A 56,767-nucleotide genomic window follows, 5' to 3' on the forward strand; every position below is an offset into this window, starting at 1 on the left:
CAAATCCCTCGCCGACTACCTCACCAAGGTCACTCCACCATCCACTAAAAACACGAAAGAGACTTAAGCCTGCGATTTCAGGCGCATCACACTAGGCGGTCAGTGGCAGCTGTGCGGCCCCTCCGGCCAAGGAGCGAGCCATCGGTTTTTCACCTCTGTGGCCGGGCGCGACAATGACCCGCATGGGCACCTCGACAGAACGCACGGATGACCTGGCGATCCGGCAGCCGCGCCAGGAACGCACCCGGCAGGCCTGGGCGCGCATCCTGGAGGCCGGTGTGGCGTTGATCGAGGAAGGCGGCTACGAGGCGTTCACCATCGCCGCTGTGTGTGAACGCGCGCAGGTCGCCCCTCGCGCTGTCTACGACCGCACCACCAGCAAGGACGCACTGTTCCTGGCCGTGTACGAACACGGCGTCATCCGCGTGACCGCCGACCAGCACGTCTTCACCGAGCTCCAGAGCCGGGAGGGGCTGTCGCCGACCGAACTGATCACCGCGGCCGTCACCGCACTGACCGCTCTGTTCGCCCGGCACGCCGCTTTCCTCAAACCCATCCTGCTGCTGTCCGGCGCCCATCCCGAAGTTCTGCGCCGCGGCCGTGACCATGTCCATCTGCTCGCTGACGCCTTCACCGCTGTGCTGCTCACCGCCCGCGACCACTTCACCCACCCCGACCCTGAGGCCGCGGCCCGCCAGTGCTTCGCCACCGCCTTCTCCGCCTGTGTCGTCCGCACCGCCCACGGCGCGGACTTCGCCACCACACCCGTCGACCACGACACGTTCACCTCCCACCTCGCCCTGAGCACCGCACGCACCTTGCTCGCTCCTCACCCCGCCGCCACCTGACCGGGCCGGTGAGGCAGCCACGCGGCATCCGCGGCGTGGATCGTCCGGCATGCCCAAAAGCGATCTCGTACTCCCTGTCACGACCGCCACCTGCGAAGTTACGCTCCGCTGGTGACAGTGACATGGGAGATCAAGGAAGGCGTGGCGACGGTTCGGCTGGACCGGCCGCCGGTCAACGCCCTCGACATCGCGACCCAGGACCGCTTCCGGGAGATCGCCGAGGAAGTCGGCGGGCGGGAGGATGTCAGGGCGGTAGTCCTGTGGGGCGGCGAGAAGGTGTTCGCGGCGGGCGCGGACGTGAAGGAAATGCAGTCCATGGACCACGCGGCCATGACACTGCGGGTGCGCACCCTGCACGAGTGCTACGACGCCGTGGCCCGCATCCCCCAGCCCGTCGTGGCCGCGATCACCGGTTACGCCCTCGGCGGCGGCTGCGAGCTGGCCCTGTGCGCCGACTACCGGATCGCCGCGGATACGGCTCGGCTGGGGCAGCCGGAGATCCTGCTCGGGCTCATCCCCGGCGCCGGCGGCACGCAGCGCCTCGCCCGCCTCGTGGGGCCGTCGAAGGCCAAGGACCTGATCTTCACCGGCCGCCAGGTGACGGCTGAGGAGGCTCTGCGGATCGGGTTCGTCGACCGGGTCGTACCGGCCGGCGAGGTGTACAAGGCCGCCTTCGCCCGGGCGTCCCGGCTCGCCGCCGGACCGGCCCTGGCCCTGCGAGCCGCCAAGGAAGCCGTCGACCAGGGCCTCAACACCGACCTGGCGACCGGACTGGCCATCGAACGCGCCCTGTTCTCCGGCCTGTTCGCCACCGAGGACCGCGAGACCGGCATGCGGAGTTTCGTCGAGGAGGGGCCCGGCCGGGCGCGGTTCCGCTGAGCGCCCGCGTGCGGCGGCACAGGGGGAGGAACGATGTACCGTTCCTCCCCCTTCGGCGTGCTCCTCGGTGACGCGTCGCGGTCATACCGGCCGACAGGGGAGGATGCCGCCCGCCCCGCACGCGTGCACGGGTACGGGCAGTCCACACCCGCCGCACACGGAACCGCCCGCGAGGGCGAGCGGCGACCGATCGTCTCGGTCATCACTCGCCCGCGCGGGCGGCATGTGCGGGGGTGCCCCTATTGTCATGCGCCGCAAATCACGCGGGTAAGTTGCTACCCTTTTCGGGTGTCGCATCCGGGGCCTTCTGCAGTGTCGATCAGGTTGTCCGAGGACGAGCGTGCCGAGTTGGTGCGCCGAGCCGGGTCGCGGGACCGGAGAGCTGCCGAGCGGGCCCGGATCATTCTGGCGTGCGCTGACGGGATGTCGAATGCTGCCGTGGGGCGGCTCGTTGACGTTCAGGCCAAGACGGTGGGCAAGTGGCGCCGGAAGTTCGCGGCCGAGGGGTTGGCCGGGCTGCAGGATGCGGGCCGGATCGGCAGGCCGAAGGCGGAGCTGGTCCTGAGCGACGCCGAGCGGGACCGGCTGGTGCGCTGGGCGAGGCGAGCGAAGACCGCGCAGTACCTCGCACTGCGCGCGAAGATCGTGCTGCGCTGCGCGCAGGGCGGGACGAACCGGCAGGCAGCCGCCGATCTTGGGGTCGACGAGTCGACCGTGGAGCGTTGGCGGGCCCGGTTCATCGCCAAGCGCCTGGACGGACTGCATGACGAGCCGAGGCCCGGCCGGCCCCCGTCGATCCTGCTCGACCAGGTCGAAGACGTGCTCGCCGCGACACTGGAGTCCACCCCGGGCAAGGACACGCACTGGTCGCGAGCCTCGATGGCCGCGCGCACGGGGCTGTCGAAATCGACCATCGGGCGGATCTGGAAGAAGTTCGATCTCAAGCCCCACCTGCAGGACTCCTTCAAGCTGTCCACCGACCCGCAGTTCGTCGACAAGGTCGTGGACGTGGTCGGGCTCTACCACAACCCGCCCGAGCGGGCGGTGGTGCTCTGCGTCGATGAGAAGAGCCAGATCCAGGCGCTGGACCGCTCGCAGCCGGTGCTGCCGATGATGCCGGGCATGCCCGAGCGCCGCACTCACGACTACCTGCGGCACGGCATCACCAGCCTATTCGCCGCGTTCAACATCGCCGACGGCACCGTCATCAGCCAGCTCCACCGCCGCCACCGGGCCATCGAGTTCAAAAAGTTCCTGGTGGCGATAGACAAGGCAGTACCGCGGGAACTCGATGTGCACTTGGTGTGCGACAACTACGCCACCCACAACACCGCCGAGATCAGAACCTGGCTGAGCCGGCACCCGCGCTTCCACGTCCACTTCACCCCGACCGGCTCCTCCTGGCTCAACCAGGTCGAGCGCTGGTTCGGTCTGCTGACCGACAAGCTCATCCGGCGCGGCGTGCACACCTCCGTCCAGGCCCTTGAGGACGACATCAAGGCGTGGATCGACACCTGGAACGAGAACCCGCGACCCTTCTCCTGGGTCAAAACCGCCGACGAGATCCTGAAATCCCTCGCCGACTACCTCACCAAAATCAACCCGACAAACAGGTAGTAACTTACCCGCGTGATTTGCGACGCATGACACTATGGGTTTGGTCAAGCTGTTGGGGCGGGTTGGGGTTCGTAGAAGGTTCCGTCGCGGAGCATCGCGAAGAGCACGTCGGCTCGTCGTCTTGCGAGGCAGAGGAGGGCTTGGGTGTGGTGTTTGCCCTGGCTGATCTTCTTGTCGTAGTAGGCCCGGGAGACCGGGTCGGTCAGGGCCGCGAATGCGGAGAGGAAGAAGGCCCGTTTGAGCTGCTTGTTTCCGCGTCTGGAGGGTTGTTCGCCGCGGATCGAGGTGCCCGAACTGCGGGTCGCCGGGGCAAGTCCGGCGTAGGCGGCGAGGTGGGCGGCGGAGGGGAAGCTGGATCCGTCGCCGACGTCGATGAGGATGCGTGCTCCGGTCCTGACGCCGATCCCCGGCGTGGACGTCAGGACCTTGGAAAGAGGGTGGGACTCCAGCAGTTCCTCGATCCTCGTGGCGAGGAGCTTGCGCTGGTCAAGCACTGCTTGGAGCGATCCGGCGAGGCTGGGAAGGATCAGTGCGGCCGCGTCCGTGCCCGGGACGACGACGGTCTGCTCATCCAGTGCGGTGAAAATGTCCTCGACCAGCCGTTCGGCCATCCGCGGTGCCTTCGGACGTATCAGCGTCACGAGCCGGCGCCGTCCGGCTTTGCGGATCTGGGCGGGCGAGCCGAACTGGTCGAGGAGCTTGAGCACGGCCGGATGCTGCACTCGCGGACCCAGAACCCGCTCGAGCGATGGATGGATCTGCGTGAGCAGGCCCCGCAGGCGGTTGCTGATGCGGGTGGCCTCCCCGGCCAGGTCGTCGTCGAACCCGACGATCATCTCCAGCTCGGCGATGGTCTCGTCTTCGAGCTCGACCGAGCGGAGGGTGTGCGGCATGACGCGGGCCGCGTCGGCGATGACGAACGCGTCGCAGGCGTCGGTCTTGGCCTCGCCGGGATAGAGATCGGCGATCCGCCGCATCGTGAGTCCGGGCAGATAGGCGACCGGGCAGCCCATGTCCTTTGCGACCGCCAGCGGCAGGGCGCCTATCGAGGCCGGCTGGTCGACCACGACGAGCACGCTCCCGTGCTTGGCCTGCAGTTTTCCGAAGACTTCGCGGAGCTTCGGTTCGCTGTTGGGCAGCCGTTTGTCGAAGGCCTTCTTCCCGGCCGGGGTGACGGCGGTGGCGTGGTGTTCGCCCTTGCCGACGTCCAGGCCGAGGAAGACGCCGATGTCGCTGACGTCGATCACGTGCTTCCTCCGGTCGTTCCTGCCCGGCCGTCCCACGGCACCGATCGCCACATCCACATTACGAAGAGCCTCCCGGCCTGCGGAAAGGCCGGTGGTCATGCCCCTAATCAGCGGTCTGTCGATGCCTCCGGAGCCGGTGACACCCCCCCCAGGCCATGCGTTCGACAGGGGGAGAAAGTCATGCCAACTCCGAAGGCCGGGCGCCCCATTGCGGGGCCACCAAGAAGGTAATGGGGAAAATCAGTAGGGTTCGGCCAGCCTCGCCTGGGCCGCGGGCATCGGGGTCTTCAGCAGTTCGCGGTCCTGCTCGGTCGGGGTGCCCGACTCGGTGCGCAGCAGCGCCGCCGAGTACTGCTGGACGAAGCCGGCCCGCGGCATGCGCCGCTCCCACCAGGCCCGCAGTGCCTTGTCGAGGTCGTCGGAGGCGTCGAGGCACTGGGCCAGCACCACGGCGTCCTCGGCGGCCATGGCCGCTCCCTGGGCCATGTGCGGGCTGCTGGCGTGGGCGGCGTCCCCGGCCACCACGATACGGCCGCGGTACCACGGCTCGTCGACGGTCACCTGCTCGATGGGGCTGTACGCGGCCAGCGCGTCCTCGCTCAGCGTGTGGCCCAGCTCGCCGATCCAGCCCGTGAACTCACCCAGCAGGGACCGGATGCGCTCGACGATCTGCGCTGAGGTCTGCCGCGGACGGATGCTCTCCTCGGGGACGACGAGTGCCACGTAGCAGTTGGTCTCACTGAGCGGGATCAGGGTCGCCTTGATGCTCCCGGCGAGGGCGTAGACGATCCGGTCCAGCTCCGGCGGGCGCGGCAGACTGATCCGCCAGCACGCGAACCCGGTGTACTCGGCGTCGTACCGGCTGCCGAAGAGGTGGCGGCGGACCTGCGAGCGGATGCCGTCGAAACCGACCACGAGGTCGTACCGCCCGTCCGACGGCACGGTGGCGTCCGGCATCGCGCCGGTGAACGTGACGTCCACGCCACCGGAGTCCTCCGCGAGGGACGCGACGGTCGAGCCGTGATGCAGGTGCGCGCCGGCGCTGCCTGCCGCGCCGAGCAGGACGTGGCACAGTTCGGCCCGCTGGATGGCGTTGTTCGGCGGCAGGTCCTGGAACAGGGAGGGCGGGATGTCCATCATCGTGCTGCTGTCTGAGGCCGCCATGCGCAGGTCGCTGAACTGGTATCCGGCGCTCAGACAGTCGTCGAGGACGCCGATCTCCCGCATCACGCCCAGGGCGTTGCCCGGCTGGTTCAGACCCACGCCGAGCACGGAACCGGGGGGACGGTGTTCGACTACGTCGACGTGGACTCCTCGCCGGGCCAGCGCGGTGGCGGCCACGAGGCCGCCGATGCCGCCGCCCTGGACCAGGACACGGGATACGGATTTCATGCGGAGCTCCCGGCGGAGTGCGGGCGACGGCTGCGGGCGGGCGGGACGGGACGCACCGCAGGACCGGCCACCAGCCGGTTCTCGATGTGGCCGATGCCCTCGGTCTCCATGCGGACGACGTCGCCCGGCTTCAGCGGGCCCGGGGCGGTATCGGGGCTGGTCTTCCACAGTTCACCCAGGCATCCGGTGCCGCAGGTGCCGGAGCCCAGGACGTCACCGGCGCGCACGACGGTGCCGCGGGAGGCGTAGGCGAGCATCTCGGGGAAGGTCCAGGACATGTGGGCGGAGGTGTCGCCGCCGGTGCGCTCGTCGTTGAGGAACACTTGCGAGGTGAGGGACAGCACGCCGTCCTTGTCCCACACGTCGGCGAACTCGTCGGCGGTGACCAGCCAGGGGCCGAGGGTGGTGGCGGTGTCCTTGGACTTGGAGGGGCCGAGCGGCAGGGTGAGCTCGCGGGTCTGGAAGTCGCGGGCCGACCAGTCGTTGAGGATCGTGAAGCCGAGGATGTGGTCGCGGGCCTCGGCCACCGAGAGGTCGGAGCCGGCCTTGCCGACGACGGCGCCGAGCTCCAGCTCGAAGTCGAACCGCTGGGCGCCGGGCGGGATCGGGACCGGGGCGTAGGGCGCGACCACCGCCACGGGGTTGGAGAAGTAGAAGCCGGGCTCCGTGTACCAGCCCTCGGGTACGCCACCGGTCATGAGCGCCGTGACGTGGTTCTCGTAGGTGAGGTAGTCGCGGATGGACGGCGGCTGCAGGAGCGGGCCGAACACCGCCTCCTCCAAGCTGAGTACGGCGCCGTCGCCGACCCGCCGGGCCACGTCGTCGAGGGCCTCCCGCCCGCCCTCGATCACCTGGAGCAGGGCCTCGGGCGTGGGCAGTACGCGGACACTGTCGCCGTCCCGGACGCCTACCCGGGGTCCGTCGTCGGTGAGAAGTGTGGTGAGTTTCACTGGTATGACTCCTTATCACAGGGTGCGCGGACCGGAGCCGCCGCACGGCGGGGCGGCTCCGGTGAGGGTCATTTGACGGCGACGGGGTTCACCGGGGAACCGACGGCGCCGGTGAAGGGCAGGGGCTGGGCGGCGAGCAGGAACTCGTACACGCCGTCGCCCGCGCAGTCCTCGGCCAGCGCGTCCAGGTCCCACATCTCGCCGACGAGCAGCCCGATGTGCGGCAACGCGACCTGGTGCAGGGGCTGGAAGGAGCCGGGGAACTCGTTGGGACGGACCTCGAAGCCCCAGGTGTCGGTGGCGATGGCGGCGATCTCGGAACCGTGCAGCCATCCCGCCGTACCGAAGGACAGGCCCGGAGCCGGTCCGCCGGAGTAGGTGCCCCAGCCCTCACCCCGCGCCAGCGACCGGCGGACACGGGTGAGCTGGCCGGTGCGGACCAGCACGATGTCACCCCGGCGGACCTCCGCGGTCGGTCCCTGCCGGTCGATCGTGGCGCGCAGGTCGTCGGTGGTGATGGCGTAGGCGTCGTCCAGCTCGCCGGCCTCCCCGCCGAGCGCCCGCCCGACGTCGAGCAGCACGCCGCGCCCCACCAGGGGAGCCGCCAGGCGCTCGATGCCGGTGGCCGAGTCGCCCTCACTGGTGACGGTCTCCGCGCCCTTGCGGCCGTTCCAGCCGATGCCGTGGTCGAAGACGTGGCCGAGGCCGTCCCACTGGGTGCCGCACTGCAACGGCATGAACACCGCGTCGTCGGCGGCGGTGAGACCGTGCGGCGTGCCCATCTGCTCGGCGGTGTCCTGCCCCGTCGACATCATGGTGTGCACCGGGTTGACCCGGCGCCGCCAGCCGTTCTGGGGGCCGTTCGCGTCCAGCGGCAGCGAAAGGGAGAAGGACGCGCCCCGGCGGGCGAGTGCCGCCGCGCCGCCGCGCACCTCGTCGTCGAGGAAGTTGACGGTGCCCAGGGCGTCGTCCTCGCCCCAGCGGTTCCAGTTGCTGTAGCGGGCGGCGGCCGTGGCGATGGCGGCCTCCGGGTCGGTCCCGTACTCGTCGAGAACGTTCATGGCCGGCCTCACACCGGGGGTGCGACGAAGCAGCCGCGGTCGACGTCGTTGAAGGACTCCTTGGCCAGCAGCTCGTTGAACGGGTTGGCCGTGCCCCACTGGTCCTGGTTCTCCGGCTGCGACACGTCGTACTGGCTGGGATGCCAGATGTCCTCGTCGAGCAGTTCCAGCTCGGTCGTGTACTCGATGGTGTTGCCGTGCGGGTCGAGGAAGTACGAGAAGGTGTTGTCACCCGCCATGTGGCGTCCCGGGCCCCACACCTTGTGCACGCCCGCCCGCAGCAGCCGGCCGGAGCCGCGCATGTACTCGTCCAGGCCCCGCATCTCGAACGAGACGTGATGCAGGGAGGTGTGCGGACCGCGGGCGATGGCGAGACTGTGGTGCTGGGGGTTGCAGCGCATGAAGTACATGAGGGCGCCCATGTGCGGCAGGGTCAGCGCGTCCGACAGGTCGAAGTCGAGGTGCTTCTCGTACCAGGCCTTGGTGGCCTCGGGGTTCGCGGAGTTGACCACCACATGGGAGATGCGCACGGGGATCGACTCGCGCTCCTCGATCTTGCGGTGCCTGCGCTCCGCTACGCCGGAGCTGACCTCGATGGTCCGGCCGTCGATGTCGAAGAAGCGGAAGCCGTATCCGCCGCCGGCGGTCTGCAGCTCGCGGGGCTCGTGCACCAGCTGTACGCCGTCGTGCCCGAGGCGTGCCGCCAGCGCGTCGACGGAGGCCCGGTCCTTGGCGCCGTAGGCGATCAGGTCGAGCCGCTTCTCCTTGTCCCGGCGCAGCCGCACGATGTACTGCTCCGGGGACCCCTCGGCGGCCAGGAAGCAGACGCCGTCGTCGTCGGCGACCGGGGTGAGCCCCCACAGGGTGGTGTAGAACTCCCGCTGCTTGTCGAAGTCGGGGACCGCGAGGTCGACGTGGCGGAGGTGGGTGATCAGGCGTTCCTTCATCGGATGCCTCCGGTGGATTCGGACGGGAAGCCGGGCAGGGGATTCAGCAGCCGCTGTGCGTTGCCGCCGCGTACGGCGGCGACGGTGGCGGCGTCGAAGCCCGCGGCGAGCAGCCGCTCGACGGGGTTGTCGACGCCCATGTCGAAGGGGTAGTCGCTGCCGAGCGTGACCTGGGTGGGTCCCATGACGTCGACGAGGTGGCGCAGCTGGTGCGGTTCGTAGACGAGCGAGTCGACCCATATTCGGCGCAGTTGGGCGCTGGGCGGCTCGGCGGTGGTGCGCGCGTCGGACCGGACGTGCCAGGCGTGATCGGCGCGGACCAGGTAGGAGGGGAGGTAACCGCCGCCGTGGGCGGCCCAGATCCGCAGGCCGGGGTGGCGTTCGAGCAGCCCGGAGAAGGCGATGCGGGACAGGGCGAGCGCCGTCTCGACGGGGTTGCCGACGGTGTTGAACAGGTAGTAGGCGCCCAGCCGCGGGCCGAGCGTGCAGCCCCAGGGGTGGATGAGGACCGCGGCCCCCAGTTCCTCGGCGGCCTGCCAGAACTCGGCCAGGCTCGGGTCGTCCAGTTCGACGCCCGGGGCCGCGGCGGTGGAGATCTGCACGCCGCGCACTCCGAAGGACGTGACTGCTTCGCGCAACTGGTCGACGGCGAGGTCAGGGTACTGGAGCGAGACGGTGCCGATGGGGACCAGCCGGTCCGGGCGCTTGGCGCAGAACTCGGCCACCGTCTCGTTGGACAGGGCGGCGATCCGCTCGGCGAGGTCCCGTTCGGCCCAGGAATGGGGCAGGGGGACGGCGCTGACCGCCTGGATGTCCACTCCGCCCCGGTCCATCGCCTCCAGGCGCAGGTCCAGGTCGGTCAGGCGGGGGCCCAGCGATCCGATCTGCTCCATGTTGACGGCCATGGACGCGGGCCCTTGGGCGGCGGCGTCGATTCGGCGCTGCCGGGCCAGCCCCGGCTCGCCCTCGATCAGCGCGTCGACGGCGGGCACCCCGAGGTGGGCGTGCAGGTCGACGCTGGGCACCTCGTGCGGGTGGGCGGACGTCACGACGCCGCCACACAGCGGTTGCGCTGGGCGCCGAGGCCGGTGATGGTCGCGTCCATCACGTCACCCTCCCGCAGCAGCCGGCCGTGGACCAGGCCGTTGCCGGCCGGGCTGCCGGTGAGCACCAGGTCGCCGGGGAGCAGGGTGGCCATCTTCGAGCAGTGGGCGATGATGCGCGCCACGTCGAAGATCATGTCTTTGGCGGACTCGTTCTGCATGACCTCGCCGTTCAGCTTGAGCGTCAGCTGGAAGTCGGCCGGGTCGGGCACCGCCGAGCGGGGCACAATCACCGGGCCGGTCGGCAGGAAGGTCGGAGCGTTTTTGCTGGCCATCCAGTCGGCGCCCAGCTCGGGCATGTCACGGCGCATGACCAGTTCCCGCAGGGTCAGGTCGTTGACGATCACCCAGCCGGCCACCGCGTCCAGCGCCTGGGAGGGATCCAGGTCGCGGACCGGCCGGCCGATGACGGCCGCCAGCTCCAGTTCCCAGTCCGGCTGCTTGCCGTACTTCGGCAGGACGACGTCGTCGTATGCTCCGCATATGGCGCTGGGCAGACCGGTGAACACGTACGGCGGGTGCTCCAGCCGCTCGTCCATCTGGGCCGTGGCGTCCTCGCGCACCTGCTCCGGGGTGCGCCCGTCGGACGGGTCGTGGTGCTTGACCGCCAGGTCGATGACGTGCGTGCGGTAATTGGCGCCGGCCTGGAAGATCTGCCGGGGAACGATCGGAGCCGCCACATGGAGCCCGTCCAACGGGGCCCACCGTTCCCCGTCCGGGACCGTCGCGAGGGACTCCAGTACGGGGCGGACGGTGTCCCAGTCCTCCATCAGGGCCAGGACGGACGCCGGTCGGCCCGCCTTCTCCTCGGCGGACAGATCGAGGACCCGGTCGCGGCACAGCAGCCCCGGGAACGGGGACTGCCCCGCACGGGAGAAGCTGCCGAGCGCCCAGGGTCCGGCGTGGTCGATCGAGGACACCATGCACGTGCTCCTTCGCAGGCTGTTCGACCGACGCCATGTAACGTCGGCGTGAACAGCAGCATGCGGTCCGGCCCCCGCGGCAGGCCAACAAATGATCCGTATGGTGAGCCATCCACGGGACCGATGACCGCTGAACAACCGCCTGTGGAGGGCACGTTGGAGCTTCCGACGCTCGATCTGAACCTGATCGTCGTGCTGCACGCACTGCTCCAGGAACGCAACGTGACCCGGGCCGGGGAACGGGTGGGGCTCAGCCAGTCGGCCACCAGCGCGGCGCTGGCACGGCTGCGGCGGCACTTCGACGACCAGCTCCTGGAGCGGGTCGGCAGTCACTACGAGCTGACGCCGCTCGCCCAGGGACTGCGGGCGGAGCTGGGGGAGACGGTGGAGCGGCTCTCGCGCCTGCTCACCGCCCAGCCCCATTTCGATCCCGCGACTACGAGCCGCCGCTTCACCGTGCAGTGCTCCGACTCGGTCCTCACCGTCCTGGGCGCGCCTCTGGTCGCCGCCCTGCACGCGGCCGCGCCCGGCGCGGGCGTCGACTTCCGGCCCGTGGGCCGCGGCATGCTGAGTGATCCGCTTCCGGCCCTCGCCGACATCGACGTGCTGGTCATGGCCCGGGGCCTGCTGTCGGACCTGCCCAACCAGGACCTCTACACGGACTACTGGGTGTGCGTGGCCTGGAAGGACAACGCGACCGTCCCGGACTCCCTGACTGCCCAGGACGTGCGGGAGCGTCCGTGGGTCGTTCCGTACGGTCCCTCTCCCCAGGCATCTCCGGCCGACGCCCATCTGGCCGCCCTGGGCCTTGAACGGCGCGGCACCGTGACCGTGCAGAGCTTCACCGCGCTCTGCCGGCTGGTGGTGGGCAGTGATCTGCTGGCCTTGGTCCACGAGCGCGACCTGCACGCCGCGCCGGACGTGCCGCTGCGCCGCGTCGCCCTGCCGACGAAGATGCCGGCCCTCAGCCAGGCCGCCTGGTGGCATCCGCGGCGGCAGCTGGATCCCGGACACCGGTGGCTGCTCGGCCTGCTCTCCGACACGGCGGCGGCGCTGCCTCCCCTGTGATCACGGGCGGTCCCGCCCGGACGACGGCCCCGTCCGCCGGACCGGTGCGCCCACCGGGCCTCCTGGGAAACACCGCCCCGCCCATTGACATCGCCTGGTCAGGTGACGAATGCTCTCCATACCGTAGTGCGGATTACGTTTTGAGTGTCTGTCCAGGGTGTGTCCGCCACTGCACAGAACCGTCCGGGCAGCGCTCGCAGGGCAGATGCCGTCCCGCTGAGCCCGCCCGCTCCCGACTCTCAGGTTCCGAGGGCCACCGCACAGCCCCGAGCCACAGCCGGTGCCCCTGTCGCGCACCACGGAGGACCCACCATGAGCACTCGCACCGTCAAACCGGGCCGCGTCGCCGTCATCGGCGCCGGTCCGGCGGGCATGGCCACCGCCCTGTCTGTCCACCAGGCAGGCCACGAGGTCGCCCTGTTCGAGCGCTACCCGCAGGCCCGCCCGGCCGGCAACATCCTCAACCTCTGGCCGGCGCCCATCAAGGCACTCGGGCTGCTGGGCGTGGACACCCACGACCTGGGCGCACCGTGCAAGACGGTGTTCCGCAACGTCCAGGGGCGGCAGCGCGTCGTCGTGAACCTGCCCGAGGACATCATCCGCGACTACGGCGGCGGCTTCATCGGCCTGCTCCGCCCCGAGTTGTACGAACGGATGCTGGCCGCTCTGCCCGAGGGCGTCCTGCGCACCGACCACAGCGTGCAGCGCGTCGAGCAGGACGAGTCCGGAGTACGGCTGCATTTCGCCGACGGCACGGTCCACGAGGCGGACGTCGTCGTGGGAGCGGACGGCATCAACTCGCTCGTACGCCGCACCCTCTGGGGCGAGAGCCCGATCCGGCAGCACAACCTCCACATCTTCGGCGGCTTCCTGCTCGACGACGACATCGCCGCCGAGCCCGGCCTGTGCCTGATCGCCCATGACCGATCGGTACAGGCGAGCGTGACGGAGATCCGGCACCAGGGGCGCTCCGGCCACCAGTGGTGGCTGCTCGAAGCCCATGACGCGCGCGAGCCGTACACCGGGGACCTGCACGCCCGCGCCACGGAACTGGCCGGCCGCTTCAAGTCCCCCGTCCCGGACCTGGTGGCCGCCACCGACCCGGCGCATGTGCAACACTGGCCGATCCGCGACCGCAAGCCGATCAAGCAGTGGTCCAAGGGCCGCGCCACCCTCGTGGGCGACGCCGCGCACCCCACCTCCCCCTACGCCGCGTACGGGGCCGGAATGGCCACCGAGGACGGCTACTTCCTCGGCCGTCGGCTGGCCGGCGTGGACCTGAGCGATCACGAGCAGGTGCGCCGGGCGCTCCAGGCGTTCGAGACGCCGCGCAAGCCGCACACCGCACGCCAGTCGCAGACCGCGTACGTCCTCGGCCAGGTCTTCCACCACGCGCCGAAGCCCCTGCGGCCGGTCCGGGACGCGATCCTCGACCACACGCCGCTCCTCCAGAAGGTGGTCGGCGAGGCGACACCGGGGGAGATCCTCAAGCAGATCGCCGAGATCGACCAGGCGGAAGCGGCGTTCGACATGATCTCCGGCACCCGCAAGAAGGCCGATCCGGCGGCCTGACACCCGCAGCCGCAGGCTGCGGACCCACCGCCGGACCGCACCACCGCCCGGCCGCGCCTCCCGAAGGGACGCGTGGCCGGGCGGTGGTCATGCCCCGGTGTCGATGCCGCCGAGCAGCATGTCGTGGAAGTACCGGGCCACCTCGGCCGCCGAGCGTCCGCCGCCGGGCCGGAACCACTGGTAGGCCCAGTTGCACATGCCCAGGATCGCCATCGTGGTCATGCGAGGGTCGGGGATGCGGAACTGCCCGGCGGCGACGCCCCGTTCGAGAACGTCCAGCAGCATCCCCTCGTACCGGTCGCGCTTGTCGGCGATCTCCGCGCGGACCGGCTCGGGCAGCTCGCGGTAGTGCTCGAAGAACACGCGCAGGTGGCCGGGGTGGGTCTCCATCAGGGACACCAGGTCCGTCATGATGGCCAGTAGCAGACCGCGCGGGTCGAGCGAGCCCTCGTCGAGGCGGCGCTGCTGCGCGTCGATGATCAGGTCGATCATCTCCTGGTGCATCTGCACCAAGAGCGCGTCCTTGCTGGGGAAGTAGTAGTACAGCGACGCCTTGCGGATGCCGACCTGCTGGGCGATGGTCTCCATCGACGTCTCCGGGTAACCGCGGGTGTCGAACAGTCCGGCCGCGACCTTCATGATCTGCGCCTTGCGCTGCTCGCCCGGCATGCGCGTGCCGTCACTCCGTGCGTCCGCCACCACTGAACTCCCGTTTTCCGTCGTCTGCCCGCTCAATCTATGTCACGCGCCGCTCCGTGCGCCGGGCGCGGCATTCGGGGAGTGCCGTCCAGCGGGCGCAGCCCCAGGGCGTTCGTCAGACAGGCCACCTTGTGGTATTGCGTGACGACGAGCAGCAACTCCACGATCTCCTGCACGGTGTACTTCTGGGAGAGTGCCGCCCACAGGGCGTCGGAGACGGTGGAGTCGTCGTGGATCTCGTCGGCGAGCCGGATCACCAGGGCGTCGCGCGTCGGCCACGGGAAGGCGTCCCGCGGCGTTGCCGTCGCCTCGATCTCGGCCTCGCCCAGACCGGCCTCGGAGGCGAACATCCGCACATGGACGGCCCATTCCGTCTCCGCTCCGGCCCGGGCGCACACCCGCAGCACGGCGATCTCCCGCGTGCGCGCGTCGAGCGCGGGGGCGCCGAGGCAGGCGACGGTGGCCCGCCGCAGGTCGTCCAGGGCGGCGCGGCTGTGGGCCAGCGCCTCGAAGAGGGGGAGCGGGCGTCCGTCGGGGAGACGGTAGGGGTCGAGCAGCCGGCGGATCTCCGGATCGTCCGGCACGGGGTCGGCGAGGCGTCCGGTCATGCGAGGGCCGCCCGCCCCAGGCCCATCTCCGGCACGTCGTCCGGGACCCGCAGCGTGCAGGCGGTCTTCTCCTGAACGTCCGCCGGAGTGACGCCCGGAGCGGTCTCGCGCAGCACCAGCCCGTCGTCGGCCACGTCGAACACGGCCAGGTCGGTGATCACGCGGTGCACGACGCCCGCGCCGGTGAGCGGCAGGGTGCAGCGGTCGAGGATCTTGGGCTCGTCCTTGCGGGTGAGGTGCTCCATGGCCACGATCACCCGGCGGGCCCCGTGCACCAGGTCCATCGCCCCGCCCATGCCCTTGACCATCGCCCCGGGGACGGCCCAGCTCGCCAGATCTCCGGCCGCCGAGATCTGCATGGCGCCCAGCACGGCCACGTCGACGTGGCCGCCGCGGATCATGGAGAAGGAGGTGGCGGAGTCGAAGAACGACGCGCCCGGGAGCACCGTGACGGTCTCCTTGCCGGCGTTGATCAGATCGGGGTCGGCCTCGCCCGGCAGCGGGTAGTCCCCGGTGCCGAGGATGCCGTTCTCGCTGTGCAGCCGGACCCGGACCCCCGGCGGGAGCAGTCCGGGGACGAGCGTGGGCAGGCCGATGCCCAGATTGACGTATTGGCCGGTCCGCAGCTCCAGGGCGGCGCGCCGGGCGATCTGCTCCCGGGTCAGGCTCATCGGGTCGTTTCCTGCTCTGCGGCGGGCCGGCGTTCGGTCAGCTTCTCGATGCGCTTCTCGGCTCCCGGACCGTCCGGTCCGACCGGCACGACGCGCTGCACGAAGATGCCGGGCAGGTGTACCTCGTCGGGGTCCAGCTCGCCGGGCGCGTACAGCTCCTCCACCTCCGCGACGGTGAGGTGTCCCGCCATGGCGCACAGCGGGTTGAAGTTGCGGGCGGCGTGACGGAAGACGAGGTTGCCGTCCGTATCGCCCTTCCAGGCACGGACGAGGCCGAAGTCCGCCTGGGTGGCGCGCTCCATGACGTAGGTGCGGCCGTCGAAGACCTCCGTGCGCCGGGGCGGTGAGGCCAGCGCGACGGAGCCGTCGGACGCGTAACGCCAGGGCAGCCCGCCCTCGGCGATCTGGGTGCCCACTCCGGCCGGCGTGAAGAAGGCGGGGATGCCCGAGCCGGCGGCCCGCAGCCGCTCCGCGAGGGTGCTCTGCGGGATGAGCTCAACCTCAAGCTCGCCCGACAGATAGCGGCGGGCGAACTCCTTGTTGTCCCCGACGTAGGACGCGGTGACCCGGTCGATCTGCCCGGCCTCCAGCAGGATGCCGAGGCCCCAGCCGTCGACACCGCAGTTGTTGGACACCACGTGCAGTCCGCGCGGGCCCGCCGTGCGGAGCGCGTCGATCAGCAGGCTGGGAATGCCGCACGAGCCGAAGCCGCCGACGGCGAGGGTGGCCCCGTCGGGGACGTCGGCGACGGCCGCCAGGGGGTCGGTGACCACCTTGCTCAAGGTGATGTCGTCCGTCGTGGGCGCGCTGTTCTGGAGGGGATCCACTGGCATGACGGTTCGTCCTTCCGGTCCTGAACGGTTGTCGGTGGGTGTGGTGCGTCGAGCACGGTGAGAGGCCCGCGGCGCAGTCGGCCCGGCGCTGCGCCGGTGCCCGGCCGTGGCTCGGAGCCGGGCTGTTGACACTGCGGCGTACCGCACTCTACGTTACCTACCGTCCGGAAGGTAGATGACATGAGCCAGGAATCGGCGTCCACCGAGGCGCCCTCCGCCACCGCCCTGAAGCTGGTGAGCGGACTTCTCGCAGACGCGACCGCCATGGCCCGCTCGGGCCTCGCCTCTCCCGCCGACATCGACACCGCCATGCGGCTCGGGGCCGGCCACCCCGTCGGGCCCCTCGCCTTCCTGAGTGGTCTGGACCCACAGACCCGCGCACGCCACGGCCTCGCCGAACCGCCGCCCGCGGACACCGGGAGCGACCGGAGCGACCAGGTGCACGACGACGGAGCTTGGGACCACCCCGTGGGCATCGCCGGCACCGGCACCATGGCCTCGGGGATCACCGAGGCCCTGCTGCGCGCCGGCGTCCCCACCGTCGTCCTGGCCCGTTCCCAGGCCTCCGCCGAACGGCTGCGCGCGGGGGTCGCCGCGAGCATGGACGGAGCCGTCGCCAAGGGCCGGCTCACCGCGTCCGACCGGGACCGCGCCCTCTCCCTCCTCGAAGCGACCACCCGCCCCGACGACCTGGCCGGCTGCGGTCACGTCATCGAGGCCATCGCCGAACACCGTGACATCAAGAGGGAGTTGCTGGCGCGGCTCGACGCCACGCTGCCCGAGCCGACCGTCCTGGCCACCAACACCTCGTCCCTCACCGTCGGGGAGATCCGCGCGGACCTCCCCGAGCGGCGCACCGTCATCGCGCTGCACTTCTTCAACCCGGCCAAGGTCATGAAACTGGTCGAGGTCGTCGGCGCCGCACGGGACGCGGCCGTCTTCGACACGGCCTGCGCCTGGGTGCGCCGCATCGGAAAGGTGCCGGTGCGCTGCGGGGATGAGCGCGGCTTCGTCGTCAACCGTCTGCTGATCCCCTACCTGAATGACGCTGTACGGGCTCTCGACTCCGGCGCCTTCACGGCCGCCGAGGCCGACGCGCTGATGCGTCAGGCCCTCGGACACCCCATGGGCCCCTTCGAGCTGATCGACCTCATCGGCACCGATGTCACCGCCGCGGCCCAGGCCATGCTGTACGAGGCGTCGGGCGACCCGCGCCTGAAGCCCGCCGACGGCCTGCTGAGGCTGGTCGCCGATGGACGCCTCGGCCGCAAGAGCGGCAGCGGATTCCACGACCACACCACCCCCTCCTCCCGGAGCACGGCATGAGCACCCGCCCCACCCCCGACCCGTCCCTCACCGAGCGCAACGCCCTGTACATCGACGGAGACTGGCGATTCCCGGCCGGTGCGGCCACCGACGTGGTCGTCAACGCCGCCGACGGCACCGAACTCGGCATCGTGCCCCGCGGCACGGCCGCCGACGTGGACACCGCGGTCTCGGCGGCCCGAACGGCCACCGACGCCTGGGCCTCCTCCACGCCGGCCGAACGCGCCGAGGCGCTGCGCGCGCTGAGCGCGGCTCTCACCGAGCGGCAGGACGCGATCGCCCAGGTGATCAGCCTGGAGGTCGGCACCCCGCTGAAGATCTCCCAGCGGGTCCAGGTCGGCCTGCCCTCCGCCGTACTCAACGCCTTCGCGGACACGGTCTCCTCCTACGAGTGGGAGCACCAGGTCGGCAACTCGCTCGTCGTCCGTGAGGCGGCGGGCGTGGTCGGTGCGATCACGCCGTGGAACTACCCCCTGCACCAGCTGATCGCCAAGGTCGGCGGCGTCCTGGCCGCGGGCTGCGCGATCGTCGCGAAGCCGGCCGGGGTGGCCCCCTTGTCGGCCTTCGCGTTCGCCGACGTCTTCGCCGAGGTCTCGACGCGTCTCGGCCTGCCCGCCGGGCTGTTCAACCTGGTGTCCGGACCGGGCTCCGAGGTCGGCGAGGCGATCGCCGGGCACCCGGGCGTGGACGTCGTCTCCTTCACCGGATCCACCGAGGCCGGCGCGAAGGTCATGCGCACCGCCGCCGCGAACATCACGCGCGTCTCGCTCGAACTCGGCGGCAAGTCCGCCAACGTCATCCTCCCGGACGCGAACCTGGGCCGCGCCGTGAAGACGGGCGTGAACAACGCCTTCCTCAACTCCGGCCAGACCTGCTCGGCCTGGACCCGCATGCTGGTACCCCGCGAGAAGCAGGACGAGGTCGTCGAACTCGCCCGCGCCGCCGCCGAGCGGCTCACCCTCGGCCACCCCCTTGACCCGGCCACCCGGCTCGGCCCGCTCGCCTCCGCCCAGCAGCAGGAGACCGTGCGCGACTACATCCGGCTGGGCGAGACTGAGGGCGCCAAGCTCGTCATCGGCGGTCCGGAGAGCCCGGAGGGCCTCGCCGAGGGCTTCTACGTGCGCCCGACGATCTTCGCCGACGTCGACCCCTCCTCCAGGATCGCCCAGGAGGAGATCTTCGGCCCGGTGCTCGTCGTGATCCCCTTCGACAGCGAGGACGAGGCCGTCGCCATCGCCAACGACAGCCCCTACGGCCTGGCCGGCGGCGTGTGGAGCGGTGACGAGGACCGGGCCCTGGCCGTGGCCCGCCGTATCCGCACCGGTCAGGTCGACATCAACGGCGCGGCCTTTAACCCGGCCGCCCCCTTCGGCGGTTACAAGAAGTCGGGCCTGGGCCGGGAGTTCGGCACCCACGGCATCGACGAGTTCACCGAGACGAAGGCGATCCAGCGATGACCGCGCCCGCACCGCAGGCCACCGGCCATCTGCACACCATCAGCCGCTACTACGACGGGTGCAGCACCGGCGACGTCGACCTGATGCGCACCACCCTGGCCGACGACGTCGTCCACTTCTTCCTCGCCCTCAACCCCGGCTCGGCACCCGTGCGCGGCGGTGAGCACCTGGCCCGCTACTGGCGCAAGGTGCACGGGATGATCGACGCCGTCTGGATCGTGGACCACATCCTCGACGGGGACGCCGAAGCCGTCATCGAGTGGACGATGTTCTGGACCCCGCCCCGGACCGGGCGGCGCGTGGCCACGCGGGGCGCGGAGTGGTTCACGTTCGGCGAGGACGGCCGGATCACCGAGATCCGCTCGTACTACCGCCAGGAGACCGACCGGGACACCGAACTGGACGGCTTCCCGTACGCCGATCGCGGCTACTCCCGCCACGGTGCCGAGCACAGTGCGCGGCACCCCGGAACGATCGCCGAGGAGGCCCGGCGATGAGCACGGTGAACACGGTCCGCAAGGGACCGGTCGAGTGGATCGTCCTCGACCGCCCGGACCGGCTGAACGCCCTGGACAAGCCCACCCGCCGCGCCCTGCTGGCCGCCCTGCTCGGAGCGGAGGAGGCCCCGGAGGTCCGGTGCGTCGTTCTCACGGGCTCGGGCCGCGCCTTCTGCGTCGGCCAAGACCTCGCCGCACGCCACGAACTGGACGATGCCGGGACGACCGTACGGGACACGTACAACCCGCTCGTGACGGTGATCTCCACCATGGACACGCCCGTCGTCGCGGCGGTCAACGGCCTTGCGGTCGGCGCGGGCATGGGGCTGGCCCTGGTCTGCGACCTCGTGATCGCCGCCGAGGAGGCGAGCTTCGCCTGCTCCTTCGGCAAGGTCGGACTCGTTCCCGACACCGGTGTGTCCAGCGTGCTGGTCGGCGCCCTCGGGCACGCCCGTGCCTTCGATCTCGCGGTCACGGGCCGGTCGTTGCGCGCGACCGAGGCGCACGGACTCGGCCTGGTCAACGCCGTCGTCCCGACCGGTGACCTGGAGAAGGAAGCGCAGGCCCGGGCCGACGCGCTCGCGGCCGGGCCCGCCACCGCGCTGGCCCTCACCAAGCGGATCTTCCGTCTGGCCGCGCACGCCCCGCTCGCCGAGGTGATCGCCGCCGAGGCCGACGCGCAGGGTGTCGCCGCCCGAAGCCCCGAGCACGCCGAAGGGGTGGCGGCCTTCACCGAGAAACGGACCCCGCGCTTCACCACCGCACACTGAATGACGCCCGAACCGCACGCGCGGTCCCTTCCTCGCGCACCAGGAGCAGCCCACATGGTCATCGAGCACGCGGAACTCACCATTGTTCCGGGTCGCGAGGCCGCCTTCGAGAAGGCGTTCACCCTCGGCCACCAAGCGATCGCCAAGGCACCCGGGTACCAGTGGGCCCGGCTCGTCAGGCAGGTGGAGAAACCGAGCACCTACCTGCTCCTGGTCGGTTGGGAAACCATCGAGGCCCACACCGTCGAGTTCCGCAAATCCGACCTCTTCCGGCAGTGGCGCGGAGCGGTGGCCGAACACTTCGCCGGGCCTCCCAGCGTCACGCACTATGAAAACTCATGGGAAACCGGTCTGCCCACGTGACCTGTGGTGACGACCGGGTCGTGGTCCGGGCAGCCGTCGTGCGCTGGTAGGACCGCGGGCTTCCGTACCCTCCCCCCTCTGGAGTGACCGCCATGTCCGTCAGGCACACCCTGATCGCTCGCGCCATGCAGCTTGTCGCCGGCCGGTTCGTAGGCCCCATCCCCGAACTCCGGTTCACCGACCTGCCCGGACACACGCGCACGCTCACCGTCCCCACCGACTTGGGCTCCGTGCCCTGCACCGTCTATGAGCCCCGGCCGGAGCCCGGAACCCAGCCGCCTCCGGTCTTCCTGAACCTCCACGGCGGCGGTTTCGTCATCCGTCACCCCGAGCAGGACGATCACATCTGCCGTTACCTGGCGGCGAACGCCGGCTGCGTGGTCGTGAACGCCGACTACGCCACCGCCCCCCAGCACCCCTTCCCCACCGCCCCGCGGCAGGCGTACGGGGTGTGGCAGTGGCTCGTCGCCCATTCTGCCGCGCAGGGCTGGGACGGGACGCGGCTGGCCGTCGGCGGGCATAGCGCCGGCGGATCTCTCGCCGCAGGCGTCGCCCGCCAGGCCCGTGACAACGGCACGTTCGCCCCGCTCCTCCAGATCCTGGACTATCCCTCGACCAACCTGGCCAAGGACCCCGCCACGAAGCGGGCCCGCACCGGCAAACCCGTGATCAGCGTCCGCCAAGCCGCGCTCTTCACCAACGTCTACGTGCCCCGCACGGCCGATCGCCTGGACCCGCTCGCCTCCCCGGCCCTCGCCGACGACCTCGAAGGACTCGCACCCGCCCTCGTCATCACTGCCGAGTTGGACTCAATGCGCGACGAGGCCGACGACTACGCACAGGCGCTGGCCGCTGCGGGAGTCCCCGTGACCCACCGGGTCATGGAGGGCGCCGATCACGTCTTCACCCACCAAGGCCCGGCGGACGCGGCCAAGGAGGCCCTCGAGCTCATGGCCCAGTCATTGCGGACCGTCTTCTCCGACCAGCACCGCTGAGCACAGAGCTACGTCGGTACGGGCGGATGGGTGGGCGACCACTTTCGTCCGTGGTGCCGGTTCCGCCGGCGGCCGTCTCGTCACGAGCGAGCACCGTCCGGGACCGAGGAGGGCTTCTGGGATGCCGAGGGGTCGAGCGCGTCATGGCGGGTTTCCCGCATGCGCCACACGGCGACGGCCGCGATGGTGGCACCGGCGCACAGGAGCAGCGAGAGGGGAGTGCTGCCACGGCCGTACGAGGCGAGGAGGCTGCTCGCGATCAGCGGGGAGAAGCCGGCGCCGACCAGGGTGGCCGCCTGGTAACCGAGGGAGGCGCCGGTGTAGCGGACCTTCGTGCCGAACAGTTCGGCGATCAGCGCGCCGAGCGGGCCGTACATCGTGGACTGCGCGACTCCGTGCCCAGGGCGACGCGCCGATGCCGACGCAGGCGGCGAGCAGCACGGGCTTCGGCCGCCGCAGCACCTCCACGACGGGCGGCCGGCCCGCCGGTTCCCGCTTCATCTGGGCGAACAGCGGGCTTTCGGCGACCTTGAGGCGCACGAACAGGCCGACGGCCAGCAGGACGACGCTGAGCAGGAAGGGCACCCGCCAGCCCCAGGAACGGAAGTCGTCGTCGGGCAGGGTGGAGACGAGGGTGACCACGCCGGCCGAGAGCATCGAACCGAGTGGTGCGCCGAGCTGGGTGAAGCTGGACCACAGTCCGCGTCGGGAGCCCTGGGTGCGTTCGGCGTGTTCGACGACCATCAGGGTCGCGCCGCCCCACTCGCCGCCGATGGCGAGGCCCTGCACCACGCGAAGGGTGACCAGCAGCGCCGGTGCCCAGACGCCGATGGCGTCTTCTCGGCCTGCTCGGCCGGCCAGTCGTCCGGCAGGTGCTTGACCGGCAGCCTCGGATCGCGGCGGACGAGCTGCAGCCACTCCGTCTGCATCCGCAGCCGCAGGACCAACGCGTCGTCCGCGTCCGGTGTGCGCTTCTCGTGCGGCTTCCACCGCTTCACGAACACCTCGTAGGTGGTGGCGAGTTCGGACAGCTCGCAGGTCTCCTCGATCATCGCGCCGATGTCCGTCCCGACGTCGGCCTGGCCGTGGAACACCTTGACCTGCGCACCCAGATTCAGCTCGGCCAGCAAGGGCGCCACGTCGACCTCGCCGGGCGCGATCCACACCCCACCGAACAGCGGGCCGAAGCCGGACCACGTCAACCGCGAGCGCAGGTCGTGGCGTTGGCGCTGCCATGACTCCGGCAGTCAGAAGGCGAGCAGCGTCCAGGTGCCGTCCCACTGCCGGTTGACGGCACCGGTGTGCCAGATGCACCGCTCACCGTCGCGCAACACGGCCACGGACCGCTCGGTCAGCCCGAAGTACATCCGCCGCCCCTCGCGCTCGCGTCGCGGCAACCCCCTGTTGACATGCGGGTGAGCGCCGAACGTGTCGCATGCTCCGAGATCCCGGCCCGTGCGAAGACGTCGATGACACTGCCGGAGTACACGCACACATTCCGCCCGAGCACCTCGTCGCCCAGGAACGTCAGTATCAGGGACATGGGACGCAGCGGTTCTTCACCGGTCACGCGGTCCACAGTAACTCTGGAGATCAGCCGGCCGGACGCGGGACGGCCGGCGCGGGCGGCGGCCATGGTCGTCTCTGTCCAGGGTCCTCTCTGTCCACGCCCGACACCCTCCTCCCGCCCGCGGGACCGCATCGAACGCCGTCCCGCTCGTTCGCGGGAGCCGATCACGTGGTGCGCGCCCTGTCCGAGAATCGCCCTTCCAGCGGCCTGTTGGGGCCTGCGGACCTTTCTCCTTGACAGTGTCCGAGTGCTTGACCGCCGGTTTGTCCCCTCCTACATTCAGCCCGTTCATTCAGCGCACCTGCGGGCGATCAGCGAACTAGGTGATCGACGGACGCGGTGCGCATCCTTCTGCGACGGGTGAAACGTTGACTGACTCCGCAGACCCCGGACTCGGGCTCCAAGCCGACGGCCTCGTGGTCGACCGAGCCGGCCTTTCGATCCTCCGCGACGTTTCGGTAAGCGCTCGGCCAGGGCAGGTCTCGCTGGTCGTCGGACCCAACGGCGCGGGCAAGACGACTCTCCTGGAAGCCCTGTCGGGGGTGCTCCCGGTGACTGGTGGTCACGTCCGTGTCGCTGGTGCGGACGTGACCGGCTGGCGGTGTGTGCGACGTGCCGCCGCCGGACTCGTCCATGTCGAGCAGGGCCGTTCCGTCTTCCGTGAACTGACCACGGAGGAGAACCTCAAGGTCGCCGCCGCGAAGAGCGCGCCTCTCGACGAGGCCTACGAGCTCTTCCCGGAGCTGGTCAAACGCAAGAACGTGCAAGCGGGCCGGCTCTCCGGTGGTGAGCAGCAGATGGTCGCGGTCGCGAGGGCGTGGCTCCGCCGTCCGTCGGTTCTCCTCCTCGACGAGCTGTCCCTGGGGCTCGCGCCCGTCGTGGTGGTGAGGCTGCTCGCTGCCGTTCGGGAGCTGGCCGATCGTGGTGCCTCGGTGATCCTCGTGGAACAGTTCGCCGCGCTGGCGCTGGAGATCGCCGACGAGGTCTCGGTCCTCCGTGAAGGGCGCGTCGTCTTCAGCGGCGATGCCGCCGCACTGCGTGACGCTCCTGAACTCCTCCAGACGCTCTATCTGGGCAGTGTCGAAGAGCGGGTGGCGTGATGGCTCAAACCGCTTCCCTTCCCCTGGCTTCCAGGATTCCCGGGCCGATCCGTGGCGTCAGTGCCCCGCTGGTACTCGGCGCGGCACTGGTGGCCGTCTTCGTCATCGCTTCCGGACTCACCAGCTACTGGAGTCACGCGGTCATGACGGGCCTCATCAACGTGGTCCTCATGCTGAGTGCCGGGATCCTCACGGGCCGGCTGGGCGTGCTCGCCCTGGGGCAGCTGACCTTCGCCGGCATCGGGGCCATGGTCACTCTCCAGTGCGCCGTCTCCGGGGTGCCGGGCGGCCTCCTGGTGTGGATGCTGATCGGCGCCGTCGCGACCGTGCCCGCGGGTCTGTTCCTAGGCCTGATCTCGACACGCCTGCGCGGAGCCACCTTCGCGATCGCGCTGTTCTCGGTCGCGGCCACCGCGGACGTCGTGTGGGGCGTCACGCAGTTCCCCGGAAACGCGACGGGCCTCTACGTGGACCGTCCCGCGTTCCTGAGCGATGACAGCAGCTACCTGGCGTTCGTCACCGTGATCGTCGGAGCACTGATGCTCCTCCTCTGGCTGATCGACCGGAACCGTCTCGGCACCTCGTGGGTCGAGGTGGGTCACGCCGAGCGTGCGGCCGCGGCCCGGGGCGTCAACGTGCTGACCGCCAAGCTGGCCGCGTTCGCACTGAGCGCGCTCCTCGCCGGGCTCGCGGGCGGCCTGTTCGTCGGGCAACAGGGCTCCGCCACGCCGGCCGGCTTCAACAGCGTCGCCTCGCTGAGTCTCTTCTCGGTGGCGGTCATCCTGGGTGTCCACCACGCGGAGTCGGCGCTGCTCGGCGGCCTGCTTCTGGCCCTGCTGCCGGCAGTGCTGGTCGAGACGGGAGTGCCGACCCACTACGCCACCGTGTTCTTCGGCCTGACGGCCGCCGTCGTCCTGAAGGCCGGCAAAGGGCAAGCCGGCCAGAGCGACATGATCCGCCAGAAGTTCCGGGCCCGAAGAACCAGGGAGCTGCTGCAGGCCAAGCAGGTCCAACGGGTGACCGCTCCGGAGGCCGCGCAGCTCTCGGGCGTCGCCGTCGACGAGCCAGGGGGGACTGCTCTCGAAGTCACCGGTCTCACTGTTTCCTTCGGTGCCGTCCGTGCTCTGGAAGACGTCACCTTCCGCGTCGAGCCGGGTGAGATCGTCGGCCTGCTGGGTCCCAACGGGGCCGGGAAGTCCACGCTCATCGACGCCGTCACCGGATTCGCCGAACGCCATGACGGCGAGGTGCTGGTAGCGGAGACGAGCGTGGTGGGCCAGGCGCCGCATACGCGGACCAAGGCCGGGGTGCGGCGCAGCTTCCAGCAACTTCTGGTGCCGCCTTCCCTCACCGTGGCGGCCTTCCTGCGCAGCGTCGCGGCCAGGCATCTGAGCGACACGGATGTGGACGCGTACCTGGACTGGTTCGACGGCCCTCCGCGGGAGGCCCGCATGGGAGCCCTCGACGTCGGAACCCGCCGGATCGTGGAGGTCGCGGGCCTGGCGGCGTCCCGGGCGCGGGTGATCTTCCTGGATGAGCCGGCCGCCGGCCAGGCAGCCGCGGAGTCCGCGCGCCTCGCGAAGGCCGTCTCATTGATCCCGCGGATCTCGGGAAGCACCGTCGTGGTCGTCGAGCACGACATCTCTTTCATCCGCGAGGCCTGTCATTCACTGATGGTCCTCGACGGCGGCCGCGTCATCGCCCGCGGCGAGCCGGACGACGTTCTCTCCCGGCCCGAGGTCGCAGAAGCCTACCTCGGGACACGAGTGCCGGTTCCTACCGCGCCGGCGACTTCCGAATCCGAAGGACAGTGAGAAGAAGATGACACATGTGAAGAACCCAGTGTCCGGCAAGCGCCGCGCGTACCGGGGGACGACCACGGCGGCCGGTACCGCCCTCGTGCTGTTCGCAGCCGTCTCGTGCGGCTCCAGTGACAGTGGAGACGGCACCTCGGGACCGATCAAGCTCGGGGCCATCGTGTCCCTCGGCGGCAGCTCTCACGCCTTCGGGCCCACCAAGATCGACAAGACGGTCGATGCCTACTTCGAAGACGTGAACGCGGCGGGCGGTATCGACGGCCGAAAGATCGAGTACTCGGTCGTCGACGATTCCGGGACGCCGAACGGTGCGGCGCAGGCCGCCCGCAAGCTCGTCGGGGACGGGGTCGTCGCCCTTGTGGGCGGAGCCAGCTACGCGTCGTGCGCCACGAACGAGGGCTACTACAAGCAGAACGACATCAGTGCGATCGAGGCCATCGGCGCCACCGAGCGCTGTGTGACAAGCAGCAACATCACGCAGGTCAACCCCAGTCCTCCCACCGAGTTCAAGCTCATGCTGAAGTTCGGGTCGGAGGAGTTGAACCTCACCCGTCAGTGCGTCATCAAGACGGCCACTTCGCTCAGTGAGGCCTTCAGGAAGGCGGCTCCCGAGGTCGAGGCGAAGACCGGGGACAAACTGGCGTTCCAGGACTACAGCGTTCCGGAGAATCAGACCGACTACACCCCTGACCTGCTCAAGGCGAAGTCGGCCGGATGCCAGTCCATCCTGATCGCCGGCGGTCCGCAGCAGACACCGGCGGTGGCACAGCAGATGCAGACGCAAGGTATGGACGACGTGGTTCTGCTGCAGATGAGCGGCTCCTACGACACCGCGGTGGGCAAGGCGCTGGCCAAGTTCAAGATACCGATGTACGCCGGGTCCTCATTCGCGCCCTCCGACACTTCTAGCCAGGACATGCGGGACTACACCGACTTCATGGCCGAGCACGACCTGCCGGTCAGCAGCTTCACCGAGGGTGCCTACCTCTCCGCGAAGTACACCGTCGACGTGTTGAAGGGCATGGACGGCCCGATCACGGCGGAGACGGTCAGCAAGGCGCTCTCGGACATGTCACCGATCAAGAACGATCTCGCCGGGACTCCGTTCGAGTTCGGAGCCTCGAACGACGCGATCATGGTCGGCAAACTGGAGAACGGCGTGTGGAAGCCGGTGTCCGGCACTTGGTTCACCTGGAAGTGATGTCCGTGTGCCGTAGAGAAAAGATCAGGTGACAGCATGCTTTTCCTCGCTACCGCGATCTCCGGGCTGGCAGCCGGGGCTGCCTATGCCCTGGTCGGCCTGACCACGCTCATGACCTACCGGTTCGTGGCCGTCATCAACTTCGCGCAGACGTCGGTCGGCGCGATGGGCGCCTTCGTGATGGCCGACCTGTGGGGCAACGGTACGTCCCTCTGGCTCGCCCTCCCCATCGGCGTCCTCCTGGCGGCGGTACTCAACCTGGCGATCGGCGCCGTTCTCATCACGTGGTTCGCCGACGGCACCACGGTCGTCAAGACCGCCGTCACGATCTCCCTGTTCACCGCCCTCATCGCCCTGGGCGGACGCTTCTTCAACGCCCAGGATCCGCGGACGCTCCCGGCGCCGTTCGAGTCGGCGGCGGTCCATGTGGCCGGCGTGGCCGTCACCTGGCTCGTGGTGGTGACCGTCCTGGCGGCGATTGCGCTGACGTTCGCTTCGAGCTGGGTGCTGCAGCGCACCCGCCTCGGACTCCGCCTGAGGGCTCTGTCCGACCGTCCGAAGACCGCGGAACTCATCGGTGTCCCGTCCGGTCCGATCGCCATGCTGGTGTGGGCCGGCTCGGGCGCGCTGACCGCCCTGGCCCTCATCCTCGTCGCGCCGCTCTTCCCGGCCGACTTCGAAACCCTGGCGATGCTCGCCACCGGCGCCTTCGCCGCCGCACTCGTGGGCTCCTTCCGGAGCTTCCCCTTGACGCTGGCCGGCGGCCTGGTCATCGGTGCGCTCCAGGGATCCCTCAACTCCATCAGCGAACTGCAGCCCTACCGCGGAGCCGTACCCCTCCTGTTCATCCTCGCCGCGGTGCTGTGGACCAACCGCTCCGCTCGTTGGGAGGCCCCGGCACAGGCGTGACGGCCAAGGTTCGTCCCCGGGCCGTCGTCACCTCGTACACATCTCCGCGCGTGGCCACCTCCGGCTCGCGCGGAGATGCCGTGCCGGCCCGGGCGGATCGCCGCGAGCCGGTCCGCGTTCCCGGTGCTACGCCGCAGCGTGCGGTGACAGCGACTCGGGGTGGAACTGCTCGACGCGGTCGCGCTTGGTGTACATGCTCCAGTAGTGCTCGGCGAGGTCGTCCGGGTCGACGACCGGGAACTGCGGACCGTCGGGCGTCTCGAAGTCGCCCGCTTCGACCCGGGCGGCCGCCTCGCTGCGCGTGATCAGCGCGCCGATGGTCAGGGCGCCGGCGTAGATGCCCTTCCCGGCCAGCTCGCCGTTGAGGGAGTACAGGTAGTTGCGGGTGGCGGACATGACCGGTCCCAAGCCGCTGAGGTGGGGCATCGGCAGGGCTGCCGAGGAGCCCTGCGCCAGCAGGAAGGCGCCGTCGCCGCGTTCGGTCCACTCGGGGAGCACGGCCTTGACCACCTCGACCGGGGTGAGCAGCAGGAGCGGGATCAGGCCCTCCAGGGTGGCGGCGTCCAGCTCGGCGGCCGCGGTGAATCCCTGGTTGCCGCCGATCGGCGCGTACTCGACCACGTCGATCCGGCCGAAGCGGTCACGGATCGCCCCGACGAGAGCGGGTACGTCCGCAGGCTTGGAGAGGTCGGCGGAGAAGGCGGCCGCCTCGATGCCTTCGCCGGCGAGTTCTTCGACAAGGGTGTCCAGCCGGTCCTTGCGGCGGGCCACCAGGGCGACCCGGAAACCCTCCCGGCCGAAGCGGCGGGCCACGGACACACCCAGGCCGGTACCGGCACCGAAGACGGCGATCACTTTGGACATGGTTTGCTCCTTTTGCTGTGCATTTAGAGATAAATAGGTAAATTTGTCATTCTTGCGGTGGTGATGCGCGTGCTCGCGTAGTCCTGCGGGCTACCGGTCGCCGGTCCTGTCCGCCACCGAACGCGGCGGCAGGGTCTTGGGTACGGCCTGGTCGAACTCCTCCTGGGTCAGCGCGCGGTGCGGCAGGGGGCTGGGGGCCTCCCTCCGGGCGCGCAGGCCGTCGAGGACGAGGGCGAGGTACCGCTGCCACAGATCGGGCGTCACAGCCAGGGTGTGGTGGGCCGCGGCTCCGATCATGAGCTGAAGGAGGGGGACGTCAGTCGCCTCGATGTCGTTGCGGAGCGAGCCCTCCTGTTGCGCGCGGGCGATGAGGGCGCTGAGCGCGGGGGTGAGGCGCTCCCGTGTGGTGGCGACCCGGTTCTGGGCGTGCGCGCCTTCGAGCAGGACCTCCTTCAGCCCGCGGTCCTCGGCGAAATCCCGGCCGGTGAGGGTGAGGAACTGGACCAGTCCCTCCCAGGCGTCTTCGTGGGAGAGGGCCTGCTCGGCGAGGGTGACCACGCGCTGGATCTCGCTGTCGAAGACCGCCTCGATGAGTGCCTCGCGGTCGGCGAAGCGGCGGTAGACGGTGCCGACGCCGACGCCCGCGTGGTGGGCGATGTCGTCGAGAGTGACCTCCAGCCCTCTGCGGGCGAAGACCTCTTGGGCTGCGGCGATGATGCGCTGCCGGTTGCGTTCCGCGTCGGCCCGCAGGGGGCGGGTCCGGGGCGGGCTTCCGGCGGGCTGAACGGGGGCGGTCCTGCGGCTCATGGCTCCACTGTACTCGTTAAGTGGAGATGGCGTCTCCGATTAGTGTTACGGTGGGACGCGTAACTGGAGATACCTTCTCCACTTGCCCTCTCTCGTCTTCGGAGACCTTGTGAGCACCCTTTCGACCGATGCCGGCCCCCCGAAGGCCGATCATCGAGCCACGAACCCGCACCACGGCCGGCGCTGGCTGATCCTCGCGGTCATCGCGGTCGCCCAGCTGATGGTGGTGCTGGACGCCACCATCGTGAACATCGCGCTGCCGTCCGCCCAGCAGGACCTGGGCTTCTCGAACGAGAACCGGCAGTGGATCGTCACCGCCTACTCCCTGGCCTTCGGCAGCCTGTTGCTTCTCGGCGGGCGGATAGCCGACCTCATCGGCCGCAAGATGACCCTGCTGATCGGCCTGGTCGGTTTCGCCGGAGCCTCCGCGCTGGCCGGCGCGGCGACGGGCTTCGGTGTCCTGGTGACCGGTCGCGCGCTGCAGGGCGTCTTCGGCGCCCTGCTGGCGCCGACCGCGCTGGCACTGCTGACGACGACGTTCACCACCGCCAAGGAGCGGGCCAAGGCGTTCGGCATCTTCGGTGCGGTCGCCGGTGCGGGCGGCGGTTTCGGGCTGCTGCTGGGTGGCGTGCTGACCGACGGCCTCAGCTGGCGCTGGTGCCTGTACGTGAACCTCCTCTTCGCCGCCGTCGCCTTCGTCGGCGCCCTGGTGCTGCTGCCGCGCCACCGCCGGGAGCAGGGTGTGAAGATCGACGTGCCCGGCACGATCACGGTGACCGCGGGTCTGTTCGCCCTGGTCTACGGGTGCGCCAACGCGGAGACGGACGGCTGGGGCGCCACGGGCACCTGGGGCTTCCTGGTGGCGGGTGCCGTGCTGATCGCGGTGTTCTGCTGGCTGCAGACACGGGTCGCGCACCCGTTGCTGCCGCTGCGCGTCCTCCTGGACCGTGACCGGGGTGCCGCCTCCATCGGCATCTTCATCTCCGCGGCCGGCATGTTCGGTGTGAACCTGTTCCTCACGTACTACCTCCAGCAGACGCTGCACTACTCGCCGCTGGAGACCGGTCTGGCGTACCTGCCGATGGTCGGCGTGCTCATGGTGGTCTCCACCGTGGCGACCAGCGTCCTGAACGCGCGCTTCGGCCCCAAGCCGATCGTGCCCGTCGGTATGGTTCTGGCGGCGGCCGGTCTTCTCTGGCTCACCGGGCTGGACGCCGGCTCCTCCTACGCCGCGCACGTCCTGCCCCCGCTGCTGCTCTTCGCTGTCGGCCTCGGTCTGGTCCTGCCCCTGTGCATGAGCGCCGCCACCTCGGGCATCGACCCGGCGGACGCCGGTGTCGGCTCGGCGAGCGTCAACACCATGCAGCAGGTCGGCGGATCCATCGGCACCGCCCTGCTCAGCTCCCTCGCGGCCAGTGCCGCCAGTGACTACGTCGCCGGGAAGAAGCCCACCGCCGAGGTGATCGGCCAGTCCGCCCTGGAGAGCTACTCGACCGCCTACTCGTGGTCCGCCGTCTTCTTCGTCGTCGGAGCGGTCATCTGCGGGCTGCTCTTCCGCCGCGGCGCCCCGAAGGTGGACCCGGACGCCGCCCCCGTCGTCCACATGTGACGCAGCGGCCACCCCGTTCGACAGCACAGGACCGGCCGCCGGCGCTGCGAAGCTCGCAGCGCCGGCAGCCGGTCCTGTGGGGCGGGTGTGACCTCACTGCGCGCCTGAGGGCTTGCGTACGGCCGACGGCTCGCCGGTCTCCAGGGAGTGCAGGCGGGCCTTGACCGCCCCGATGGTCTCTTCGGGGTGGGTGAGGACGAAGAAGCGGTCGTTGAGGATCGCGTCGACGACCTGGTCCGCGGTGACCGACGGGTCGAGCCCGTTGTCCCGCATCGCACCGCGGATCATGTCGAGGACCGCCCGCCGCTCCGGGGCCTCGGACAGGGGCACGCCCTCGGGCCGGTTGCGCTCGGCGTCGGCCATGCGGGACTTCGTCATACCGGGCACCAGCAGGGACACCCCGACGGGCTCACCGGCGGTGCGCAGCTCGATGTCGAGGTTCTCCGACAGGGCGTGCACGGCGAACTTCGAGACCGAGTAGGGCGCGAACGTCGGGAGCCCCGTGGCGAACGCGGCGGTCGAGGCGGTGTTGACGATGTGCCCCTCGCCTTGTTCCTTCAGCAGGGGCAGGAACGTCCGGCAGCCGTGGAGGACGCCCCAGAAGTTGACCTTCAGTACCCATTCCCAGGTGCTGAGCGGGATGTCGAGGAACGGTGCGCCGCTCTCGACGCCGGCGTTGTTGCACATGACGTGGACGCCGCCGAAGCGGTCGAGCGTGGCCCGGGCCAGCGCCTCGACGTCCTCGGCCCGGGACACGTCGGTACGCACCCCGTGGACCTGGGCTCCGTCGGCGCCCAGGGAGGCGACCGCCTCGTCCAGGGCCTTCTCCTCGATGTCCGCGATCACCACCTTCATGCCTTCGGCGACGAAGCGTTGAGCGAGGGCGTAGCCGATGCCGCTGGCGCCGCCGGTGACGACCGCCACGCGGCCCCGGAGTTCCTTCATCACACGGTTCCCTTCTCGTACGGACTGGCGCGATCAGCCGCGCGCGAGCGCGAGGATGCGCCGCGCACCGCGTGCCAGGGCTTCGTCGACCATGCGGCCGTTCTCGTCGATGTACGCCCCGGCGCCGGCGGCGATCGCCGCGTCGTACGCCGTGAGCAGAGCGGTGGCCTCGGCGACGGCCTCGGCGCTCGGGGTGAAGACCGCGTGCACGGCCGGCAGCTGGGCCGGGTGGATGCACGCCCTGCCGAGGAAGCCCTGGCGTGCCGCGCGCTCCGTGGAGGCGGCGAACACCGCCTCGTCACGGACCACGGTCGACACCGGGGCGACCGGCGGCTCGATGCCGGCCTCACTGCCGGCGAACACGACCCAGGAGCGGGCCCAGGCCGTCTCGACCTCGTCCGCTCCCGGCTGGATGCCGGTCGCCGCGCAGAGGTCGTACTCGCCGATCTGGAGCCTCAGCACCCGGGGGAGTTGCGCGATGACGCGCGCGTCCAGCACGGCGCCCGGCGTCTCCAGGAGCGGGCTGAGCCGCCAGCCCAGACCCCGCCGGTCCAGCTCGGTGTCCAGGGTCCGGACGTCCGCGACGGTCGCCTTGGCGGGCACCAGCCCGGTCAGCCCCTCGGCACCGGCCAGCGCGTCGACGTCGGTGAGTCCTTCGGCGCCGGCGTTGATCCTGATCCACAGTTCGCGGCCGGACTCCGCACGCCGCTCGGCCGTCGAGGCCAGCCACTCCACCACGGCACGGCGCGCCGCCAGCTTCTCCGCGACGGGCACGGCGTCCTCGAGGTCGATGATGACGGCGTCGGCGTCACCGGCCCACGCCTTGTCGAGGCGGGCCCCGGCATTGCCCGGTACGTACAGATGCGACCGGGGGATCGACGGGGTCATCCGACGCTGGCCCGACCCGAGACGAGCGCCTTCGCGACGACGGTGCGCAGGACGTCGTTGGTCCCCTCGCCGATGCTCATCAGCGGCGCGTCGCGGAAGAGACGCTCGATCTCGTACTCGGTCGAGTAGCCGTAGGCGCCGTGGACCTTCATCGCGTCGATGGCGTTCTCCAGGGCCATCTCGGAGGAGAAGATCTTCGCCATGCCGGTCGGCCCGTCCGCGCGGCCGCCTCGCACCTCGGTGGCCGCCCAGTACGTCATGAGCCGCGCGGCCTGGAGGTTGGTGGCCATGGTGGCCAGCTTGAGCTGGATGGCCTGGAACTCCGAGATCGGCTGGTCGAACGCGACACGCTGCTTGGAGTAGGCGAGGGCCTCCTCGTACGCCCGCTGGCCGACCCCGACGCCGCGGGCGGCGATGTTGACCCGGCCCCACTCCAGCGCCGACAGCGTCTGCTGCATGCCGCGGCCCTCGACACCACCGAGCAGGTTCGCCACCGGCACCCGGGCGTTGTCGAGCAGGACCTCGCAGGTCTCGGGGCCCTTGTAGCCGAGCTTGCCGATGTCCTTGAGCACCTCGAAGCCTGGGGTGTCCTGCTCGATGAGGAGGACGCTCATGCCCTTGTGCTTCGGCGAGGCGGACGGGTCGGTCTTGACGATCACCGGCAGCGGGTCGGCGAAACGCGCGTTGGTGATCCACGACTTGGTCCCGTTGACCACGTAGTGGTCGCCGTCGAGCACGGCGGTGGTGCGGATGCTCTGCATGTCGGTGCCGGCACCCGGCTCCGTGAGACCGAGGCCGGTGCGCCGCGTACCCTCCGCGAGCGCCGGCAGGAAGCGCTGCTTCTGGTCCTCGGTGCCGTGCATGGCGATCATCCGGCAGGACAGCGAGTGGCTGCCGAGCACGCCCGCGATGCCCATCCAGCCGCGTGCCAGCTCCTCGAAGACCAGGGCGAAGGAGACCGGGTCCAGGTCCAGGCCGCCGTACTCCTCGGGGACGGTGATGCCGAAGAGGCCCATCTCCTTGAGGCCGTCGACGATCTCGGCGGGGTAGCGCCCGGACTGCTCCCATTCGCGGGCGACGGGGATGATCTCCTTGTCGACGAACGCCCGCAGCGTCGCCTTGAAGTCCTGCTGTTCCTGGGTGAGTGCGAAGTCCATCCGGTCCTGTCCTAGCTGGTGGTTGTCGTGGTGGGGTCCGAGGCGGGGCGGACGTCGCCGAAGGCGCCCTCGGCGGTCAGCGCCTCGATCTCGCCGTCGTCGTAACCGGCGAGGTCGCGGGTGACGTAGGTGACGTCCTCATGACGCATGGGCGCGCGGCGGTAGACCGGACGCTCGGGCCCGACCCGCACGGGCGACGCCAGCTGGCGCACGGTACCGAAGCGCGGGTGCTCGGTCTCGACGATCAGGTCCCGCGCGAGCGTGTGCGGCTCCCGCAGTGCCTCGCTGACGCTGTTGATCGGCGAACACGGGATGCCCGCGGCGGTGAGCGAGGCGAGCCAGTCCTCGGCGTCGCGGGTGACGAACTCCGCCTCCAGGAGCGGGATCAGCTCGTCCTTGTTCTCGAACCGGTGCGCGAAGGTGTCGAACCGCGGATCGGCCGACCACTCGGCGTGACCGAGCAGCTTGGCCAGCTTGGCCCAGAACTTCTCCTTCGGGCACGCCACGACGATCCATCCGTCACGCGCCTCGAAGGCCTGGAACGGCACCAGCGACGGGTGCGCGGAGTGCCGGGTCCGGGTGGGCTCGAAGCCCCGGTTGAGATGCCATGCCGCGGGATAGTTGAGCAGGGTCACGGCGACGTCGTAGAGGCTCACGTCGCAGTCCATGCCGATGCCGTCCCGCTGCGCGGCGTGGAGGCCGGACAGCAGCGCGAGCGCGGCCACGTAACCGCCGGTGAAGTCCACCAGCGAGACACCGCTCTTGGTCGGCGGGCCGCCCGGATCGCCGGTGAGGTCCATCCAGCCGGCGAGCCCCTGGAGCAGGTAGTCGTAGCCCGGCTGGCTGCTGCGCGGGCCCGTCATGCCGTACCCGGAGAGCGAGCAGCAGACGATGGCCGGGTTGAGGTGCTTGAGATCGTCGTAGGTGATGCCGATCTTGGCCGGTACGTCGCCCCGCAGGTTGGAGTAGACGGCGTCGGACTCGCGGACGAGGCGCTCGAACACCTCCCGTCCGCGGGGGTTGGTCAGGTCCAGGGAGATGCTGCGCTTGTTGCGGTTGAAGGCCTCGAAGAAGATCGAATCCTCACCCTCGGCGTACGGCGGCACGTACCGTCCGACGTCGCCGCCGGAGCGCGGCTCCTCGATCTTGATGACCTCCGCGCCGAGGTCGGCGAGGTGCAGGCTGCCCCACGGACCGGCGCCGTACTGCTCGACCGCCAGGATGCGCACGCCCTCCAGGGGCGGCCGGCGGTTCACGGCTGCTCCGGAGCGGTCAGCGGCACTTCGCCCTCCGGGAAGATGTTCTGGAGCTGCTCGGCGCCGCGCCTGTGCACCAGGAAGGTGCGCAGGAACGAGCACACTTCCTTGCCGTCCTGGTTGAGTGTCCGCGTCCTGACGGTCACGATGCCCGCGGTGGGGCGGCTCTTGCTCTCCCGCTTGCTCACGAGGATCGACTCGCTCCACAGCGTGTCGCCGGCGTAGACCGGGTGGGTCATCCTGATGTCGTCCCACCCCAGGTTGGCCACCGCGTTCTGGGTCAGGTCGGTGACGCTCTGGCCGACCGCGATGGCCACGGTGAGGGTGGAGACCACCAGCGGACGCTCGAACTCGGACCGGGCCGCGTACTGACGGTTGAAGTGCAGCTGGTTCGTGTTCATGGTCAGCAGGGTGAACCACGTGTTGTCGGCCTCGGTGACCGTCCGTCCCAACGGGTGCTGGTAGATCGAGCCCTCTTCGAAGTCCTCGAAGAAGCGGCCCTGCCAGCCGGGTTCCACACTCACATCTACTCCCAGAGTTGTTCTTACAGCGCACGGCTGTGCTTTCACAGTGCAGCCATGCCGCCGATGAGCCCAGGGGACGCGGCCCCGGACGTCTCAGCCGGTCTCCAGCACCAGGTTGCCCCAGCCGTCGAAAGAGGCGACCTGGCCCGGACGGATGACGACCACGGTGTCCGGAAGCTCGATGAGCATGGGCCCTTCGAACCGGCCGTCGACCCGTCCGCCGCGCAGCTTCAGCACGGGGGTGTCCAGCCAGTCCTGCTTCTCGGACCAGTAGACCCTTCTGGACAGCTCGCTCACCTCGCCGGCCGGCGGAGCCTCGGCGGGCGCGGGACGGGCCGTCAGGCCGCGGGCGCGGACGACGAACCCGGTGACGGTGACTCCGCCCTCGCGGTATCCGGCGCCCTCGCCGTGCAGCTCGTCGTAGCGGCGGGCGAACTCCTCGCCCAGCTCCGCGACGGTCCGCTCGTCCGGCTCCGCCGTGGTGAGCGGCACCTCGATGTTGTGCAGCTGCGCGGTGTACTTCATCCGCAGCGAGCGGTCCACCTCGATCTCGTCGGGGGCGAACCCTTCGGCAGCGAGCTTGCGGCGCACGTCGTCCTCCAGCTCGGCGAGGGTCGCGGCCAGGGTGGACGGGGCGGCGGGCATGGGGTGGTCGTCCCAGCGCTCGGCGACGTGGATGACGTCGGCCACGGTCGCCCCGAACGCCGACCAGGCGGAGGCCATGTGCAGGACCGGCATGATCACCTTGCGGACACCGACCTCGCGGGCCACGGCCCCGACATGGACGGACCCACCGCCGCCGTAGGCGAACACCGTGAACTCCCGCGGGTCGAACCCGCGCAGGATGCTCATCCGGCGCAGCAGGTCGGCCATCTTGGAATCGATGATCCGGTTGATCCCGGCCGCCGTCTGCTCCGGTGTGAGGCCCAGCGGCTCTCCGAGCTTTCCGATCGCCGCCTCGGCCGCCGCCTTGTCCAGCCGGCGTTCCCCGTGCAGGAAGTCCTCGGGGTCGATGATGCCGAGGACCACGTCGGCGTCGGTGACCGTCGGCTCGGAGCCGCCCAGGCCGTAGCAGACCGGACCGGGGACGGCACCGGCCGAGCGCGGACCGACCTGGAGGTTGCCCGCCGCGTCGAGGAAGGCGACGCTGCCGCCGCCCGCGCCCACGGTGTCGATGTAGATCATCGGCAGGGACACCTCGAACCGCTCCAACATCGAGGTGTCCCGGGCGTCGGGCACGAGCCCGCGGATGACGCTGACGTCGAAGGACGTGCCGCCCATGTCGGCCACGATCAGATCCGGCTCGTCGCGGACGGCCGCGACGAACGCGCTGCCCAGCAGGCCGCTGACGGGACCGGAGTGCACGGTTTGCACGGGTGCCGTCCGTGCCTCGGCCTCGGTGATCGCGCCGCCCGCGCAGGTGGCGTAGAGGATGCGCCCGCGATAACCGCAGGTGTTCGCCTCCTCCTGGATCCTGCGCACGTACTCGTTCATCAACGGGCCGATGTAGGCGTTGACGACGCCGGTCATCGTGCGCTCGTACTCACCCACGTAGGACGACACCGAACTCGCCGCCGTCACGAAGACGCCGGGATGACGCTCCCCGATCAGCTCGACGGCGCGGTTCTCGTGCACGGGGTTGCGCACCGACCACAGGAAGCTGACGGCGATCGCCTCCGCGCCCTCGGCCACGAGCTGGTCCGCCGCGTCGAGGAGCTGCCGCTCGTCCAGCGGGACGAGCACCTCGCCCTGGAAGTCGACCCGCTCGTGCACCTCGCGGATCAGGCGGCGCGGAACAATGGGCTCCGGCTTGTCCGTGTGGGCGAGGTCCCAGATCATCCCGCCGTCCACACCGGCGAGGCGTCCCTCGGCCTTCATGATGAGGGTGGCGTCGCCGTGTCCCGAGGTGGTGATCAGGCCGGTCCGGGCGCCGCTGCGTTCGATGAGGGCGTTGGTGCCGGTGGTCGTGCCGTGGATCAGCAGCGAGCAGCGGCTGAGCACCTCGTCGAGGGAGAGCCCGAGGTTGCCGGCCGCGTCGGCGATCGAGGCGAAGAAGCCCAGGGCCCGGTTCTCCGGTGTGGTGGGCGTCTTCCCGGAGACGGCGCTTCCGTCCGGACGGACGATCGCGCAGTCGGTGAAGGTGCCGCCGATGTCCACGCCGATGACGAAGCCCTGGTCAGTGCCGGCTTCAGTGATGTCGATGTTCATCCGCCTACCGTCCTCTCGACCTGGAGAGTGGCGAGTTCGAGGTGCAGGGTGCTGCCGGGGCCGTCCTCGCGTCGGCAGAACTGCTGCGAGAGGAGGGCGGCGCACGAGGGACAGTGATACCGGCGGAGCAGGAGCGAGGGATCGCCGAACTCGGCCGGGTCTGGGTACAGCCGGGAGTCGACCTCGTGCGGTGCCTGTTCCGCCACCGCCGCCCCGTTCTGGAACGGCGTCCCGGCGTCGGCGAGCCAGTGGCCGCACCCGGAGCAGGCCCAGCCGAAGGTGTCGCTCACGCGGGCCAGGTCGACGCTTCCGCCCGCTCCGGGCAGCACGACCTCCAGGCTCCCCTCGGGGCGCGGTGTCCCCTGCTGGGGTGCGACAGCCGATTCGAGTCGCTCGCGGCGGATCTCCCGGCGCAGTGCCGCGGTCGCGGACGCGTCCACCGTGTCCTGGGTGTCCAGGACCACGCCCCAGTACTTCCGTGCGGCGCCGACGCTGACCCGGCCGTGGGCGACGTCGGCGGCGACGCGCTCGGGCTCGCGGTCGAGAGGGTCGCCGAAGCCCCCACCGCCGTTGTGCTCCACGACGACGGCGTCACCCGGGGGCACCGGCATGAGCACCGCCTGCGGGTGAAGCCGTTCGAGCCGGCCCGTCGCCTGCTCCAGCTGCTCCCGGTCACCCGGTACCCGGCCGTCGGCCATGGCACGGGCGACGGCACCTCCCGTGGAGCGCATGAAGTTCCCCGCCAGGGCGTAGTAGCCCCCGGCGAGTCCGGCCGCCAGGTTGGCGCTCGGCTCGACGAAGACCATTTGGGCGTTGCTCATGAAGGCGTGGTGGGGGATCCAGGCCGCCTCGGTCCCGTTGCCTCCGCGCCACCGGCCGGGCCCGCCGCCGTCGCGCAGTTCGCGCCGGTAGAGCACCAGGCCGACACCGTCCTGCTCGATGGGTTCGATGTTGCCCGCGGAGGTGCCGAGCATGAACCACGAGCCGGCGTTGTCCATCCCGTCGCGGTGCGGGAAGGCGCCGATGCCGCCGCCCAGCAGACCGCCGTGGAGGGAGACCGGCGGTGCGACGAGGGACATGTTCTCGTCGAGCCCGAAGCCGATGTCGGCCATGGCCACGGACAGACCCCTGGAGGCCGTGGCGCGCTCCCGGAGATCCGGCGGGCCGCTCATCAGCATGGCGCCGGTCGTGAGGCCCGCCAGGTTCATCGTGACGAAGACGCTGTGCAGGGCAGAGGTGGCGGCAGGGGGGTTCGCGCAGCTCCGGGTGCCGAAGACCGGCTCCATGACGACGTGGTCGGCGATGCCCGCCATGCACCCCTGCTGGTCCCAGCCGACCGCCGACGCGAGCGCCGCCACCACGGCGGAGCGCAGGACGGAGTACGTGGAGTTCCCGGGGCCGCCCTGCGGGGAGGTGCCCGCGTTGGAGCAGACGATCCGCTCGCCCCGCTTGGTGATCGTGAGCACCTCCTGATGGAGGCGGTGATCCTCACCGAGGGCGCCCGACACGTACAGCCGCTGGCTCCACGTCCCGTCGGGAATCCGCAGCAGCCGCTCGCCGACCACGCGGGAGCAGTCGGCGATCATCCGGCGCATCACGCTCTTGACGACGGTCGGCCCGTACTCGTCGGCCAGACCCGTGACGCGCTCGACCATGGCCCGGCAGCCGGCGATGCCGCTGTTGACGTTGAGCCGCAACGTTCCCGGGTCACGACCCTGGTTCACCCACAGCGCGAGGACGTCCTCGCGGATCCGGCCCCCGTCGACGATCTTGACCGGTGCGGTGGCCGCACCGTCCTCGAACTTGTCGCGGGCGTGCACCGCCCACCCACCCGGATCGACACCGCCGAGGTCACCCATATGCAGGGCGTTGTAGACCCAGGCGAACAGCTTGCCGTCGTGGAAGACGGGGGCGAACACCGCGGTGTCCGGCTGCTGGCCGGCCGCGACGAACGGACTGTTCTGGAGGAAGACGTCACCCGGACCGATGTCCGGGTTGGTGCCTCGGTGTTCGAGAGTCCACTTGACGACGAGGTCGGCGAGCGTGGAGAAGAACTGGATGGTGGGGCTCACCGTCACGACCTCGCCGTCCTCCGTCAGCACGGCGGTGGCGAAGTCCTTCGAGTAGATGACCGGAGGCGACCCCGTGACCCGCTGGATGATGTCGCCGTGTTCGAGGTTCTGGTGCCACAGCCGCGACCGGAGCACCTGGTAGGTGATCGGATCGACCTGGAGGTCCGCCTCGGTGTGGAGAGCCAGACCCGGGTCGATCGAGAGTTCCGGCCGGGGGATGTACGACCGGTGGATGCCGTCCCACGGGCCTTCACCGAGCGCCTCGAAGTCGACCTGCGGGTTGCGGAGGACGCCGTCCTCCGTCGCGTAGCGCGGGGTCGTACCGGTCACTGGACGTCTCCATCCGTGTCGAAGGGGCCGACGAGCAGGCGTGTCCCCCCGTGCGAGGTCTGGCCGCCGTCGACGACGATCTCGGCCCCCGTGATCCAGCTGGCGTCGTCACTGAGCAGGAACGCCACCAGGGGCGCGACGTCGGTGGTGCGTCCGACCCGCCCCAGCGGGATCTGGGCGAGCGAGGCGTGCAGGAAGCTCTCCGGGTTCTGCCGTACGAGCGGGGTGTCGATGTAGCCCGGGAGCACGGTGTTGACCCGGATGCCACGCCCGCCCAGCTCGTTGCTGGCCACTTTGGAGAGTCCGCGCAGGCCCCACTTGCTGGCGGTGTAGGCCGTCGTGCGCATTCCCGTCGTCCCCGCGATGGAGCCGACGTTGACGATCGAGCCGCCCGAGGCCATCAGTGGGACCAGCGCCTGCATGGCGAGCAGCGGAGCGGTCAGGTTCACGTCCAGGGCCCGCCGCCAGGTCTCGGGGGAGACGTCCAGGAGGGGGGGGTGCGTGCGCCGATGCCGGCGTTGTTGACGAGTCCGTGGAGCTGTCCGTGCTCGCGCCCGATGCCGCCGGCGATGTCGGTCCAGAGCTGCGCGTCGCTCACGTCGCCCTGGTGGGAGAGGGCCGCCAGCGAGCGTGCCTCTTCGCCGAGGTCCAAATCGACCGCGACGGGGATGCCGCCTTCGGCGACGACCTTCCGCAGTTCTTCCAGACCCTGGCCGCGTCCGGCGCCGGTGATGACGACGACCTTGTCACGTAGTGCGTCCATGGCGATCACACGGCCGAGACCGGCTGGACCAGCGGAGGAGTCTCCAGCTGCTTGGTGAACAGGAAGTTCTTGCGCTGCCCTTCCTCGTCCGCGGCGAGCGCCCGCAGCTTCGACAGCTCGGCTTCGAGCTGCTCGGGGTCGCTGATGTGGTACAGGAGCCTCTTGTTGGCGCTGGCCCGCGGCGAGGCGACTTCGAGGAAGGTGCGCCGCCGTTCCTCGGAGTAGCGGTTGAGCACCGAGTCGTCGGCGGCGCCCTTGATCACCGCGGTGAGGGCGTCGTAGAGCACGAAGGTGTCGAAGAGCCCGGAGGTCAGGCCCAGGCCGCCGATCGGGTTGGTGGCGTGGGCGGCGTCGCCCGCGAGGAGAACCCGGCCCGCACGCATGGTGGAGGCACAGCGCTGGTGCATCCGGTATGGGCGGTAGGCGTCGAGCTCGTACTCCTCGTCACCCGGCATGAGCTTCTCGAACCACTGGGGAATGCGGGCGCCCATCTGGTCCTCGGGCGTGTCCAGGTGCTCGGCGTAGGTGACGCGCCACAGGCCGGTGGTGTCGATCTTGGAGATGATCGCGCCGTAGGTCGGGTCGATCTGCAGGGTGGAGCGCGCGTAGCCGTGCTTCTCGAAGTCGTAGCGCACGTTCGTCGCGACGAACACCTCCGGCCACGTCATCCCCTCGAACTGGAGGCCCTGGGACTTGCGGACCGTGCTGCCGGCGCCGTCGGCCCCGATCAGATAGGAGGCACGGTACTGGTCGGTGCCGTCGGCGGTCTCGACGGTGACCGTGACGCCGTCGTCGTCCTGCGCGACGCCGGTGACCCTGGTGTCGAACCGCACGGTGACGTTGTCGAACCCGCGCAGCTCGTCCAGGGCGATGCCGGCGAGTTTGTGCTGGCCCATGTGCAGGTTGTACGGATGGGGGGCGAGACCTTCGAGTACGCCGACGCTCATGTCGATGCGCTCGCCGGTCGCGTAGACGAAGTAGGAGTAGTCCTGCTTGGTGAACCCGACCCGCTTCGCCGCGTCGAGGATGCCGAGCCGTTCGATCCCTTCGAGGACCGACCAGTGGTACACCATCGCGCGCGGCGCGTTGACGATGGCCGGCTCCGCTTCGAGGAGCGTGACGCTCAGCCCGGCCTGTGCCAGGCCGAGGGCGTTCAGGACGCCGACCGGGCCAGCGCCGACGACGAGCACATCGTTGTGCTGCATGGCATGTCTCACTTTCGCGTGGTTGCCGCCGCGAGGGCGTCCAGGTAGGAGAGGTCGCGCACCGACGGGAGCGCGAGGGTCGACTGCTCCAGAGCGGCCACGTGCCCGGACGGCAGGCCGTACCCGGCGTTGGTGCGGAACTTGGCCAGGATCTCGTCGGTGCTCAGCGGATTCTCGGCACCTCCCCGCTGCCAGCGCAGTTCGTTCTCGAGCACCCGGCCGTCGACCGTCTCGACGCGCACACCGCCGCCGAAGGCGTCGGGGGTCGGGTTGTACTGGCGCAGTTCGTAGGTGATCCGCGGGGTCAGCGCCGCCACCTCGGGGTCGGCGACGGCCTCGGGAGTGAAGGACGCCACGTCGAGCGTGCCCGTGACGAGCCGTGTGGCCAGGCAGTACGGGAGGCTGAACTTCGCGTCGTACGGCGTCCGGGGGTGGACCTTGTCGGCGGCGGGCTCGCAGACCAGGCCGACACCGGTCGCGTCGGTGTAGCCGGTGATCGATTTGATGTCCGCCGCCCGCAGGGGGGTGGTGGCCAGGATCTCCGCCAACGCGTCGACCGGCGCGTGGGTGTAGTGACAGGCCGCGTACGGCTTGTAGGCGATCTCGTCGGTGACCCAGTGGCTCCCGAGGTCGGCCAACTGGCCTTCGAGGTCGGTCTCCTCGCCGTGCATGTAGGTCGCGAAGAAGCCCCGCGCGCCCTCGAAGACGGTCGACGGGCCGGTCGCTCCGTGGGCCGCGAGCGCTGCGGCCGTGAGCCCGGCGCGTGCCGCCCACCCGGGGTGCAGGCGCTTGGTCTCGGACCCGTCGGCGAGGAACTCCAGCAGCCCCGACGCCATGCTCCCGGCGATGCCGAGCGCATGGGTGGTCCGGACGGCGTCGAGCCCCCGGGCCCGGGACGCCGCCGCGGTGGCGCCGAAGACGCCGCACACGCCGGTGGGGTGGAAGCCGCGGGCGTGGAACTTGCCGCTGGCCGCGTTGCCGACGCGGATCGACACCTCGTTGCCCGCCACAATCGCCGCCAGCAGGTCCGCGCCGGACGCGTCGGCGGCCCGCGCGGCCGTGATGGCGGCCGGCACGACGCCGGCGCTGACGTGCACCACCGAGTTGGGGTGGGTGTCGTCGAGGTCGAGGGCGTGGCACAGCGTGCCGGTGACGAAGGCCGCGTCGCCGGGGGCGAGGTCCCGGCCGCCGATGGCGGTGGCCGGGCCGCTTCCGCCGGTCTCCCGCACGGCCCTCAGCGCGTACGCGGCCTCCCCGAAGGCGTGCGCCGCGATGCCGCATCCGAGGACATCGAGCGCGTGGAGTTCCGCGTGTTCGGCGGTGGCCGCGGGAATCTGCTCGACCTTGAGCTGCGCGACGAATTCGCTGAGGCGCTCCGAGTATGTGGTCACTAGTCGTCCCGTTCGCTAGACGCCCAAATGTTCTTTGACCGTACTTCGCTGGTCATGGTGCGTCAACGGTCACATCGCGGATGTGACCGTTGCGGGCGGACGGGGTCAGACGGTCAGGCCAGGTTCTCCCGGGCGTCTCCCCGGGAGAGGCCGGTCGCGATGGCGCGAGCCGTCTCCTGGAGGGCTGGCAGGCACCGTTCCCGCAGGTCCTTCAATGTGGTGCGGGCGGAGTTCGAGGAGACGCTGAGCGCGGCCACGACCTCGCCCGACTGCGTGTGCACCGGTACCGCGATACCGCGCAGGCCGATCTCCAGGGCCTGGTCGTTCAGGGCCCAGCCGCGGACGCGGGCGGTCATGACGATCGTCCGCAGTCGTTCCGGGTCCGTCGGGGTGTGCTGGGTGTAGGCATCGAGCGGCGCCGCGAGGTACGCGTCGAGTTCGGCGTCGCTGAGCGTGCCGAGCAGCACGAGGCCCGACGCCGTGGCATGGGCCGGCAGGCGGGTCCCGATGCCGCCCCCGATGGTCATGACGCGCTTGGTGTGGGCCCGGGCGATGTAGACGATGTCGGGCAGGTCGAGCGTCGCCATCGAGCAGGACTCGTCGACCTTCTCCACGAGGTCGCGCATCAGGGGCTTCGCGATCTCGTCCACCCCCAGGGACGCGAAGTAGTTCCATCCCAGTTCGAGGACGCGTGGGGTGAGGGAGAAGTGCCGGCCGTCGGACCGCATGAACCCCAGCGACTTGAAGGTCAGCAGGATGCGGCGCGCGGAGGCCCGCGTGGTGTCGGTCAGCTGCGCGACCTCGCTGACGGTGAGCCGGGGATGCTCCTCGTCGAATACCTGGAGGATGGCGATGGCTCGCTCGAGCTGTTCCAGGCGGGGCTCGTCCAACTCGGTGCTCATGACCAAAGACTAGACCACCGGGCGGACCCGTAGCGCCCACTCGTTCGCTACGGGCCCGTTACCGGCTGAGTCGCGCCGCAGACGCGGTCGCCCTCAGACGTCGGCCGGGGCGAGCACGATGTCGAAGCGGACCCTCGTCCAGGTGCTGTCGACGACGCGCCCGTCAGGCGTCGGCGTGCCGGCCGGCTGGCGCTCGAAGTCCTTGATCAGCGACTCCTTGACGCCGAAGACCGTGTCCGAGTCGAGCAGCTCGTCACCCCGGACGAAGATGTGGGTCACGAGGGTCCTGCACTTGGGCGCCTCGACCATGAAGTGGAGGTGCGAGGCCCGCATCGGCGAGCGACCGGTCGCCTCCAGCATCTTGCCCACGGGCCCGTCGTACGGGATCGGGTACGGCGTCGGCGTGACGCCCCAGAAGCGGTAGCTCCCGTCGGCCTCGGTGAACAGGTGCGCCCGGGCCGAGACCCGGCCGTCTCCGTACTGCACGTCGTAGAAGCCGTCCTCGTCCGCCTCCCAGACCTCGATCTTGGCGCCCGGGATCGGGTTGCCGTCGACGTCGGAGACGGTCCCCTCGACCCAGCACGGCTCGCCGGCGGCGCCGAAGGACATGTCCCCGCCCGGCTCGATCTTCGGAGACCCTTCGACGAAGAAGGGGCCGAAGACGGTGGCCTCGGTGGCGTCGCCGTAGGCCTCGTTGTTGATCGCGATGGTCTGCATCGACGCTCCGAGGGTGTCGGAGAGCAGGATGAATTCCTGGCGCTTGTCGTCCGTGATGTGCCCGGCGGCGGTGAGGAACTCGATGGCCTTGTTCCACTCCTCCTCGGTGAGGCGGACCTCGCGCAGGAAGGCGTGGAGGTGCTTGACGAGCGCCTGCATCAGCTCCTTGAGACGCGGGTCCTGGCAGGAGTCGAACGACGCCAGGACACGTGCGACCAGGTCTTCTTCGCGGGCGGACTGCTCCGGCGAGACGGCGCGGGTGGGTGAGACGGTCACGCGGGGTCACTTCCTTCCCAGGCTGCGCGCAGCAGCGCGGTGAGGTTCTCCTCGGTCAGAGGAGTGGGGTTGTCGCTGGGGACGGCGGCGAGGACGGGCGCGACCGCGCGGGTGATGCCGTCCTCGGGCATGCCGTAGTCGCGCAGCGCGCGCGGGGCGCCGAGCACCTTGCGCAGGGCCGCGAGGCCCTCGCCGGCGGTCGGGCTTTCGAAGGCCTGGGCGATGCGCCGCTCGGCCTCGGGCGCGGAGGGGGCGTTGAAGGCCAGTACGTGCGGCAGCACCACCGCGTGGGTCTGGGCGTGCGGCAGGTCGAACATCCCGCCGAGCACGTGGCAGATCTTGTGGTGCATCCCCGAGCCGGCCGAAGCGAAGGCGACGGCGGCCAGATAGGCGCCGTACAGCGTCTGCTCGCGTCCCTCCAGACCGGTCGGGTCGGAGGCCACGGCGGGCAGTCCGAGGGCCAGTCCGCGGATGCCCTCACCGGCCAGGGCCCGGTCGATCGGGTCGGCACGCGGTCCCCACATGGAGTCGACGCAGTGCGCCAGCGCGTTGAGGCCGCTGGCCATGGACATCTCCACCGGCAGGCTCAGCATCAGCGAGGCGTCGTACACGATGGAGCGGGGCAGGACCCGGGCATCGACGCCGGTGGTCTTCACCTCTCCCTCGGTGAGGCCCCAGACGTTCGTCGCCTCCGAACCGGCGTACGTGGTGGGGACCGCCACGATCGGCAGACCGGTGGTCATCGCCACCGCCTTGGCCAGGCCGGTCGTCGAGCCGCCGCCGACACACACCAGGGCGTCCACGGAACCCGCTGCCGCGGCCCGCCGGGCCCGCTCGGCCACCTCGACCGGGACGTGCATGACGACCTCGTCGTGGCGCACCGCGACCGGGAGGTCCGCACCGACGCGGTCGGCGAGGGCCGCCTCCGCCGGCGCGGCGATGAGCATGACCCTCTGCGCACCCAGCGCGGCCACCTCGGCCGCCACGGCGGCGGGCGCCTCGCCGGAGGCGAAGACGACCCGCTGCCCCAGAGTTTCATGGGTGAACCGCATGGTTCAGTCCTTCCCGAGGATCTTGGTGAGGGCGCCACGGAGTGCCGCCTCGGGGTCCTCTGCCAGGTTCATGGAGCGCCACGCGACATGCTTGTCGGGGCGGACCAGGATCGCACCCGACTCCTCGACCTCACGGAGCTTGGTCCAGTCGTAATAGAGGTCGGTGACGTCACGGCCCGGGCCGATCACCACCGTCTCGAGCGGGATGCCGAGGTCCTGCGCGACCTTCTCGGCCGCTCCCGCCCACTCCTCACCCGCGATGCCGGTGATCAGGGTCCAGCGCGTGTACGGCGCCAGGTCCATCATGGCGAGCTTGGTGACGTTGTCACCGACCCACGCGTGCGGGAGGTGGGCACCCGGTGACGTCGACATGACGTGGTAGAGGTCCTCGTCCTTGCCGGCCGGGGGCCGCGTGCCGTCGGAGACGACGGCACCGGACTCGTAGAACTGTCCGAGCTCCACGCCGTGGGCGTTGAACTCGTAGTTCTTGGTCTCCATCGCGGTGACGAGTGCGGCCCGTTTGGCCGCACCCTCGGGCGTGTTGGCCTTGCGCTCCTCGATCGCGGCCCGCATCTCCGCTTCGTCCTTCGCACCGAGGACGCCGAGGGCCTGGAAGATGTCGACGAACTCGCGGCCCGACTTGTTGGCCCGCTTGACGATCCGCTCGGCCACCGGAGCGCGCTCCGCCGAGTACGACTCCAGCAGGGACGGGCCGGCCTGCCCGCGCAGCACGGCGGCGATCTTCCACGCCAGGTTGTAGGAGTCTTGGACGCTGGTGTTCGAGCCCAGACCGTTGCTCGGCGGGTGGCGGTGGATGGCGTCACCGGCGCAGAAGACGCGACCCTTCTGCAGGTGGGTGGCGTACATCTCGTTGTTGCCCCAGAGGCTGGTGCCGGTGATCTCCACATCGAGCTCCGGCATGCCCAGCAACTGCCGCACGATGCGGACGGCCTCGGCCTCGTCGACCACCGGCGGCTCGCCGTTGATGTCGTAGCCCCACACGATGAGCCACTCGTTCCAGGGCCGCACCATCCGGACCAGACCGGCGCCGATGCCGCCGACGTTGGCACCCGGCTGGATCACCCAGTACAGGACGGACGGCCGGTGTCCGACGTAGCTCTCGATGTCGGCCTTGAACGTGATGTTCATCGAGCCGGCGATGTCCATCGCGCCCTCGTAGGGCAGGCCGATGTCCGCGGCGACCTTCGACCGGGCGCCGTCGGCACCGATGAGGTACTTCGCCCGGATGTCGTACTCCTGGCCGGTGAGCCGGTCACGCACCTGGACCGTGACACCGGCGTTGTCCTGCGTGTGCGACACGTACTCGGTGGAGAAGCGGGTCTGGGTCCCGCGCACCGTGGCGTTCTTGACCAGGATCGGCTCGAGGTAGGTCTGCGGGATGTCCACGGTGAGGCAGGGCGAGGCCAGCCGGTAGTCCGCCTCCCGGTCGGGCCGGGTGCCCCAGGTGTGGATGCGGCCGATCTCCTCGCCCGCGATGGAGGTGCAGAAGACGGTGTCGCCGACGAGGTCGTGAGGCGTGGCGTCCGCCAGCACCTGGTCCTCGATCCCCAGGTCGCGGAAGATCTCCATCGCCCGCTGGTTGGTGATGTGCGCGCGGGGCGTGTTCGCCGTCCAGCGGTACTTGGTGATCATGATGTTGTCGATCCCCAAGGTGGACAGGGACAGTGCCGCCGAGGCACCGGCCGGACCGGAGCCGACGATCAGGACGTCGGTCTCCAACTGCGATGACGTCGGAAGTGCGGTCTCACCCAGACCGTCGTTGAACTCGGGCACGTTGAATGCCTCACCTTCTGCTCACGGTGTTCTTCGAGCAGCGTGGCATCGGCGCCGCCCCACCTGGCCGGATCGGTGTGAGGACGGCCGAAATCCGTACGGGTGGGTGGGCTCAGCAGCGTTTCGCGGCCGCGCGGCGCAGCTCACCGGCGGCGATGCCGAAGTGCTCCTGGAAGGTCTGCGAGAAGTGCGCGGTCGACCGGAAGCCGCACTTGGCCGCCACCCCGGCCGTGGACAGTGTGGGGGCGTCCGGACCGGTCAGCAGATTGTGGGCGAGCTCGAGCCGCCGGCCGAGCACGTGCCGTGGGAACGTCTTTCCCATATCGGCGAAGACACGGGTGAGTTGGCGGACGCTGATGCCCACCGCCTGTGCCACTTCGGTGGCCGACAGCCGGGGATCGCGGAGCCTGTCCTCGACATAGGCGCAGGCGAGGGCCCGGTGCAGGACATGAGGCCGGACGGCACCGTCGCTCACGAGCACGGACAGGAGGTCCACGATCGTCTGCTCGTCGGGCGGCGTCGGATCGTGGCCGTCGACGGCACGACCGACAAGACGCGCGATCGCGCGGCCGTACGGGCTGGCCTCACTCCTGCGGATGATGAGCGGCTCCCCGGGCGCGGGGGAGCGGATCTCCTCCGGCAGGACACGGCGGTCCACGCGCAGTGCCAGTTCGTCCAGGCCGTCGGCGAACCCACGGACGAAGTGCCCGTCCGCGTCACAGACCAGAAGGTCCCCCGGACGCAGGATCTGCCGTCGCCCCGCCTGCTTGAACAGCGCTTCCCCGTGGAGGGAGACGAACAGGGCCACGGCGCCTGTCGGCTGCTGCCCGATGAGATCGAGGGAGCGCTCCACCGAGTGAGCCGTGCTCCGGACACGGGCCAGATGCACCCGGTCGAGTTGGAGGTTGTCTTCCCGGGCCCGGAACTCCTCCCCCCTTCGTGTCCGGCACTTCAACGCGATCAGGGCATCCGCGTTGTGCTCTTCCCAGGCCGACAGACGCAGTTCGGGAGGAACGCGCGCCGTGGAGAACACCGGCACCGGGCGGACCGCTGCCGAGGGTGTGTGAGGTGCGTGCATGTCGGGAGCCGGGGTGTCGAGGGAGGCGAACGTCGGTGGGGCGGCTGTGCACTCATGGACGTCCAGGGCCCGCCCGTCTCCGGGCCTCGTGCGATGAACGTCCGGTCGTTCGGTCACCGTAGGATCGGTTCCTTTAAGTGTCAACCATCGCAGAGGCGCGGATGTGATCCGCGAGTGCGCCCGGACGACGCAGGCGATCAGACGACCCGCCGGATGACCTCGATGGTCCGGGTGAGGTGGGGCTCGGTCCGGTCCGTCCGGTGGGCGACCGCGAGGTCGACGGTGGCGGTGGGGCGGACCAGCGGCCGGTAGGCGACACCGTCGAGGGACAGCGCGGTCACCGGCTCGGGGACGATCGCCACCCCGAGCCCGCCGGCGACCAGGGTGATCAGGGTCGAGGTCTCGCCCACCTCGTGCCTGACGTGCACATCGATCCCGGCGTCGCGGAACAGCCCGAGCACGATGTCGTACATCACCGAGCGGCGGTCGGCGGAGTGCACGATGAGGTCGGCCTGCCGCAGGTCGGCGACGCGCACCTGCCGGCGGTCGGCCAGCCTGTGGTCCGCCGGGACCGCGACCACGAGCCGGTCACGCCGCAAGGGTGCGACCGTGAGGGACGAGTCGGCCACGGTCGGGCGCAGCAGCGCGACGTCGATCGCGCCCGTCCGGAGCGCCTCGACCTGGTCCGGGGCGAGCATCTCGCCGCGGAAGGCGAAGTCGACCCCGGGGAGTTCGGCCGCGAGGTGACGGGAGAGCGGGGGCAGCAGGCTGTACGTCGCCGAGCCGACACAGCCGATCGACAGATGGCCCACCGACCCGGAGGCCACCCGGCGGGCCTCGTGCGCCGCCTCGTCCACGTCCGCCAGGATCGCGCGGGCCCTGGTCAGGTAGGCGCGGCCCGCGTCGGTGAGCTCGACCCGCCGGGTGGTGCGGTACAGGAGTTCCACGCCCAGGTCCGCCTCCAGCCTGCGGATCGCCTGGGACAGCGCCGGCTGCGCCATGTGCAGCCGGTCTGCCGCCCGGCCGAAGTGGCGCTCCTCGGCCACGGCGACGAAGTAGCGCAGCTGGCGGAGATCCATAGCTTCCTCGTATTAATCCAGCATGATATTGATACTTCACCGTATCGCTGGCGGAGCCTACCGTCCCAGGCATGAGTTCTTACGTCTATACCGCCGTCCGCACCCCCTTCGGCCGCTTCGGGGGCGCCCTGGCCGGCGCCCGGCCCGACGATCTGGCCGCCGGTGTCATCGAGGCGCTGCTGGCCAGGGCGCCCGGGCTGGACCGTGCCGCCGTCGACGAGGTGGTCTGGGGCAACGCCAACGGCGCCGGGGAGGAGAACCGCAACGTCGGCCGGATGGCCGCGCTCCTGGCCGGCCTGCCGACCAGCGTCCCGGGCACCACGGTCAACCGGCTGTGCGGCTCCTCGCTCGACGCCGCCATGATCGGCTCCCGCGCGATCGAGACCGGTGACGCCGACGTCGTCCTGACCGGCGGCGTCGAGTCGATGACGCGCGCCCCCTGGGTGCTCCCGAAGCCGGCCAAGGGCTTCCCGGTCGGCAACGTCACGGCCGTCTCGACGACGCTGGGCTGGCGGCTGGTCAACCCGCGCATGCCCGAGGAGTGGACGGTCAGCCTCGGCGAGGCCAACGAACAGCTCCAGGACAAGTACCGGGTCGGCCGGGAACGGCAGGACGCGTTCGCCGTCCGCTCGCACCGGCTCGCCGCAGCCGCCTGGGACGAGGGCTTCTACGACGATCTGGTCGCTCCCGTCGAGGGCCTCACCCGTGACGAGGGCATCCGGCCGGACTCCTCGCCCGAGAAGCTGGCCGGGCTCAAGCCCAGCTTCCGCAAGGACGGCACCATCACCGCCGGCAACGCCTCCCCGCTCAGTGACGGCGCGTCCGCCGTGCTCCTGGGATCGGAGGCCGCCGCCGAGCGGATCGGCCTGGAGCCGGTAGCCCGCATCGCGGGCCGGGGCGCCTTCGCCCTCGACCCCCAGGCGTTCGGCTACGCCCCGGTCGAGGCGGCCAGCATCGCTCTGAAGCGGGCCGGTGTCACCTGGGAGCAGGTCGGCGCGGTCGAACTCAACGAGGCGTTCGCGGTGCAGTCGCTGGTGTGCGTCGACGCCTGGGGGATCGACCCGGAGATCGTCAACACCAAGGGCGGCGCGATCGCGGTCGGCCACCCGCTCGGTGCCAGCGGAGGCCGCATTCTCGGCACGCTGGCCAAGGTGCTCCGCGAGCGCGGCGAGCGATGGGGTGTCGCCGCGATCTGCATCGGCGTCGGGCAGGGCCTGGCAGTGGTTCTGGAGAACACGGAGGTGGCCGCGTGAGCCGGGCAGAGATCCTCGACACGGTCGACGAGGCGGTCTCCGGGATCGAGGACGGCAGCACCGTCCTGGTCGGCGGGTTCGGCATGGCGGGAATGCCGTTCGACCTCATCGACGGCCTGATCCGTCAGGGCGCCAAGGACCTGACCATCGTGTCCAACAACGCCGGCAACGGCGAGGTGGGCCTGGCGGCGCTGCTGAAGGCGGGCCGGGTGCGCAAGGTGCTCTGCTCCTTCCCCCGGCAGAGCGACTCCTACGTCTTCGACGAGCTGTACCGGGCCGGGAAGGTCGAGCTGGAGGTCGTCCCGCAGGGCAACCTCGCGGAGCGGCTGCGCGCGGCCGGCGCCGGTATCGGCGCGTTCTTCTGCCCGACGGCCGTCGGGACACCGCTGGCCGAGGGCAAGGAGACCCGCACGATCGACGGGCGCGACTACGTGCTCGAGTACCCGATCAAGGGCGATGTCGCGCTGATCAGCGCCCACCGCGCCGACGGGATGGGCAACCTGGTCTACCGCAAGACGGCCCGCAACTTCGGGCCGGTGATGGCGACCGCGGCCGCGACCACGATCGTCCAGGTCGACGAGGTGGTCCCGACCGGCGATCTCGACCCCGAGGCCGTCGTCACCCCGAGCGTCTACGTCGACCGCATCGTGCGGGTCGAGGCTCGTCACTACACCGTGCAGGGAGCGCGCTGACATGGCACTGACCCCAGACGAACTCGCCGCGGTCGTCGCGCGCGACATCCCGGCCGGCTCCTACGTCAACCTGGGGATCGGCCAGCCCACCAAGGTGGCCGATCATCTGCCCGAGGGCTCGGGCGTGGTGCTGCACACCGAGAACGGGATGCTCAACATGGGCCCCGCCGCCACCGGCGACCAGATCGACCCCGATCTGACCAATGCGGGCAAGGTGCCGGTGACCGAACTGCCCGGAGCGTCGTACTTCCACCACGCGGACTCGTTCGCGATGATGCGCGGCGGTCACCTCGACGTCTGCGTGCTCGGCGCCTTCCAGGTCTCCGCCACCGGCGACCTGGCCAACTGGCACACCGGCGCACCGGACGCGATCCCGGCCGTGGGCGGTGCGATGGACCTCGCCATCGGTGCCAAGCAGACCTTCGTGATGATGAAGCTCTTCGACAAGCAGGGCCGGTCCAAGCTGGTCCCGGAGTGCACCTACCCGCTGACCGGCGTCGGCTGCGTCAGCCGGGTCTACACCGACGCCGGGGTCTTCGACGTGGGACCGGAAGGCGTGCTCGTGCGGGAGACCTTCGGCATCGGGCTCGACGATCTCCGCGCCCGGCTGGACGTGCCGCTGGCCGTGGGCTGATCACACGGCTGCAAGCCCGGACCGGCCTCGAAGCGCCGGCCCGGGACGGCGGCGGCCGGGCGTCCGCGTGCCCGCCGTGTCCTGCCGTCCGCCGGCTCCGCACGTCGGGCCGGTGCGCACTTTGCCGCCATCGACGTGACCGAATCCGCCAGTGCCATCTGGCTGTTACTCGTGGGTGACACCGTCGGTCGGGTACGGAGGGCCGTCGTGGATCCCTCCTGCTCGGCGGCATCTCGGCCTGAGTGAAAGAGAACGTTCATGCCACGGAAACACTTCTGGGTCGGCTCCGATCAGCGGACCACCGGCTCCGGCACCGTCTCGGTCGGTCCGATGCACGTGGAATGGCAGGCACCGCAGGAGGTCACCCAGCCCCACCCGGTGGTGCTGGTACATGGTGGCGGCGGTCAGGGGCTGGACTACCTCAGCACCCCCGACGGGCGGTCCGGCTGGGCGAGCTTCCTCGTCGAAGCCGGTTTCGAGGTCTACGTGGTGGACCGGCCCGGACATGGCAGGTCGCCCTACGACCCGGACGTGCTCGGCCCGATGGTGCCCACCATGCCGGTCGAAGCCATGATGAACGTCTTCGCTCCGGCGGCCGCGGCGGCCGGTCACACCCAGTGGCCCGGCGGCCGGGATACCGACGACCCGTTCGTCCGTGACCTGCACGCGAGCTTCGGTCCGATGCCGGCCGACTGGGCCGCCATGCACGCCCTGGAACGGACCCGGATGGCCGAACTCCTGGACCAGGTCGGCCCGGCGATCGTGTTCTGCCACTCGGCCGGCGGCCCGGCCGGCTACCTCGCCGCCGACGCCCGCCCCGAACTGGTCAAGGCGCTGGTGGCGATCGAGACGATCGGACCGCCGTTCCTCAGCAGGGGCCCCGGCGCATCCCTGGACTGGGGACTGGCGAGCGTACCCATGACCTTCGACCCACCCGTGGCGGACGCCTCGGAGCTGAGGTTGGTCACCACGCCGCAGGACGGCGAACCTCCGATGACCCTCCAGGAGGAACCGGCCCGCACACTCGTCAACCTTGCCCGGGTGCCGATCGCCGTGGTCACCGCCGAGCAGTCACCGTTCATGCGGTTCGACGGGCACCTCATGGCGTTCCTGCAGCAGGCGGGCTGCGACGCCGACCTGGTGCGCCTCGGCGACCACGGCGTCCATGGCAATGGCCACGGCGTGATGTTCGAGCGCAACAACCGAGAGGCGCTCCACGTGATCCTCGCCTGGCTGCACAAGCGGCTCGGCTGACACCGCCGGGCGCCCCGAAGAATCAGCAGTGCGACGAAGGAGTCTCACCAGATGATTGCCGCGGAGATCAACTACGCGCTCAAGGTCGACGGGCGTGCCCGGTTCGACCTCGTGGAGAAGGAGCGCACCACCGTCAACATCGCCCCGGCGCCGGTGACGGTGCGGGACGCCCGGCCGCGCAACGCCGAACTCGACCTCGATGTGAACGGGTTCCGGCTGTACGAGCACAACAGCGCCATCGCGGTCACCGGCACCCGGCAGGAGCTGGAGACGGCCTATCTCGACGAGATGAGCGCCTTCATCAAGGAACTGACGGGCGCCCGCGAGGTCCGGCCCCAGCGCAGCGGCATGCAGATTCGCCGGTCCAGGATGAACAAGGGCGAGAGCGAGAGCATGAACGACCACCTGCTGCCCGCCGCTTTCGCGCACCTGGACTTCACCGACCGCTCGATGGAGTCGTTCCTGGAACTGTCCGCCACCGACGACGGTCCGATCGCGCCCTACGGCCGCATGGCGCTGTTCCAGACCTGGCGGGTCATCTCGCCGCCGCCGCAGGACAACCTGCTGGCCGTGGCCGACCCGACGTCGGTGCCCGAGGAGGACATCTTCCTGATGGACACCCGGCTCGGCCCGGAGAACTTCCCGTCGTGCTTCTTCGAGTCCCGGCTGGCCACGGCCAACCCGCAGCACAGCTGGAACTACTTCCCGGGCATGCGCGCCGACGAGGTGCTGGTCTTCAAGGGTTACGACACCGACCCGAGCCGGGTCAGCGGCGTCATGCACACCGCCTTCCGCATTCCCGACGCCCCGGCCGACGCCCTGCCGAGGGAGAGCATCGAGGCCCGGTTCATGGCCTTCTTCGACTAGACCACACCCCGGTGACCAAGGAGAACAACGATGGAAGAGGCCAAGGCCACTGTTCGGGCGCTCGTCGACGCGCTCAACCGCAAGGACTGGGAGCGCTTCGGCGAGCTGCTCGCTCCCGACGTGCAGTACACCATCATGGGCTACGAGTTCCCCGGCGCCGGCACGATGGACCGGGAGACGACGCTCAAGCAACTGCCGGTCGTGTTCGGCCTCTTCGCTGACGACAGCCCCCGGGTGGAGATCACGCATCTGATCGCCGAGGGCGGCTGGGTGCTCGTGGAATCGCAGGGCACGGGTTCGTTCCGGGACGGAACCGGCTACGAGAACCGGTATGCCGCCGTCTACGAGGTGGCCGACGGCCGGATCAGGACCGTGCGCGAGTACATGGACACGCAGCACATGGCGAACCTGCTGACCGCCGTGACGGCGTCGGCCGAGGACGCTCGATGAGCGGGGGCCGTACCCGGGGCCAGGTGGTGGTCGTCACGGGCGCGGCGAGCGGGCAGGGCCTGGCGCACTCGGTGGCGCTGGCCGCCGAGGGCGCCACGGTGATCGCCACCGACATCGGCGAGCCCCGGGAGAAGCTGCCCGACGCGGTGGTGTTCCGGACGCTGGACGTGGCCGACGAGGAGCAGTGGCGGGCCTTCGCGAGCTGGCTCGGCGACACCTACGGCCGGGTGGACGCCCTTGTCAACAACGCCGGGGTGGCCAGCGCCGCCCCGACGTT

General features: G+C 70.3%; 53 protein-coding genes and 2 pseudogenes (1 of these 55 cut by a window edge). 23 read left to right on the forward strand and 32 right to left on the reverse strand.

Features of this window, described 5'->3' with window-relative positions:
• Positions 1–182: 182 nt before the first annotated feature.
• The 3 genes from ACIF8T_RS35090 (at position 183) to ACIF8T_RS35100 (ending at position 3,344) form a co-directional block, all read left to right on the forward strand.
• Entirely contained in the window at positions 183–848 is a 666-nt protein-coding gene (locus tag ACIF8T_RS35090) for a TetR/AcrR family transcriptional regulator (protein ID WP_400040836.1), read from the forward strand.
• A 111-nt stretch (positions 849–959) separates the two neighbouring features.
• The gene (locus tag ACIF8T_RS35095; protein WP_400040838.1) at positions 960–1,727 is read left to right on the forward strand and encodes an enoyl-CoA hydratase/isomerase family protein; all 768 of its coding nucleotides are present in this window, start codon (positions 960–962) and stop codon (positions 1,725–1,727) included.
• Positions 1,728–2,039: 312 nt separating this feature from the next.
• A complete protein-coding gene (locus ACIF8T_RS35100) occupies positions 2,040–3,344 on the forward strand; it encodes an IS630 family transposase (RefSeq protein ID WP_400040945.1) in 1,305 nt (434 codons plus the stop codon).
• A gap of 44 nt (positions 3,345–3,388) precedes the next feature.
• Here the strand turns inward: ACIF8T_RS35100 and ACIF8T_RS35105 are convergent, their stop codons facing one another.
• The 7 genes from ACIF8T_RS35105 to ACIF8T_RS35135 all read right to left on the reverse strand — a co-directional run bounded on the left by ACIF8T_RS35105 (position 3,389) and on the right by ACIF8T_RS35135 (position 10,967).
• Entirely contained in the window at positions 3,389–4,591 is a 1,203-nt protein-coding gene (locus ACIF8T_RS35105) for an IS110 family transposase (RefSeq protein WP_400040947.1), read from the reverse strand.
• Positions 4,592–4,831: 240 nt separating this feature from the next.
• Positions 4,832–5,983, reverse strand: coding sequence for an FAD-dependent monooxygenase (locus tag ACIF8T_RS35110; protein WP_400040839.1), 1,152 nt, complete (start codon positions 5,981–5,983; stop codon positions 4,832–4,834).
• Positions 5,980–6,933 (reverse strand): fumarylacetoacetate hydrolase family protein, encoded by a 954-nt coding sequence (locus ACIF8T_RS35115; protein ID WP_400040841.1) that lies wholly within the window; start codon positions 6,931–6,933, stop codon positions 5,980–5,982. The genes ACIF8T_RS35110 and ACIF8T_RS35115 overlap by 4 nt, the downstream gene beginning before the upstream one ends.
• A gap of 68 nt (positions 6,934–7,001) precedes the next feature.
• Positions 7,002–7,994 (reverse strand): cyclase family protein, encoded by a 993-nt coding sequence (locus ACIF8T_RS35120; RefSeq protein WP_400040842.1) that lies wholly within the window; start codon positions 7,992–7,994, stop codon positions 7,002–7,004.
• An 8-nt stretch (positions 7,995–8,002) separates the two neighbouring features.
• Positions 8,003–8,941 carry a VOC family protein gene (locus ACIF8T_RS35125; RefSeq protein WP_400040844.1) on the reverse strand — a complete coding sequence of 313 codons (939 nt, stop codon included), beginning with the start codon at positions 8,939–8,941 and terminating at the stop codon, positions 8,003–8,005.
• Entirely contained in the window at positions 8,938–9,990 is a 1,053-nt protein-coding gene (locus ACIF8T_RS35130; RefSeq protein ID WP_400040846.1) for an amidohydrolase family protein, read from the reverse strand. The genes ACIF8T_RS35125 and ACIF8T_RS35130 overlap by 4 nt, the downstream gene beginning before the upstream one ends.
• A complete protein-coding gene (locus ACIF8T_RS35135) occupies positions 9,987–10,967 on the reverse strand; it encodes a fumarylacetoacetate hydrolase family protein (RefSeq protein ID WP_400040848.1) in 981 nt (326 codons plus the stop codon). The genes ACIF8T_RS35130 and ACIF8T_RS35135 overlap by 4 nt, the downstream gene beginning before the upstream one ends.
• 156 nt (positions 10,968–11,123) lie before the next feature.
• Here ACIF8T_RS35135 and ACIF8T_RS35140 point away from each other — a divergent pair, with 156 nt between their 5' ends.
• Together ACIF8T_RS35140 and ACIF8T_RS35145 are read left to right on the forward strand one after the other, a co-directional pair.
• Positions 11,124–12,035, forward strand: coding sequence for a LysR family transcriptional regulator (locus ACIF8T_RS35140; protein ID WP_400040850.1), 912 nt, complete (start codon positions 11,124–11,126; stop codon positions 12,033–12,035).
• A gap of 312 nt (positions 12,036–12,347) precedes the next feature.
• Positions 12,348–13,607 carry an FAD-dependent oxidoreductase gene (locus ACIF8T_RS35145; RefSeq protein ID WP_400040852.1) on the forward strand — a complete coding sequence of 420 codons (1,260 nt, stop codon included), beginning with the start codon at positions 12,348–12,350 and terminating at the stop codon, positions 13,605–13,607.
• Positions 13,608–13,694: 87 nt separating this feature from the next.
• Here ACIF8T_RS35145 and ACIF8T_RS35150 read toward each other — a convergent pair whose 3' ends face one another.
• The 4 genes from ACIF8T_RS35150 to ACIF8T_RS35165 are packed head-to-tail and all read right to left on the reverse strand — an operon-like array spanning position 13,695 to position 16,373.
• A complete protein-coding gene (locus tag ACIF8T_RS35150; RefSeq protein ID WP_400040854.1) occupies positions 13,695–14,306 on the reverse strand; it encodes a TetR/AcrR family transcriptional regulator in 612 nt (203 codons plus the stop codon).
• 32 nt (positions 14,307–14,338) lie between these two features.
• Positions 14,339–14,914: a carboxymuconolactone decarboxylase family protein gene (locus tag ACIF8T_RS35155; protein WP_400040856.1), complete on the reverse strand. Its 576-nt coding sequence runs from the start codon at positions 14,912–14,914 to the stop codon at positions 14,339–14,341.
• Complete coding sequence (locus tag ACIF8T_RS35160; RefSeq protein WP_400040858.1) at positions 14,911–15,585, reverse strand: CoA transferase subunit B; 675 nt, start codon at positions 15,583–15,585, stop codon at positions 14,911–14,913. The genes ACIF8T_RS35155 and ACIF8T_RS35160 overlap by 4 nt, the downstream gene beginning before the upstream one ends.
• Positions 15,582–16,373, reverse strand: a complete 792-nt coding sequence (locus tag ACIF8T_RS35165) for a CoA transferase subunit A (protein ID WP_400040949.1) — start codon at positions 16,371–16,373, stop codon at positions 15,582–15,584. The genes ACIF8T_RS35160 and ACIF8T_RS35165 overlap by 4 nt, the downstream gene beginning before the upstream one ends.
• A 225-nt stretch (positions 16,374–16,598) precedes the next feature.
• On the opposite strand from ACIF8T_RS35165, the gene ACIF8T_RS35170 reads away from it, so the two are divergent.
• From ACIF8T_RS35170 to ACIF8T_RS35195, 6 genes are all read left to right on the forward strand, one after another.
• Positions 16,599–17,744 (forward strand): 3-hydroxyacyl-CoA dehydrogenase NAD-binding domain-containing protein, encoded by a 1,146-nt coding sequence (locus ACIF8T_RS35170; protein ID WP_400040860.1) that lies wholly within the window; start codon positions 16,599–16,601, stop codon positions 17,742–17,744.
• On the forward strand, positions 17,741–19,201 hold the full coding sequence (locus tag ACIF8T_RS35175) for an aldehyde dehydrogenase family protein (RefSeq protein ID WP_400040862.1): 1,461 nt from the start codon (positions 17,741–17,743) through the stop codon (positions 19,199–19,201). The genes ACIF8T_RS35170 and ACIF8T_RS35175 overlap by 4 nt, the downstream gene beginning before the upstream one ends.
• Positions 19,198–19,698: a nuclear transport factor 2 family protein gene (locus ACIF8T_RS35180; protein WP_400040863.1), complete on the forward strand. Its 501-nt coding sequence runs from the start codon at positions 19,198–19,200 to the stop codon at positions 19,696–19,698. The genes ACIF8T_RS35175 and ACIF8T_RS35180 overlap by 4 nt, the downstream gene beginning before the upstream one ends.
• Positions 19,695–20,468 (forward strand): enoyl-CoA hydratase/isomerase family protein, encoded by a 774-nt coding sequence (locus tag ACIF8T_RS35185; RefSeq protein WP_400040865.1) that lies wholly within the window; start codon positions 19,695–19,697, stop codon positions 20,466–20,468. The genes ACIF8T_RS35180 and ACIF8T_RS35185 overlap by 4 nt, the downstream gene beginning before the upstream one ends.
• Before the next feature lie 54 nt (positions 20,469–20,522).
• Positions 20,523–20,831: an antibiotic biosynthesis monooxygenase family protein gene (locus ACIF8T_RS35190; protein WP_400040867.1), complete on the forward strand. Its 309-nt coding sequence runs from the start codon at positions 20,523–20,525 to the stop codon at positions 20,829–20,831.
• Positions 20,832–20,923: 92 nt separating this feature from the next.
• The gene (locus tag ACIF8T_RS35195) at positions 20,924–21,826 is read left to right on the forward strand and encodes an alpha/beta hydrolase (RefSeq protein ID WP_400040868.1); all 903 of its coding nucleotides are present in this window, start codon (positions 20,924–20,926) and stop codon (positions 21,824–21,826) included.
• A gap of 80 nt (positions 21,827–21,906) precedes the next feature.
• On the opposite strand, the pseudogene ACIF8T_RS35200 reads toward ACIF8T_RS35195, so the two are convergent.
• Together ACIF8T_RS35200 and ACIF8T_RS35205 are read right to left on the reverse strand one after the other, a co-directional pair.
• Positions 21,907–22,687 (reverse strand): annotated as a pseudogene (locus ACIF8T_RS35200) (MFS transporter); the annotation flags it as partial.
• Positions 22,660–23,369 (reverse strand): annotated as a pseudogene (locus ACIF8T_RS35205) (PaaX family transcriptional regulator C-terminal domain-containing protein); the annotation flags it as partial. The pseudogenes ACIF8T_RS35205 and ACIF8T_RS35200, both read right to left, overlap by 28 nt.
• A 395-nt stretch (positions 23,370–23,764) precedes the next feature.
• On the opposite strand from ACIF8T_RS35205, the gene ACIF8T_RS35210 reads away from it, so the two are divergent.
• From ACIF8T_RS35210 to ACIF8T_RS35225, 4 genes are read left to right on the forward strand one after another with little or no spacing between them, the layout of a single operon-like run.
• Complete coding sequence (locus ACIF8T_RS35210; RefSeq protein WP_400040870.1) at positions 23,765–24,496, forward strand: ABC transporter ATP-binding protein; 732 nt, start codon at positions 23,765–23,767, stop codon at positions 24,494–24,496.
• On the forward strand, positions 24,496–26,310 hold the full coding sequence (locus tag ACIF8T_RS35215) for an ATP-binding cassette domain-containing protein (protein WP_400040951.1): 1,815 nt from the start codon (positions 24,496–24,498) through the stop codon (positions 26,308–26,310). The genes ACIF8T_RS35210 and ACIF8T_RS35215 overlap by 1 nt, the downstream gene beginning before the upstream one ends.
• Positions 26,311–26,317: 7 nt before the next feature.
• Entirely contained in the window at positions 26,318–27,514 is a 1,197-nt protein-coding gene (locus ACIF8T_RS35220; protein WP_400040871.1) for an ABC transporter substrate-binding protein, read from the forward strand.
• Between the two features lie 36 nt (positions 27,515–27,550).
• The gene (locus tag ACIF8T_RS35225; protein ID WP_400040873.1) at positions 27,551–28,423 is read left to right on the forward strand and encodes a branched-chain amino acid ABC transporter permease; all 873 of its coding nucleotides are present in this window, start codon (positions 27,551–27,553) and stop codon (positions 28,421–28,423) included.
• Between the two features lie 126 nt (positions 28,424–28,549).
• On the opposite strand, the gene ACIF8T_RS35230 is transcribed toward ACIF8T_RS35225, so the two are convergent.
• Positions 28,550–29,287 (reverse strand): SDR family NAD(P)-dependent oxidoreductase, encoded by a 738-nt coding sequence (locus ACIF8T_RS35230; protein ID WP_400040875.1) that lies wholly within the window; start codon positions 29,285–29,287, stop codon positions 28,550–28,552.
• 90 nt (positions 29,288–29,377) lie between these two features.
• Positions 29,378–30,094 (reverse strand): TetR/AcrR family transcriptional regulator, encoded by a 717-nt coding sequence (locus tag ACIF8T_RS35235; RefSeq protein ID WP_400040877.1) that lies wholly within the window; start codon positions 30,092–30,094, stop codon positions 29,378–29,380.
• A 109-nt stretch (positions 30,095–30,203) separates the two neighbouring features.
• On the opposite strand from ACIF8T_RS35235, the gene ACIF8T_RS35240 reads away from it, so the two are divergent.
• Complete coding sequence (locus ACIF8T_RS35240; protein ID WP_400040879.1) at positions 30,204–31,703, forward strand: MFS transporter; 1,500 nt, start codon at positions 30,204–30,206, stop codon at positions 31,701–31,703.
• 93 nt (positions 31,704–31,796) lie between these two features.
• Here ACIF8T_RS35240 and ACIF8T_RS35245 read toward each other — a convergent pair whose 3' ends face one another.
• From ACIF8T_RS35245 to ACIF8T_RS35325, 17 genes are all read right to left on the reverse strand, one after another.
• The gene (locus tag ACIF8T_RS35245) at positions 31,797–32,648 is read right to left on the reverse strand and encodes an SDR family NAD(P)-dependent oxidoreductase (RefSeq protein ID WP_400040881.1); all 852 of its coding nucleotides are present in this window, start codon (positions 32,646–32,648) and stop codon (positions 31,797–31,799) included.
• A gap of 33 nt (positions 32,649–32,681) precedes the next feature.
• Positions 32,682–33,536: an HpcH/HpaI aldolase/citrate lyase family protein gene (locus ACIF8T_RS35250; RefSeq protein ID WP_400040883.1), complete on the reverse strand. Its 855-nt coding sequence runs from the start codon at positions 33,534–33,536 to the stop codon at positions 32,682–32,684.
• The gene (locus tag ACIF8T_RS35255; protein ID WP_400040885.1) at positions 33,533–34,693 is read right to left on the reverse strand and encodes an acyl-CoA dehydrogenase family protein; all 1,161 of its coding nucleotides are present in this window, start codon (positions 34,691–34,693) and stop codon (positions 33,533–33,535) included. The genes ACIF8T_RS35250 and ACIF8T_RS35255 overlap by 4 nt, the downstream gene beginning before the upstream one ends.
• 11 nt (positions 34,694–34,704) lie before the next feature.
• Positions 34,705–35,949, reverse strand: a complete 1,245-nt coding sequence (locus tag ACIF8T_RS35260) for a CaiB/BaiF CoA transferase family protein (protein ID WP_400040886.1) — start codon at positions 35,947–35,949, stop codon at positions 34,705–34,707.
• Positions 35,946–36,473, reverse strand: coding sequence for a MaoC family dehydratase (locus ACIF8T_RS35265; RefSeq protein ID WP_400040888.1), 528 nt, complete (start codon positions 36,471–36,473; stop codon positions 35,946–35,948). The genes ACIF8T_RS35260 and ACIF8T_RS35265 overlap by 4 nt, the downstream gene beginning before the upstream one ends.
• A 93-nt stretch (positions 36,474–36,566) precedes the next feature.
• Positions 36,567–38,681 (reverse strand): hydantoinase/oxoprolinase family protein, encoded by a 2,115-nt coding sequence (locus ACIF8T_RS35270; protein ID WP_400040890.1) that lies wholly within the window; start codon positions 38,679–38,681, stop codon positions 36,567–36,569.
• Entirely contained in the window at positions 38,678–41,083 is a 2,406-nt protein-coding gene (locus ACIF8T_RS35275) for a hydantoinase B/oxoprolinase family protein (RefSeq protein ID WP_400040892.1), read from the reverse strand. Before ACIF8T_RS35275 ends, ACIF8T_RS35270 begins: the two co-directional genes overlap by 4 nt.
• A complete protein-coding gene (locus ACIF8T_RS35280) occupies positions 41,080–41,532 on the reverse strand; it encodes an SDR family NAD(P)-dependent oxidoreductase (RefSeq protein WP_400040893.1) in 453 nt (150 codons plus the stop codon). The genes ACIF8T_RS35275 and ACIF8T_RS35280 overlap by 4 nt, the downstream gene beginning before the upstream one ends.
• A complete protein-coding gene (locus tag ACIF8T_RS35285; protein ID WP_400040895.1) occupies positions 41,529–41,846 on the reverse strand; it encodes an SDR family NAD(P)-dependent oxidoreductase in 318 nt (105 codons plus the stop codon). The genes ACIF8T_RS35280 and ACIF8T_RS35285 overlap by 4 nt, the downstream gene beginning before the upstream one ends.
• A gap of 5 nt (positions 41,847–41,851) precedes the next feature.
• Entirely contained in the window at positions 41,852–43,051 is a 1,200-nt protein-coding gene (locus ACIF8T_RS35290; RefSeq protein ID WP_400040897.1) for an FAD-dependent oxidoreductase, read from the reverse strand.
• 8 nt (positions 43,052–43,059) lie between these two features.
• Positions 43,060–44,442, reverse strand: coding sequence for an MmgE/PrpD family protein (locus tag ACIF8T_RS35295; protein WP_400040899.1), 1,383 nt, complete (start codon positions 44,440–44,442; stop codon positions 43,060–43,062).
• A gap of 113 nt (positions 44,443–44,555) precedes the next feature.
• Complete coding sequence (locus tag ACIF8T_RS35300; protein ID WP_400040901.1) at positions 44,556–45,344, reverse strand: IclR family transcriptional regulator C-terminal domain-containing protein; 789 nt, start codon at positions 45,342–45,344, stop codon at positions 44,556–44,558.
• Positions 45,345–45,437: 93 nt separating this feature from the next.
• The gene (locus ACIF8T_RS35305; protein ID WP_400040904.1) at positions 45,438–46,337 is read right to left on the reverse strand and encodes an intradiol ring-cleavage dioxygenase; all 900 of its coding nucleotides are present in this window, start codon (positions 46,335–46,337) and stop codon (positions 45,438–45,440) included.
• Complete coding sequence (locus tag ACIF8T_RS35310) at positions 46,334–47,389, reverse strand: maleylacetate reductase (RefSeq protein WP_400040906.1); 1,056 nt, start codon at positions 47,387–47,389, stop codon at positions 46,334–46,336. Before ACIF8T_RS35310 ends, ACIF8T_RS35305 begins: the two co-directional genes overlap by 4 nt.
• 3 nt (positions 47,390–47,392) lie before the next feature.
• A complete protein-coding gene (locus ACIF8T_RS35315) occupies positions 47,393–49,183 on the reverse strand; it encodes an FAD-dependent oxidoreductase (protein WP_400040908.1) in 1,791 nt (596 codons plus the stop codon).
• 112 nt (positions 49,184–49,295) lie between these two features.
• Positions 49,296–50,405, reverse strand: a complete 1,110-nt coding sequence (locus ACIF8T_RS35320; RefSeq protein ID WP_400040910.1) for a helix-turn-helix domain-containing protein — start codon at positions 50,403–50,405, stop codon at positions 49,296–49,298.
• 53 nt (positions 50,406–50,458) lie between these two features.
• The gene (locus ACIF8T_RS35325; protein ID WP_400040912.1) at positions 50,459–51,340 is read right to left on the reverse strand and encodes a LysR substrate-binding domain-containing protein; all 882 of its coding nucleotides are present in this window, start codon (positions 51,338–51,340) and stop codon (positions 50,459–50,461) included.
• A 71-nt stretch (positions 51,341–51,411) separates the two neighbouring features.
• Between ACIF8T_RS35325 and ACIF8T_RS35330 the strand changes: the two genes are divergently transcribed.
• The 7 genes from ACIF8T_RS35330 to ACIF8T_RS35360 all read left to right on the forward strand — a co-directional run.
• Positions 51,412–52,593, forward strand: a complete 1,182-nt coding sequence (locus ACIF8T_RS35330; RefSeq protein ID WP_400040914.1) for a thiolase family protein — start codon at positions 51,412–51,414, stop codon at positions 52,591–52,593.
• On the forward strand, positions 52,590–53,285 hold the full coding sequence (locus ACIF8T_RS35335) for a 3-oxoacid CoA-transferase subunit A (protein ID WP_365739980.1): 696 nt from the start codon (positions 52,590–52,592) through the stop codon (positions 53,283–53,285). The genes ACIF8T_RS35330 and ACIF8T_RS35335 overlap by 4 nt, the downstream gene beginning before the upstream one ends.
• A 1-nt stretch (position 53,286) precedes the next feature.
• The gene (locus tag ACIF8T_RS35340) at positions 53,287–53,919 is read left to right on the forward strand and encodes a 3-oxoacid CoA-transferase subunit B (protein WP_400040916.1); all 633 of its coding nucleotides are present in this window, start codon (positions 53,287–53,289) and stop codon (positions 53,917–53,919) included.
• 258 nt (positions 53,920–54,177) lie between these two features.
• Complete coding sequence (locus ACIF8T_RS35345) at positions 54,178–55,173, forward strand: alpha/beta fold hydrolase (RefSeq protein WP_400040918.1); 996 nt, start codon at positions 54,178–54,180, stop codon at positions 55,171–55,173.
• A gap of 51 nt (positions 55,174–55,224) precedes the next feature.
• Entirely contained in the window at positions 55,225–56,040 is an 816-nt protein-coding gene (locus ACIF8T_RS35350) for a CmcJ/NvfI family oxidoreductase (protein WP_400040919.1), read from the forward strand.
• A 30-nt stretch (positions 56,041–56,070) separates the two neighbouring features.
• Positions 56,071–56,490 carry a nuclear transport factor 2 family protein gene (locus tag ACIF8T_RS35355; RefSeq protein WP_355569181.1) on the forward strand — a complete coding sequence of 140 codons (420 nt, stop codon included), beginning with the start codon at positions 56,071–56,073 and terminating at the stop codon, positions 56,488–56,490.
• Positions 56,487–56,767, forward strand: partial view of an SDR family oxidoreductase gene (locus ACIF8T_RS35360; protein WP_355569178.1) — the 5' portion only. The gene runs 511 nt beyond the window's last position; 281 of the gene's 792 nt are visible here — the first part of the coding sequence; the start codon lies at positions 56,487–56,489; the stop codon falls past the right edge of the window. Before ACIF8T_RS35355 ends, ACIF8T_RS35360 begins: the two co-directional genes overlap by 4 nt.

The sequence above is a fragment of the Streptomyces sp. NPDC085946 genome, from assembly GCF_044540485.1.
Classification (GTDB): Bacteria; Actinomycetota; Actinomycetes; order Streptomycetales; family Streptomycetaceae; genus Streptomyces.

Coding starts and splice junctions, on each gene's coding strand:
- ACIF8T_RS35325 (WP_400040912.1), bottom strand. CDS start 51,340: ATGGATCTCCGCCAGCTGCGCTACTTCGTCGCCGTGGCCGAGGAGCGC.
- ACIF8T_RS35180 (WP_400040863.1), top strand. CDS start 19,198: ATGACCGCGCCCGCACCGCAGGCCACCGGCCATCTGCACACCATCAGC.
- ACIF8T_RS35230 (WP_400040875.1), bottom strand. CDS start 29,287: ATGTCCAAAGTGATCGCCGTCTTCGGTGCCGGTACCGGCCTGGGTGTG.
- ACIF8T_RS35135 (WP_400040848.1), bottom strand. CDS start 10,967: ATGGTGTCCTCGATCGACCACGCCGGACCCTGGGCGCTCGGCAGCTTC.
- ACIF8T_RS35125 (WP_400040844.1), bottom strand. CDS start 8,941: ATGAAGGAACGCCTGATCACCCACCTCCGCCACGTCGACCTCGCGGTC.
- ACIF8T_RS35170 (WP_400040860.1), top strand. CDS start 16,599: ATGAGCCAGGAATCGGCGTCCACCGAGGCGCCCTCCGCCACCGCCCTG.
- ACIF8T_RS35330 (WP_400040914.1), top strand. CDS start 51,412: ATGAGTTCTTACGTCTATACCGCCGTCCGCACCCCCTTCGGCCGCTTC.
- ACIF8T_RS35190 (WP_400040867.1), top strand. CDS start 20,523: ATGGTCATCGAGCACGCGGAACTCACCATTGTTCCGGGTCGCGAGGCC.
- ACIF8T_RS35255 (WP_400040885.1), bottom strand. CDS start 34,693: ATGGACTTCGCACTCACCCAGGAACAGCAGGACTTCAAGGCGACGCTG.
- ACIF8T_RS35270 (WP_400040890.1), bottom strand. CDS start 38,681: ATGAACATCGACATCACTGAAGCCGGCACTGACCAGGGCTTCGTCATC.
- ACIF8T_RS35220 (WP_400040871.1), top strand. CDS start 26,318: ATGACACATGTGAAGAACCCAGTGTCCGGCAAGCGCCGCGCGTACCGG.
- ACIF8T_RS35300 (WP_400040901.1), bottom strand. CDS start 45,344: ATGAGCACCGAGTTGGACGAGCCCCGCCTGGAACAGCTCGAGCGAGCC.
- ACIF8T_RS35290 (WP_400040897.1), bottom strand. CDS start 43,051: ATGCAGCACAACGATGTGCTCGTCGTCGGCGCTGGCCCGGTCGGCGTC.
- ACIF8T_RS35235 (WP_400040877.1), bottom strand. CDS start 30,094: ATGAGCCGCAGGACCGCCCCCGTTCAGCCCGCCGGAAGCCCGCCCCGG.
- ACIF8T_RS35245 (WP_400040881.1), bottom strand. CDS start 32,648: ATGAAGGAACTCCGGGGCCGCGTGGCGGTCGTCACCGGCGGCGCCAGC.
- ACIF8T_RS35340 (WP_400040916.1), top strand. CDS start 53,287: ATGGCACTGACCCCAGACGAACTCGCCGCGGTCGTCGCGCGCGACATC.
- ACIF8T_RS35345 (WP_400040918.1), top strand. CDS start 54,178: ATGCCACGGAAACACTTCTGGGTCGGCTCCGATCAGCGGACCACCGGC.
- ACIF8T_RS35160 (WP_400040858.1), bottom strand. CDS start 15,585: ATGAGCCTGACCCGGGAGCAGATCGCCCGGCGCGCCGCCCTGGAGCTG.
- ACIF8T_RS35195 (WP_400040868.1), top strand. CDS start 20,924: ATGTCCGTCAGGCACACCCTGATCGCTCGCGCCATGCAGCTTGTCGCC.
- ACIF8T_RS35155 (WP_400040856.1), bottom strand. CDS start 14,914: ATGACCGGACGCCTCGCCGACCCCGTGCCGGACGATCCGGAGATCCGC.
- ACIF8T_RS35350 (WP_400040919.1), top strand. CDS start 55,225: ATGATTGCCGCGGAGATCAACTACGCGCTCAAGGTCGACGGGCGTGCC.
- ACIF8T_RS35175 (WP_400040862.1), top strand. CDS start 17,741: ATGAGCACCCGCCCCACCCCCGACCCGTCCCTCACCGAGCGCAACGCC.
- ACIF8T_RS35145 (WP_400040852.1), top strand. CDS start 12,348: ATGAGCACTCGCACCGTCAAACCGGGCCGCGTCGCCGTCATCGGCGCC.
- ACIF8T_RS35285 (WP_400040895.1), bottom strand. CDS start 41,846: ATGGACGCACTACGTGACAAGGTCGTCGTCATCACCGGCGCCGGACGC.
- ACIF8T_RS35110 (WP_400040839.1), bottom strand. CDS start 5,983: ATGAAATCCGTATCCCGTGTCCTGGTCCAGGGCGGCGGCATCGGCGGC.
- ACIF8T_RS35090 (WP_400040836.1), top strand. CDS start 183: ATGGGCACCTCGACAGAACGCACGGATGACCTGGCGATCCGGCAGCCG.
- ACIF8T_RS35215 (WP_400040951.1), top strand. CDS start 24,496: ATGGCTCAAACCGCTTCCCTTCCCCTGGCTTCCAGGATTCCCGGGCCG.
- ACIF8T_RS35120 (WP_400040842.1), bottom strand. CDS start 7,994: ATGAACGTTCTCGACGAGTACGGGACCGACCCGGAGGCCGCCATCGCC.
- ACIF8T_RS35250 (WP_400040883.1), bottom strand. CDS start 33,536: ATGACCCCGTCGATCCCCCGGTCGCATCTGTACGTACCGGGCAATGCC.
- ACIF8T_RS35225 (WP_400040873.1), top strand. CDS start 27,551: ATGCTTTTCCTCGCTACCGCGATCTCCGGGCTGGCAGCCGGGGCTGCC.
- ACIF8T_RS35310 (WP_400040906.1), bottom strand. CDS start 47,389: ATGCGGTTCACCCATGAAACTCTGGGGCAGCGGGTCGTCTTCGCCTCC.
- ACIF8T_RS35185 (WP_400040865.1), top strand. CDS start 19,695: ATGAGCACGGTGAACACGGTCCGCAAGGGACCGGTCGAGTGGATCGTC.
- ACIF8T_RS35355 (WP_355569181.1), top strand. CDS start 56,071: ATGGAAGAGGCCAAGGCCACTGTTCGGGCGCTCGTCGACGCGCTCAAC.